General features: G+C 70.9%; 46 protein-coding genes (2 of these 46 running past the window's edge). 23 read left to right on the top strand and 23 right to left on the bottom strand.

Features of this window, described 5'->3' with window-relative positions; genetic code table 11:
• The 7 genes in view from ABT294_RS19810 to paaN are tightly spaced (at most 56 nt apart) and all read right to left on the bottom strand, a layout consistent with a single transcriptional unit that may run on beyond the window.
• Nucleotides 1-686 carry the 5' portion of a 2Fe-2S iron-sulfur cluster-binding protein gene (locus tag ABT294_RS19810; protein ID WP_350807446.1) on the bottom strand. 322 nt of this gene lie to the left of the window's left edge, so only the first 686 of its 1,008 coding nucleotides appear in the window; its start codon is at nucleotides 684-686; the stop codon falls past the left edge of the window.
• A 1-nt stretch (nucleotide 687) separates the two neighbouring features.
• Nucleotides 688-1,158, bottom strand: coding sequence for a 1,2-phenylacetyl-CoA epoxidase subunit PaaD (gene paaD, locus ABT294_RS19805; protein WP_350807477.1), 471 nt, complete (start codon nucleotides 1,156-1,158; stop codon nucleotides 688-690).
• 56 nt (nucleotides 1,159-1,214) lie between these two features.
• Complete coding sequence (gene paaC, locus ABT294_RS19800; RefSeq protein ID WP_350807445.1) at nucleotides 1,215-1,865, bottom strand: 1,2-phenylacetyl-CoA epoxidase subunit PaaC; 651 nt, start codon at nucleotides 1,863-1,865, stop codon at nucleotides 1,215-1,217.
• On the bottom strand, nucleotides 1,862-2,134 hold the full coding sequence (gene paaB, locus ABT294_RS19795; RefSeq protein WP_350807444.1) for a 1,2-phenylacetyl-CoA epoxidase subunit PaaB: 273 nt from the start codon (nucleotides 2,132-2,134) through the stop codon (nucleotides 1,862-1,864). The genes paaC and paaB overlap by 4 nt, the downstream gene beginning before the upstream one ends.
• Nucleotides 2,131-3,042, bottom strand: coding sequence for a 1,2-phenylacetyl-CoA epoxidase subunit PaaA (gene paaA, locus ABT294_RS19790; RefSeq protein ID WP_350807443.1), 912 nt, complete (start codon nucleotides 3,040-3,042; stop codon nucleotides 2,131-2,133). The genes paaB and paaA overlap by 4 nt, the downstream gene beginning before the upstream one ends.
• Nucleotides 3,043-3,059: 17 nt before the next feature.
• Entirely contained in the window at nucleotides 3,060-3,869 is an 810-nt protein-coding gene (locus tag ABT294_RS19785; RefSeq protein ID WP_350807475.1) for a 3-hydroxyacyl-CoA dehydrogenase family protein, read from the bottom strand.
• A 2-nt stretch (nucleotides 3,870-3,871) separates the two neighbouring features.
• Nucleotides 3,872-5,518 carry a phenylacetic acid degradation protein PaaN gene (gene paaN / locus ABT294_RS19780; RefSeq protein WP_350807442.1) on the bottom strand — a complete coding sequence of 549 codons (1,647 nt, stop codon included), beginning with the start codon at nucleotides 5,516-5,518 and terminating at the stop codon, nucleotides 3,872-3,874.
• A 110-nt stretch (nucleotides 5,519-5,628) separates the two neighbouring features.
• Here paaN and paaK point away from each other — a divergent pair, with 110 nt between their 5' ends.
• Both paaK and ABT294_RS19770 read left to right on the top strand, forming a co-directional pair.
• Nucleotides 5,629-6,930 carry a phenylacetate--CoA ligase PaaK gene (gene paaK / locus ABT294_RS19775; protein WP_350807441.1) on the top strand — a complete coding sequence of 434 codons (1,302 nt, stop codon included), beginning with the start codon at nucleotides 5,629-5,631 and terminating at the stop codon, nucleotides 6,928-6,930.
• A 4-nt stretch (nucleotides 6,931-6,934) separates the two neighbouring features.
• Entirely contained in the window at nucleotides 6,935-7,525 is a 591-nt protein-coding gene (locus tag ABT294_RS19770; RefSeq protein ID WP_350807440.1) for a TetR/AcrR family transcriptional regulator, read from the top strand.
• On the opposite strand, the gene ABT294_RS19765 is transcribed toward ABT294_RS19770, so the two are convergent.
• From ABT294_RS19765 to ABT294_RS19750, 4 genes are all read right to left on the bottom strand, one after another.
• The gene (locus tag ABT294_RS19765) at nucleotides 7,514-8,317 is read right to left on the bottom strand and encodes a hypothetical protein (RefSeq protein WP_350807439.1); all 804 of its coding nucleotides are present in this window, start codon (nucleotides 8,315-8,317) and stop codon (nucleotides 7,514-7,516) included. The two genes, ABT294_RS19770 and ABT294_RS19765, sit on opposite strands and share 12 nt — an antisense overlap.
• 73 nt (nucleotides 8,318-8,390) lie before the next feature.
• Nucleotides 8,391-8,690: a DUF4193 domain-containing protein gene (locus tag ABT294_RS19760; RefSeq protein WP_350807437.1), complete on the bottom strand. Its 300-nt coding sequence runs from the start codon at nucleotides 8,688-8,690 to the stop codon at nucleotides 8,391-8,393.
• 285 nt (nucleotides 8,691-8,975) lie between these two features.
• A complete protein-coding gene (locus tag ABT294_RS19755) occupies nucleotides 8,976-10,292 on the bottom strand; it encodes a sensor histidine kinase (RefSeq protein WP_350807436.1) in 1,317 nt (438 codons plus the stop codon).
• Nucleotides 10,289-10,942 (bottom strand): response regulator transcription factor, encoded by a 654-nt coding sequence (locus tag ABT294_RS19750; protein WP_327090912.1) that lies wholly within the window; start codon nucleotides 10,940-10,942, stop codon nucleotides 10,289-10,291. The genes ABT294_RS19755 and ABT294_RS19750 overlap by 4 nt, the downstream gene beginning before the upstream one ends.
• Before the next feature lie 231 nt (nucleotides 10,943-11,173).
• On the opposite strand from ABT294_RS19750, the gene ABT294_RS19745 reads away from it, so the two are divergent.
• A complete protein-coding gene (locus ABT294_RS19745) occupies nucleotides 11,174-11,341 on the top strand; it encodes a hypothetical protein (RefSeq protein WP_350807435.1) in 168 nt (55 codons plus the stop codon).
• A 153-nt stretch (nucleotides 11,342-11,494) separates the two neighbouring features.
• Here the strand turns inward: ABT294_RS19745 and ABT294_RS19740 are convergent, their stop codons facing one another.
• The gene (locus ABT294_RS19740; RefSeq protein ID WP_350807433.1) at nucleotides 11,495-12,283 is read right to left on the bottom strand and encodes an inositol monophosphatase family protein; all 789 of its coding nucleotides are present in this window, start codon (nucleotides 12,281-12,283) and stop codon (nucleotides 11,495-11,497) included.
• Nucleotides 12,283-14,271 (bottom strand): S9 family peptidase, encoded by a 1,989-nt coding sequence (locus tag ABT294_RS19735; protein WP_350807432.1) that lies wholly within the window; start codon nucleotides 14,269-14,271, stop codon nucleotides 12,283-12,285. The genes ABT294_RS19740 and ABT294_RS19735 overlap by 1 nt, the downstream gene beginning before the upstream one ends.
• A 204-nt stretch (nucleotides 14,272-14,475) precedes the next feature.
• Between ABT294_RS19735 and ABT294_RS19730 the strand changes: the two genes are divergently transcribed.
• On the top strand, nucleotides 14,476-15,423 hold the full coding sequence (locus ABT294_RS19730) for a ferrochelatase (RefSeq protein ID WP_350807431.1): 948 nt from the start codon (nucleotides 14,476-14,478) through the stop codon (nucleotides 15,421-15,423).
• On the opposite strand, the gene ABT294_RS19725 is transcribed toward ABT294_RS19730, so the two are convergent.
• Nucleotides 15,414-16,613, bottom strand: a complete 1,200-nt coding sequence (locus tag ABT294_RS19725; protein ID WP_350807429.1) for a lytic transglycosylase domain-containing protein — start codon at nucleotides 16,611-16,613, stop codon at nucleotides 15,414-15,416. The two genes, ABT294_RS19730 and ABT294_RS19725, sit on opposite strands and share 10 nt — an antisense overlap.
• Nucleotides 16,614-16,704: 91 nt before the next feature.
• On the opposite strand from ABT294_RS19725, the gene ABT294_RS19720 reads away from it, so the two are divergent.
• The 3 genes from ABT294_RS19720 to ABT294_RS19710 are packed head-to-tail and all read left to right on the top strand — an operon-like array spanning nucleotide 16,705 to nucleotide 20,042.
• A complete protein-coding gene (locus ABT294_RS19720) occupies nucleotides 16,705-17,907 on the top strand; it encodes an MFS transporter (protein ID WP_350807428.1) in 1,203 nt (400 codons plus the stop codon).
• A 54-nt stretch (nucleotides 17,908-17,961) separates the two neighbouring features.
• Nucleotides 17,962-18,720 carry a polysaccharide deacetylase family protein gene (locus ABT294_RS19715; protein ID WP_350807427.1) on the top strand — a complete coding sequence of 253 codons (759 nt, stop codon included), beginning with the start codon at nucleotides 17,962-17,964 and terminating at the stop codon, nucleotides 18,718-18,720.
• Nucleotides 18,721-18,764: 44 nt separating this feature from the next.
• Complete coding sequence (locus tag ABT294_RS19710; RefSeq protein ID WP_350807426.1) at nucleotides 18,765-20,042, top strand: D-arabinono-1,4-lactone oxidase; 1,278 nt, start codon at nucleotides 18,765-18,767, stop codon at nucleotides 20,040-20,042.
• Between the two features lie 26 nt (nucleotides 20,043-20,068).
• On the opposite strand, the gene ABT294_RS19705 is transcribed toward ABT294_RS19710, so the two are convergent.
• Nucleotides 20,069-20,899, bottom strand: coding sequence for a hypothetical protein (locus ABT294_RS19705; RefSeq protein WP_350807425.1), 831 nt, complete (start codon nucleotides 20,897-20,899; stop codon nucleotides 20,069-20,071).
• Nucleotides 20,900-20,985: 86 nt separating this feature from the next.
• Here ABT294_RS19705 and ABT294_RS19700 point away from each other — a divergent pair, with 86 nt between their 5' ends.
• Nucleotides 20,986-21,924 carry a S8 family serine peptidase gene (locus tag ABT294_RS19700; RefSeq protein ID WP_350807424.1) on the top strand — a complete coding sequence of 313 codons (939 nt, stop codon included), beginning with the start codon at nucleotides 20,986-20,988 and terminating at the stop codon, nucleotides 21,922-21,924.
• Nucleotides 21,925-22,086: 162 nt separating this feature from the next.
• Entirely contained in the window at nucleotides 22,087-25,134 is a 3,048-nt protein-coding gene (gene sepH, locus ABT294_RS50845; protein ID WP_502912075.1) for a septation protein SepH, read from the top strand.
• 181 nt (nucleotides 25,135-25,315) lie between these two features.
• On the opposite strand, the gene ABT294_RS19690 is transcribed toward sepH, so the two are convergent.
• Nucleotides 25,316-26,839 carry a PH domain-containing protein gene (locus ABT294_RS19690; RefSeq protein WP_350807423.1) on the bottom strand — a complete coding sequence of 508 codons (1,524 nt, stop codon included), beginning with the start codon at nucleotides 26,837-26,839 and terminating at the stop codon, nucleotides 25,316-25,318.
• Nucleotides 26,836-27,357, bottom strand: coding sequence for a PH domain-containing protein (locus tag ABT294_RS19685; RefSeq protein WP_350807422.1), 522 nt, complete (start codon nucleotides 27,355-27,357; stop codon nucleotides 26,836-26,838). The genes ABT294_RS19690 and ABT294_RS19685 overlap by 4 nt, the downstream gene beginning before the upstream one ends.
• 527 nt (nucleotides 27,358-27,884) lie before the next feature.
• Here ABT294_RS19685 and ABT294_RS19680 point away from each other — a divergent pair.
• The 4 genes from ABT294_RS19680 to ABT294_RS19665 all read left to right on the top strand — a co-directional run bounded on the left by ABT294_RS19680 (nucleotide 27,885) and on the right by ABT294_RS19665 (nucleotide 33,677).
• Nucleotides 27,885-28,397 (top strand): YbhB/YbcL family Raf kinase inhibitor-like protein, encoded by a 513-nt coding sequence (locus ABT294_RS19680; protein WP_350807420.1) that lies wholly within the window; start codon nucleotides 27,885-27,887, stop codon nucleotides 28,395-28,397.
• Nucleotides 28,398-28,580: 183 nt separating this feature from the next.
• Nucleotides 28,581-30,077, top strand: coding sequence for a hypothetical protein (locus ABT294_RS19675; RefSeq protein WP_350807419.1), 1,497 nt, complete (start codon nucleotides 28,581-28,583; stop codon nucleotides 30,075-30,077).
• A 331-nt stretch (nucleotides 30,078-30,408) separates the two neighbouring features.
• Complete coding sequence (locus ABT294_RS19670; protein ID WP_350807418.1) at nucleotides 30,409-32,625, top strand: SulP family inorganic anion transporter; 2,217 nt, start codon at nucleotides 30,409-30,411, stop codon at nucleotides 32,623-32,625.
• A gap of 35 nt (nucleotides 32,626-32,660) precedes the next feature.
• Nucleotides 32,661-33,677, top strand: coding sequence for an NAD-dependent epimerase/dehydratase family protein (locus ABT294_RS19665; protein WP_350807416.1), 1,017 nt, complete (start codon nucleotides 32,661-32,663; stop codon nucleotides 33,675-33,677).
• A gap of 101 nt (nucleotides 33,678-33,778) precedes the next feature.
• On the opposite strand, the gene ABT294_RS19660 is transcribed toward ABT294_RS19665, so the two are convergent.
• Entirely contained in the window at nucleotides 33,779-34,783 is a 1,005-nt protein-coding gene (locus ABT294_RS19660) for a hypothetical protein (protein ID WP_350807414.1), read from the bottom strand.
• 416 nt (nucleotides 34,784-35,199) lie between these two features.
• On the opposite strand from ABT294_RS19660, the gene ABT294_RS19655 reads away from it, so the two are divergent.
• The 7 genes from ABT294_RS19655 to ABT294_RS19625 all read left to right on the top strand — a co-directional run bounded on the left by ABT294_RS19655 (nucleotide 35,200) and on the right by ABT294_RS19625 (nucleotide 50,292).
• Entirely contained in the window at nucleotides 35,200-36,549 is a 1,350-nt protein-coding gene (locus ABT294_RS19655) for an ABC transporter substrate-binding protein (protein WP_350807412.1), read from the top strand.
• Nucleotides 36,550-36,595: 46 nt separating this feature from the next.
• A complete protein-coding gene (locus ABT294_RS19650) occupies nucleotides 36,596-37,555 on the top strand; it encodes a carbohydrate ABC transporter permease (protein ID WP_350807410.1) in 960 nt (319 codons plus the stop codon).
• Nucleotides 37,545-38,351 (top strand): carbohydrate ABC transporter permease, encoded by an 807-nt coding sequence (locus tag ABT294_RS19645; protein ID WP_350807409.1) that lies wholly within the window; start codon nucleotides 37,545-37,547, stop codon nucleotides 38,349-38,351. Before ABT294_RS19650 ends, ABT294_RS19645 begins: the two co-directional genes overlap by 11 nt.
• Before the next feature lie 11 nt (nucleotides 38,352-38,362).
• The gene (locus ABT294_RS19640) at nucleotides 38,363-39,436 is read left to right on the top strand and encodes a glycoside hydrolase family 172 protein (RefSeq protein WP_350807407.1); all 1,074 of its coding nucleotides are present in this window, start codon (nucleotides 38,363-38,365) and stop codon (nucleotides 39,434-39,436) included.
• 82 nt (nucleotides 39,437-39,518) lie between these two features.
• Nucleotides 39,519-40,541, top strand: coding sequence for a LacI family DNA-binding transcriptional regulator (locus tag ABT294_RS19635; protein WP_350807405.1), 1,023 nt, complete (start codon nucleotides 39,519-39,521; stop codon nucleotides 40,539-40,541).
• Nucleotides 40,542-40,726: 185 nt separating this feature from the next.
• A complete protein-coding gene (locus tag ABT294_RS19630) occupies nucleotides 40,727-44,029 on the top strand; it encodes a LamG-like jellyroll fold domain-containing protein (protein ID WP_350807404.1) in 3,303 nt (1,100 codons plus the stop codon).
• 128 nt (nucleotides 44,030-44,157) lie between these two features.
• Entirely contained in the window at nucleotides 44,158-50,292 is a 6,135-nt protein-coding gene (locus ABT294_RS19625) for an RHS repeat-associated core domain-containing protein (RefSeq protein ID WP_350807402.1), read from the top strand.
• A gap of 73 nt (nucleotides 50,293-50,365) precedes the next feature.
• Here ABT294_RS19625 and ABT294_RS19620 read toward each other — a convergent pair whose 3' ends face one another.
• Nucleotides 50,366-51,304, bottom strand: coding sequence for a lysophospholipid acyltransferase family protein (locus ABT294_RS19620; protein WP_350807401.1), 939 nt, complete (start codon nucleotides 51,302-51,304; stop codon nucleotides 50,366-50,368).
• 110 nt (nucleotides 51,305-51,414) lie between these two features.
• Between ABT294_RS19620 and ABT294_RS19615 the strand changes: the two genes are divergently transcribed.
• Nucleotides 51,415-52,611 carry an RNA-guided endonuclease InsQ/TnpB family protein gene (locus ABT294_RS19615; protein ID WP_350807399.1) on the top strand — a complete coding sequence of 399 codons (1,197 nt, stop codon included), beginning with the start codon at nucleotides 51,415-51,417 and terminating at the stop codon, nucleotides 52,609-52,611.
• A 39-nt stretch (nucleotides 52,612-52,650) separates the two neighbouring features.
• On the opposite strand, the gene ABT294_RS19610 is transcribed toward ABT294_RS19615, so the two are convergent.
• The 4 genes from ABT294_RS19610 to ABT294_RS19595 all read right to left on the bottom strand — a co-directional run bounded on the left by ABT294_RS19610 (nucleotide 52,651) and on the right by ABT294_RS19595 (nucleotide 55,898).
• Nucleotides 52,651-53,367 carry a GNAT family N-acetyltransferase gene (locus ABT294_RS19610; protein ID WP_350807398.1) on the bottom strand — a complete coding sequence of 239 codons (717 nt, stop codon included), beginning with the start codon at nucleotides 53,365-53,367 and terminating at the stop codon, nucleotides 52,651-52,653.
• Nucleotides 53,368-53,626: 259 nt separating this feature from the next.
• Nucleotides 53,627-54,064, bottom strand: a complete 438-nt coding sequence (locus ABT294_RS19605; protein WP_350807396.1) for a YbaB/EbfC family nucleoid-associated protein — start codon at nucleotides 54,062-54,064, stop codon at nucleotides 53,627-53,629.
• 24 nt (nucleotides 54,065-54,088) lie between these two features.
• Entirely contained in the window at nucleotides 54,089-54,391 is a 303-nt protein-coding gene (locus ABT294_RS19600) for a hypothetical protein (RefSeq protein WP_350807394.1), read from the bottom strand.
• A gap of 73 nt (nucleotides 54,392-54,464) precedes the next feature.
• On the bottom strand, nucleotides 54,465-55,898 hold the full coding sequence (locus tag ABT294_RS19595) for a LysM peptidoglycan-binding domain-containing protein (protein WP_350807392.1): 1,434 nt from the start codon (nucleotides 55,896-55,898) through the stop codon (nucleotides 54,465-54,467).
• A gap of 829 nt (nucleotides 55,899-56,727) precedes the next feature.
• Here ABT294_RS19595 and ABT294_RS19590 point away from each other — a divergent pair.
• Both ABT294_RS19590 and ABT294_RS19585 read left to right on the top strand, forming a co-directional pair.
• Nucleotides 56,728-57,441 (top strand): thioesterase II family protein, encoded by a 714-nt coding sequence (locus ABT294_RS19590; RefSeq protein ID WP_350807391.1) that lies wholly within the window; start codon nucleotides 56,728-56,730, stop codon nucleotides 57,439-57,441.
• Nucleotides 57,442-57,443: 2 nt separating this feature from the next.
• A protein-coding gene (locus ABT294_RS19585; RefSeq protein WP_350807473.1) for a mycofactocin-coupled SDR family oxidoreductase crosses the window boundary here: on the top strand, nucleotides 57,444-57,671 show its 5' portion. 597 nt of this gene lie beyond the right edge of the window; only the first 228 of its 825 coding nucleotides appear in the window; the start codon lies at nucleotides 57,444-57,446; the stop codon falls past the right edge of the window.

Raw genomic sequence — 57,671 nt, 5'->3', positions numbered from 1 at the left:
AGCTCGTAGTGGACGCGGCCGCCGCCGTCCAGCGCCTTCCTGGCCTCCTCGACCAGGCCGGCGGGGCCGCAGAGGTAGGCGTGGTCGGCCGGGCCCAGCAGGGGGAGCAGCGCGCGCAGCTTGCCGGCGTCGATCCGTCCCGAGGCGATCGGGGCCTCCTGGGGCTCCCTGCTGAGGACGTGCAGCAGGTTGAGGCGCGCGCCGTAGCGGTCCTTGAGGTCGGCCAGCTCCTCGGCGAACATCACCTCGCGGGCGGTCCTGTTGCCGTACACGAGCGAGAACCTGCTGCGCGGCTCCACGGCCAGCGTGGTGGCCAGCAGCGACAGGACCGGGGTGATGCCGCTGCCCGCGGCGATCGCGAGATGGTGGCGGGAGCTGTCCGGGTGCAGGGGCGTGTGGAACCTGCCGAGGGGCGGCATCGCCTCCAGCACGTCGCCCGGCCGCAGGACGGTGGTGGCGTACTCGGAGAACGCGCCGCCTGGCAGCCGTTTCACCGCGATCCGCAGCGGGCCGCCGTACGGGGAGCAGATCGAGTAGCTGCGCCGCACCTCGACGCCGTCCAGGCGGGTGCGCAGGGTGAGATGCTGCCCGGCGACGAACGGGACTCGCTCCGCGAACGTCACCGTGACGGCGTCGTCGGTGATCCGGTCCACGGCCGCGACCGTCAGCGGCTGGAAGCGGCCCACCCTAGATCTCCTTGACGTGGTCGAAGGGTTCGAGGCACGCGGCGCAGGTGTAGAGCGCCTTGCAGGCGGTCGAGCCGTACCGGCTGACCAGCCGCACCCGGCCGGACCCGCACCGCGGGCAGCACACGCCTGCCGGCTCGGCGCGGGTGGGCGGGGCGAGGGAGACGACGCGTCCGGGTGGTGAGACGCCGTGCTCGCGCAGCTTCGCGCGGCCCTCCTCGGTGATCCAGTCCGTCGTCCACGGCGGTGAGAGGACGGTGGTGACCGTCGCGCCGGGGAGGGCGCGCCGGATGTCGTCGCGGATCGCGTCCATGGCCGGGCAGCCCGAGTAGGTCGGGGTGATCACCACCTCGACGCCGCCGTCGTCGCGTGGCAGCACGTCCCGGAGGATGCCGAGGTCCGCGAGGGTGACCACCGGCAGCTCCGGGTCCGGGACGCCCGCCGCCACGGCGCGGGCCTCGTCGAGCGTCATCCGGGCGCCGGGCGGCTCGGCGTGGCTCTGGCGGGCGTCCGGCGGCTCGGCGGGGGTCACCAGGTCGCTCCCGCGTGGTCGCGGTGCAGGCCCTGCAGTTCCGTGAGGAGTGAGGTGAGGTGCGCGGTGTGCTGTCCGCGGCGACCGCCCGTGCGCTGCGCCACCGCCGGGACGGGCAGCGCGGCCCCCTCCAGCACCCCTGTCACCCAGGAGTGCCAGGGCGCGCGCAGGTCCTGGTGGTCCTCGAACAGCTCGTCCGTGAAGGGCCAGAGCGCCGCCAGGGCCTCGGTGGCGCGGCGGTGGCTCTCCTCGGTCCCCCTGCCGAGCCTGGACGTCCAGAGCGCGGCGTAGTCGCGGTGGTAGGCCAGCTCCTTGACCCCCTTGGCCGCGACCTCGTCCTCCGGGTGCGCGGCGTACAGCTCGAACAGGAACCCCGCGTAGAGCAGGTGCCGGACGATCGTGTGCGCGAAGTCGGTGTTCGGCTGCTCGACCAGCAGGCAGTTGCGGAAGCCGGACGCGCCGCGCAGGTAGGCGAGGTCGTCCTCGTCGCCCGCCCTCGACAGCAGGGCGCGGGCCTGCCCCAGGAGGTCCAGCGAGAGGTTGGCCAGGGCGACGTCCTCCTCCAGGGTGGGCGCGCGGGTCACCCACTCGGCCAGCCGCTGCGACAGCACCAGGCAGTCGTCGCCGATCTCCAGAGCGCCGATCACAGGTGCTTCACCCCTTCGGGGAGGTCGTAGAACGTGGGGTGCCGGTAGGGCTTGTCGGCTGCCGGGGCGAAGAACGGGTCCTTCTCGTCCGGGGAGGAGGCGCTGATCTCGGCCGCCGGGACGACCCAGATGCTGACGCCTTCCTGGCGGCGGGTGAAGAGGTCGCGGGCGTGCCTGAGGGCCAGCTCGGCGTCGGGCGCGTGCAGGCTTCCGGCGTGGACGTGAGACAGGCCGCGCCTCGGCCTGACGAACACTTCCCACAAAGTCACGAAATTTCCCCCTTCACACCCTCCACCACACCCTCTGCGTAGGCGATGGCCGCTTCCCGGACCCAGGCGCCTTCCTCGTGGGCCCGGCGCCGGTGGGCCAGCCGCTCGGCGTTGCATGGGCCGCCGCCCGCGAGGACCCGCCGGAACTCGTCCCAGTCGATCTCGCCGTGCTCGTGGTGGCCTGTGTCGGGGTTCCAGCGCAGGCCGGGGTCGGGCAGCGTGAGGCCGAGGATCTCCGCCTGAGGGACGATCATGTCGACGAACCGCCGGCGCAGCTCGTCGTTGGAGTGGCGCTTGATCTTCCAGGCCATCGACTGGGCCGAGTGCGTCGACTCGGCGTCCGGGGGGCCGAACATCATCAGCGACGGCCAGTACCACCGGTCGACCGCCTCCTGGGCCATCTGCCGCTGCGCGGGTGTCCCGTGGGCGAGCGTGTACAGCAGTTCGTACCCCTGCCGCTGGTGGAAGCTCTCCTCCTTGCAGATCCGCACCATCGCCCTGGCGTACGGGCCGTAGGAGCAGCGGCACAGCGGCACCTGGTTGACGATCGCCGCGCCGTCGACCAGCCAGCCGATCGCGCCCACGTCGGCCCAGGTCGGGGTGGGGTAGTTGAAGATCGAGGAGTAGCGCTGGCGGCCCTCGTGCAGGGCGTCGAGCAGCTCGTCGCGGTCGGCGCCGAGCGTTTCTGCCGCGCCGTAGAGGTAGAGGCCGTGGCCCGCCTCGTCCTGCACCTTGGCGAGCAGGATGGCCTTGCGTTTCAGGCTGGGCGCCCGGGTGATCCAGGCGCCCTCGGGCTGCATGCCGATGATCTCGGAGTGCGCGTGCTGGGCGATCTGCCGGATCAGGGTGCTGCGGTAGCCGTCGGGCATGGCGTCGCGAGGCTCGATGCGCTGGTCGGCCTCGATCATTTCGTGAAATGTCGAGCTTACCACTCGTAGAAGCCCTTCCCCGTCTTGCGTCCCAGCTCCCCCGCCGCGACCTTGTCGCGCAGCAGCCGGGGCGGCTCGAAGCGGGGGCCGAGCTTGGCGTGCAGGTACTCGGCGATGGCCAGCCGGACGTCCAGCCCCACCAGGTCGCCCAGCTTGAGCGGCCCCATCGGGTGGCCGTAGCCGAGCGTCATCGCGGTGTCGATGTCCTCGGCGGACGCGACCCCGTCCTCGACCATGCGGATGGCCTCCAGCCCGAGCAGCACCCCGAGGCGGCTGGTGGCGAACCCCGGCGAGTCGTTGACCACCACGGCGGTCTTGCCGACGCGCTCGACCTGCCGCCTGGCCACGTCGAGCACCTCGGGCGCGGTGGCCCGGGTGACGACGATCTCCACCAGCTTCTGGACGGGCACCGGGTTGAAGAAGTGCATCCCGATCAGCCGCTCGGGCCGTTCCAGGCCGGCCGACAGCTCGGCGATGGACAGCGAGCTGGTGTTGGTGGCGAGCACGGCGCCGCCGGGCAGCCTGGCCTCGGCCTCGCCCAGCACCTCCGCCTTGAGCTTGGGGTCTTCGGGCACCGCCTCGATGACCAGGGACGCGTCGGCGGGCACGGGGCCCAGCGTCAGCCGCGCCAGCGCCTCGTCGCGCCGCCCGCCTCCCCGGGCCTCGGCGACGCCCAGCCCCTGGGCGATCCGCTCGCGGGCGGCCTCCGCCTCCGGCTCCTGGACGGTGACGTGGTCTCCGGCTGCCAGGAACACCTGCGCGATCCCGGCTCCCATCCGGCCGCCGCCGATGACACCGATCCGCATGCTCACGCGTGCCGCCTGGACTGCACCACGTGGAAGCGCCCGGCGACGTAGCCGGGATCGGTCAGGGAGGCGGTGGCGGCGGGGTTGGCGCCGCTGCCGTGGTAGTCGCTGAAGGCCGCCGACTGGTTGACGAAGACGCCGGCGGTCAGGTTGCACGACAGGTTGACGCCCGCGTCCAGCGCCGCCCGCTCCGCCTGCTCCAGCACCCGCGGCGAGGTGGAGTAGACCGCCGCCGTGAGCGCGCCACGTGCGGAGACCGTGCGGCGCAGCACGTCGAGGCTCTCGGACGTGGACGCCGTCGGGATGACGAACGAGATCGGCCCGAAGTGCTCGTGCCCGTAGACGTCGTCGGCCGACGCCTCCACCCGGACGATCGCCGGGGTGCGCACCACCGCGTCGGGGAAGGCCGGGTGCTTGATCGACCGGGACTCCAGCACCACCTGCCCCAGCGACGGCGCGGCCTCCAGACGCGACAGCACGCCCTGGTTCACGATCGCCCCGGTCAGCTCCACGGCCCTGGCGTCGTCGCCGAGCAGCTTGCCGACGGCCGCCGCGAGGCCCGCGGCCACCTCGTCGAAGCTCTTGTGCCCCTCGTCGGTCTCGATGCCTCCGGCGGGCACCAGGATGTTCTGCGGCGAGGTGCACATCTGCCCGCTGTAGAGCGACAGCGAGAACGCCAGGTTGCCGAGCATGCCGCGGAAGGAGTCGGTGGAGTCGACGACGACCGTGTTGACCCCGGCCTTCTCGGTGTGGACGAGCGCCTGCCGGGCGTTGCCCTCCAGCCAGTCGCCGTACTCGGTGGAGCCGGTGAAGTCGACGATCCGCACGTCCGGGTGAGTGGCGAGGGTGGAGGCCAGGCCCCTGCCCTCCTCGACGGCGAGCTGGACGAGCGCGGGGTCGAACCCGGCCTCCGCCAGCACCTCGCGGGCGGTCTGGACGGTGATCGCCAGCGGCAGGATCGCCCCCGGGTGCGGCTTGACGATCACCGGGTTGCCGGTCACCAGCGAGGCGAACAGCCCGGGGTAGGCGTTCCAGGTGGGGAAGGTGTTGCAGCCGATCACCAGCCCGATGCCGCGCGGCACGACGGTGAACCGCTTCTCCATGACCAGCGGGTCGCCCTTGCCGGGCTTCTCCCAGCGGGCCCGGTCGGCGGAGGAGGTCATGGCGGCGTAGCCGTACGCGACGGCCTCCAGCGCCCGGTCCTGCGCGTGCGGGCCGCCCGCCTGGAAGGCCATCACGAACGCCTGGCCGGTGGTGTGCTGCACGGCGCAGGCCAGTTCGAAGCTGCGCTGGTTGATCCGGCTGACGATCTCGACGCAGGTCAGCGCGCGGACCTCGGGCCCGGCGTCGCGCCAGGCCGGCAGCGCCTCCTTGGCGGCGGCCACCAGCGCGTCGACGGACGGCTCGGGGTAGGTGACGCCGAGGTCGATCCCGTACGGCGAGTGTTCCGCGCCGATCCACGCCCCGGTGCCGGGCTGGTCGACGGGGAAGGGTTTGCCGAGGTACGACTCGAACGCCTCCTTGCCCCGCTCGGCCGACCCCTCGCCGTAGACGCGCGGGCTCGGCGACTCGGGGTAGGCGCTCCAGTAGCCCCGGTCAGCGATCGCGGAGAGGGCTCTGTCGAGGGTGTCGCGGTGCTGTTCGAACATGATCGTCCCTCTCTTGACAGGGATCTGCCGGACGATGAAGTGTTTACCGAACATTCGGTCAGTAAACAAGGGAGACCTGTGTTGGAGACCGCGCGTCGCAGGGAGATGAGATGAGGCTCGGCGATCCCCCCTCGCCGCAGGAACTCGACCCCATCGAGCGGGTGTCACCCGACGAGCTGGCCGCGCTCCAGCTGGAGCGGCTGCGGTGGACGCTCGGCCACGCCTACGACAACGTCCCGCTGTACCGGCGGAAGTTCGACGAGCACGGGGTGCGTCCCGCCGACTGCAAGGAGCTCTCCGACCTGGCCAGGTTCCCCTTCACCACGAAGCAGGACCTGCGCGACAGCTACCCGTTCGGCATGTTCGCCGTGCCGCGCGAGCGGGTGGCGCGCGTCCACGCCTCCAGCGGGACGACGGGGCAGCCCACCGTGGTCGGCTACACCAGGCGGGACATCGACACCTGGGCCGAGGTCATGGCCCGCTCGATCCGCGCCTCGGGCGGCAGGCCCGGCGACCTCGTGCACGTGGCGTACGGGTACGGGCTGTTCACCGGCGGCCTGGGCGCGCACTACGGCGCCGAGCGGCTGGGCTGCACGGTGGTGCCGGTCTCCGGCGGCATGACGCCGCGCCAGGTGCGGCTCATCGCCGACCTGCGTCCCGACATCATCATGGTCACCCCGTCGTACATGCTGGCGTTGCTCGACGAGTTCGACGCGCAGGGCCTGGACGCCCGCGCCTGCTCGCTCCGCATCGGGATCTTCGGCGCCGAGCCGTGGACGGAGGAGATGCGCCGCGAGATCGAGGACCGCTTCGACCTGCACGCCGTGGACATCTACGGCCTGTCGGAGGTGATGGGCCCCGGCGTCGCGAACGAGTGCGTGGAGTCGAAGGACGGCCTGCACATCTGGGAGGACCACTTCTACCCCGAGACGGTCGATCCGTTCACCGGGGCCCCGGCCGACGCGGGCGAGCTGGTCCTCACCAGCCTCACCAAAGAGGCGATGCCGGTCATCCGCTACCGCACCCGCGACCTGACCAGGCTGCTGCCGGGCACCGCGCGGCCCGCGTTCCGCAGGATGGCGAAGGTCACCGGACGCACGGACGACATGATCATCCTGCGCGGCGTGAACGTCTTCCCCACCCAGATCGAGGAGGTCGTGCTGCGCACGCCCGGCCTCTCGCCGCATTTCCAGCTCCATCTGACCCGCCCGGGACGGCTCGACGAGATGACGGTCATGGTCGAGGCCCGGCCGGGCTTCGAGCGCGAGGACCGGGACGAGGCCGCGGAGGCGCTGCGCGCGGCGGTCAAGGAGACGGTCGGGGTGCGGGTGGACGTCCAGGTGGTGGACCCGGAGACGCTGGAGCGGTCGGTGGGCAAGCTCCAGCGGGTCATCGACAAGCGGGATAATTAGCCATATGACCACCCCGACCCGTCAGCGGAAGCGCGGACACGACCCCGAGTCCGTGCTGTCCATCGCCGTGGCGGTCTTCAACGAGCGCGGCTACGACGGGACCAGCATGGAGGACCTCGCCAGGGCGCTCGGCGTCACCAAGTCCGCCATCTACTACCACGTGCCCGGCAAGGAGCAGCTCCTCTCGCGGGCGCTGGACCGGGCCCTGGACGGCCTGTTCGAGGTGGTCGCCGACGAGCGCGCCACCTCGGGCCCGGCGATCACGCGCCTGGAGTGGGTGGTGCGGGAGAGCGTCCGGATCCTGGTCGAGCGGCTGCCGTACGTGACGCTGCTGCTGCGCGTGCGGGGCAACAGCCCGACCGAGGAGCGGGCGCTGGAGCGGCGGCGCGAGTTCGACAGGTTCATCAGCCACCTGGTCAAGGAGGCCGCCGCCGACGGCAGCATCCGTCCGGACCTGGATCCCGCGCTCGTCACGCGGCTGCTGTTCGGGACGGTGAACTCGATCACCGAGTGGTACCAGCCGGCGCGCGGCGGCTCGGCCGACGACCTGGCCGACGCGCTGCTGAAGATGACCTTCGACGGGTTAAGGGTCTAGCCGGTCGCGCCGGGAACCGGGCGGGAGCGGGCGCTTGCCGCGCAGGTCCTGGCGGACGGCCTGGCCGAGCTTCTTGGTGGCGATCCGGTTGAGCGCGCCACCGGCGACGGCGCCGGTCAGGAACGGGCCGAGCGTGGTCAGGTGACGTCCGAGGGTACGCAGAAGGCGGTTGCGCAGGGCCGTCTTGGTGGCGGCGCCGAGCGCGAGCGACACCGAGGTGGGGGCGAGCGGGTCGATGCCGCGCTGCTTGGCCCAGGCCGCGGTGAACGCGACCGCGCGCTGGGCGCCCGTGCCGTGCACCCGCACCCCGTACACCTCGTGCAGCTCGGCGAGGAGCTTGACCTCGATGGAGGCCACGACGATGGTCTCGGCGACGAGCTGGGCGGGGGCCGACAGGAGGAGGGGAGGCGCGGCGAACTCGGCCGCGGCGAGCGCTCCGCCGATGGCGCCGACCGTCATGGTGGCCTTCTGGGCGGTGCGCATGAGATCGTCGGCCAGCTCTTCGCCGGTCATGCCGTGGTGGTGCTCGGAGAGCGTGTGCAGATCCCTGATGGGGATGCGGGGGGCGATGTTGAGAAAGACGTCGGCCAGCCACCGGCCCCGGCCCACGCCGCTCTTGCGGGCCTTGGCCGCGCCGTTGTTGAGAGCGCGGGCTAGACGGCCGAGCAGCCTGCGCCGCTCGGCCGGTTCGAGCTCACCGGGCTCGGTGAGCCTGCCTACGAGTTCGCCGACGTCCTCACCGGAGCCGGTGACCTCTCTGCCTGCTTGCTTGTCCTGCTCGGATTCGGCCACACGAAGCCTCCGTGCTCATGGTCGAGACACTCAGAGCTCGGCATCGCTCTGCCCTGAGCTCCTTCGCCTCTGCTCAGGCGGCGCACTCGCGGCAGACCTGCTGGCCGTTCTTCTCGGAGGCCAGCTGGCTGCGGTGGTGCACCAGGAAGCAGCGCGAGCAGGTGAACTCGTCAGCCTGGCGCGGAATCACCCGCAGGCTGAGCTCCTCGTTCGACAGGTCCGCACCGGGCAGCTCCAGCGACTCGGCGAGGTCGGTCTCGTCGATGTCGATGCTGCCGGACGACTTGTCGGTGCGGCGTGCCTGAAGTTCCTGAAGGCTGTCCTCACTCAGGTCGTCGTCGGTCTTACGCGGGCTGTCGTAGTCGGTAGCCATGGTGATTACTCCATCCCCCTCATCTATATGCCTTGGCGCTCATCGCGCGTCGTGTAACGTCCGAGAGGCCCTTCTTGTGCCCGTTCCGCCGGGGAGATTTGCATGAGGTACCCCGCCGGAAAGAACAACGAACCTCCCAACACGTCAGTGCCTGTCGCCGTCGGCAATGGTTAGCCAAATATGGCGAAACCCACAGCCTTGGCGCCATGCACCACCGTGTTCGACGGCACATCCAACCACATGTGCGGCACGAACGAGACGCCCCCCATCCAGCAACACGCCGGATCAGCGGCCGGGGAGCCGGATGGTGACAACGAGTCCGCCACCGTCTCGAGGTACGGCGGTCACATTTCCGCCGTGGGCCTGCACCACAGCCCGGACGATCGACAGCCCCAGCCCTGAGCCCTTCGCCGATTCCACGCGGTCCGCGTGCAACCTTCTGAACGGCTCGAACAGGCTGTTCACCTCGTACGCCGGGACATGCTGCCCCGTGTTGGCCACCTGAACAACCAACCCCCCGTCCACCATTCCCGTCCGGATCCAGACTTTCCCATTTTCGGGAATGTTGTACTTGACGGCGTTCTCCAGCAGGTTGCTCACGGACCGTTCCAGCAGCACCGGGTCGCCCACCGTGGGGGCGCTCGCCAGCTCGGTGCTCACGGCCACGCCGTGCTCCTCGGCGAAAGGGGCGACCTGCTCCACGGCCGTCCTGGCGACCTCCTCGACGTCCAACGGCTTGCGCACGGCCAGCTCGCGCTCGCTCCTCGCCAGCAACAGCAGCCCCTCGATGAGCTTCTCGTTGCGCGCGTTGACCTCCAGCAGGGTGCGGCCCAGCGTCTTGAGGTCCTCCGACACCTCGGGGTCGGACAGGGCGATCTCCAGGACGGTCCTGTTGATGGTGAGCGGCGTGCGCAGCTCGTGGGAGGCGTTGGCGACGAACCTGCGCTGGGTGTCGAAGGCGACGTTGAGCCGGGTCAGCATGGCGTCGAAGGTGTCGGCCAGCTCCTTCAGCTCGTCCTCCGGGCCCTTCAGGTCGATGCGCTGGTGGGCGAGCGTACTCTCCGACAGCTTGCGCGCGGTGGCGGTCATCTGGCTGATCGGCCTGAGCGCCCGGTCGGCGACGAAGTAGCCGAGGACGAGCGCGAAGATCCCCATGCCCAGCAGCGCCAGCACCGACTGCCTGATCAGGGTGTCGAGCACCTGGTTGATCCCGTTGGTGCGCAGGAGCTGCACCTGCCCGTTCAGGTAGTCGGCCAGCTCGGGCGAGACATTGTCCGGCAGCTTGAGGGTGTAGATGAATCCGACGTAGAGCACCGACCGCACGACGAAATACATGACGACCAGGAGCAGCGCCCCTGCCACGAAGAACACGCCGCCGTAGGCGAGGGTGAGCCGCCAGCGCATGCTCACCTTGCCCGGCTTGTCCGTGAGCCAGCCCATCGGCGTGCGCTCCTGCGCCGTGTGCGAGGGCGGCGGCGGGCCGTCCCAGGCGGGCGGCCCGCTGGGCGGCGGGGGCTGCTGGACCCGCACCGTCTTGCCGGCGCTGTGCGGGCTGATCATCGGGTGCGTCGGCACCGACTCGCGTTCTGGCCGATCTGTCACAACTTGTATCCCACTCCTGGCACGGTCTCGATCACCTGCGGGTCGCCCAGCTTCTTGCGCAGCGTCATCATCGTCACCCGCACCACGTTGGTGAACGGGTCGATGTTCTCGTCCCACGCCTTGTCCAGCAGGTCCTCCTGGCTGACCACCGCGCCCTCGGCCCGCATCAGCTCCTCCAGGACGGCGAACTCCTTCTTGGTCAGCACGACCTCCTTGCCGTCGCGCTCCACGAGCCGCTTGCCCGGATCGAGCCGGATCCCGCCCCGCTCCAGCACCGGCGGCAGCGCGGGCGCGGAGCGGCGGCCCAGCGCGCGCACCCTGGCCACCAGCTCGATGAAGACGAACGGCTTGGCCAGGTAGTCGTCGGCCCCCAGGCCGAGCCCCTCCACCTTGTCGTCCACGTCGCCCGACGCGGTCAGCATCAGGATGCGGGACGCCGTACGCTGCTCCACCAGGCGGCGGCAGACCTCGTCGCCGTGCACCACCGGCAGGTCGCGGTCGAGCACGATCACGTCGTAGTCGATGTAGGAGGTCCGCTCCAGCGCGCCACCCCCGTCGTACGCCACGTCGACGGCCATGGCCTCACGCCGCAGCCCGGTCGCGATCGCATCGGCGAGGACGCGCTCATCCTCAACCACCAGCACCCGCACGCCAGCACACCTCTCTCCGATTGTCGGTCCTCATTCTGCCCACAGCGGCAATAAGCGCACGGTAAGGCATGTGCGACCCCCGCGCGCCCCAAGGCATGGCGAAATTCATGTTTCGGAAGGAGAGCCCCCTGGGTATGCCAGCTGGACACCCACCGACCGTGCGATCCGCAGGCTCTCCGCATGCGGGCTGGCAGCGTACGCACGGCACGACCCCCTGAGAAAGTAGGTGAGATGGGCGAGTTCACGACCACGATCGAAAGCCGCCTCGACCAGGCTTACAAAGGTCTTCGGGAGGCCCGAAGCAACGGCGACGAGTACCTCGCCGACACCCTCACCGCCGAGATCGAAGACCTGCGCAGGCTGGCCGACGATCACGGCATCCCTTTGCCCCGTTCGTAGACCAGTTCATGAGCCCCGCTCATGAACGCTGTTCATAGCTGTACGTAGACGCCGAACGGCCGGAGCCCAGAAGGAGGGCTCCGGCCGTTCGCACGTTCCGGGTCAGGCGTGTTCCCGGTCAGGCGTCGCGTTCCCGGTCAGGCGTGTTCCCAGTCAGGCGTCGCGTTCCGGGTCGAGGGGGGCGAGCAGGTCGTGCAGCTCCTCGAACAGGCCCGGCGCGGCGCACAGCGTCAGGTCCGAGTTGCTCGGCCTGCCGTGCAGCCCGCCGATCCTGGCTCCCGCCTCCGCCGCGACCAGCCCGGCCGCGGCGTAGTCCCAGTAGTTGACGCCGCGCTCGTAGTAGGCGTCCACCCGTCCGGCGGCCACCGAGCAGATGTCGATCGCGCACGAGCCGCCGCGCCTGATGTCCCGCACCCGCGGCAGCACCGACGCCAGCACCTGGCCCTGCACCTCGCGCCTGCCGGGCAGGTAGCCGAACCCGGTGGCCACCAGCGCCTGGGCCAGCGGCACACCGGTGGTGCAGCGCAGCCGCGCGCCCCCGAGCCAGGCGCCCTCGCCGAGCGCGGCGGTGAACACCTCGCCGCGGGTGGCCACGTTCACCACGCCCGCGACGATCCGGCCGCCGACCTCGACGGCGATCGACACCGCCCAGTCCGGCAGCCCGTACAGGAAGTTGACCGTCCCGTCGATGGGATCGACGACCCAGCGCACGTCGGAGTCGCCCCGGGCCTCGCCGCCCTCCTCGCCCAGGATCGTGTCGCCGGGCCTGGCGGCCAGGATGCGGGCCCTGATCAGCTCCTCGGACACCTTGTCGAGCGCGGTGACCACGTCGGTGGGGCTGGACTTGGTCTCGACGACCTCGGACATGGCGGGCCGCTTGGCGAGCAGCATGTCGCCCGCCTCACGCGCGATGTCCTCGGCCAGGCTGACGAAGTCAGACATCACGCCACCGAGTCCGGACGCTTCCACTCCTGCCCGAGCACATGCTGGGCGAGGAAGGCCAGCACGGTCTCGTACCAGGCGACGGCGTTGCCCGGCTTCAGGATCCAGTGGTTCTCGTCGGGGAAGTACAGGAACTTCGACTCGACCTCGCTGCGCCGCAGGTCCCACCACAGGCGCAGGGCCTCGCCGATCGGCACCCGGTAGTCCTTGTCGCCGTGGATGACGAGCATCGGGGTGGTGATCTTGTCGAGCGCGTGGTGCGGCGACAGGTTGGCGTAGCGCTCGGAGCCGGGCTCGCCGAACTCGCGCTGCCAGTACATGGACGCGTCCGTGGTGCCCGCGAACTGGTCGAGGTTCCACAGGGAGGCGTGGGTGACGATGGCCTTGTAGCGGTCGGTGTGGCCGGCGAGCCAGTTGGCCATGTAGCCGCCGAACGAGCCGCCCATCGCGGCGATCCGCTCGCCGTCGATGTCGTCCCTGGCGAGGGCGACGTCCACGATGGCGTCCAGGTCGGCGAGGGTGCGCGGGCCCCAGTTGCCCCAGCCGCGGTCGATCATCTCCTGGCCGTAGCCGGTGGACAGGCACGGGTCGGGCAGCAGGACGGCGTAGCCGTGCGCGGTCATGATCCACGACTGCCAGCGCCACTGCCAGTCGTTCCAGGAGGCGACCGGGCCGCCGTGGATCCACAGCAGGAACGGCGCGGGGTTGTCGGCCGAGGCGTTCTCGGGCAGCGCCAGCCAGGCGCGGACGGTGGTGCCGTCGTCGGCGGTGGCGGAGATCTCGGTGAGCCTGCCGGGCACGTCGGGACGCGGCGCGGGCGACGGCAAGTCGTCGACCTCGCCGGTGACGGCGTCGATCCTGGCCGGGCCGGGGGCCCGGTCCACGGCGCTGTGCAGCGCGTAGACGAAGCGCCCGTCGGGCGAGGCGTTGAGCCCGAGGTAGGCGGCGGCGTCCTGGGTGAGCCTGGTGTGCTCGCCCTCGACCGGGACGCGGAAGACCGGGCGGCGGCCCTGGTGGTCGGCCACGAGGTAGACGGCGGAGGAGTCGGGCGCCCACTCGACGTCCGTCGGGAACAGGTCGGGCGCGTAGCCCCTGCCCTGGCCGGTGGCCAGGTCGCCGATCCACAGCTCGTTCCTGACAGACACGTCCAGGCCGGTGTGGCGCTCGCGGGCGCAGGCGACGCGGGTGCCGTCGGGCGAGACGGCGAGCGGGTGGGTGAAGTCGTGGTCGTCCTCGGCGACCAGAACCCGGCGCTCGCCGGTGGCCACGTCGATCGCGACCAGCTCGATGCGCATCTGGCCGCGCGGCAGCGGCACCCGCCAGGTCGCGATCACGGTGGCGCCGTCGGGGGTGAGCGTGAAGGAGGTGTCGCGCAGCGCGTCGCCGGCGTCGGGCGTCAGGTCGCGGACGTCCTCCAGGCGGCCGTCCTGATCGGCGACGCCGAGCCTGGCGGCGAACAGCCGGGTGCGGCCGGGGCCCAGGTCGTGGTCCCAGTAGCGGACCGGGTAGCCCTCGTGCAGGATGGCGCTGATCCCGGCGTCCTTGCGGGCCTTGCGCCGCTCCTCCTCGGCCGCCTCCTCGCCGTCGAGCACGTCGGAGGCGAACACCACCACGTCGCCGGCCGTCCGCACGGCGCCGATGCCGCCGGGGCGGGTGGCCACCTGGCGGGCCTCGCCGCCCGCGCGGGGCAGCAGCCACAGCGCCGGCACCTCGTCCCCGGCGTCCTTGGCCGTCGGGTCGGGACGGGACGAGGTGAACAGCACGTCGCCCGCGTCGGTGAACTCGGCGGCGGTCTCCCCCTTGGCCGAGCGGGTCAGCCGGTAGGGCTCGCCGTCGACGGGGATCGCCCAGAGCGCGGTGCCGTACGACTTGCCGTCAGGATTGAGCGACTGGACCACGGAGACGAGGCGGGAACCGTCGGGCGAGAGCTTCAGCGAGAGGACCCTCGGGATGGCGACATAGTCGCGTATGTCATTGAATGCGCTCACTCGATCGAACCTACCTGCTCATGGCCTCACTCCGTGAGGCCCTGTTTCATGGCCTCACTTCGTGAGGCTGCTCGGTCGCTCAGGTCCGTTGCCTTCCCTCGTCGCTCTGGTCGCTGCGCTCCCGGCGCTCCCGGCGCTCCTCAGTCCAGGCAACGGCGCTCCCTCGCGGGGGAAGACCACCGACACTCCGAATAGGGTGGTCGCGTGGGAAGTTACGACGCTTTGCTGGTTCTCTCGTTCGGCGGGCCCGAGGGGCCCGACGACGTCCTGCCCTTCCTGGAGAACGTGGTGCGGGGCAGGGGTGTGCCGCGCGAGCGGCTGCTCCAGGTGGCCGAGCACTACCAGGGCTTCGGCGGGGTCAGCCCGATCAACCGGCAGAACCGCGAGCTGGTCGAGGCGCTGCGTCCGGTGGCCGGCGTGCCGGTCTACTGGGGCAACCGCAACTGGCACCCGTTCGGCGAGGACACCGTCCGGCAGATGAAGGCCGACGGGGTCCGCAGGGCGGCGGTCTTCGCCACCTCGGCGTTCGCCGGCTACTCCAGCTGCCGCCAGTACTACGAGGACATCGCCAGGATCTCCGTCGAGGGCGGCCCCGAGCTGGTCAAGATGCGGCACTTCGGCGACCACCCCGGCTTCGTCGAGGCGATGGCCGACCACACCAGGCAGGCGCTCGAGCGGCTCGGCCGCGACGACGCGCGGCTGGTGTTCACCGCGCACAGCATCCCGGTCTCGATGGCCGAGACGGCGGGCCCGTCGGGCGGGTTGTACGAGGCGCAGCTGCGCCGCAGCGCCCAGCTGGTAAGCGAGGCGCTGGGCCGCGACGAGCCGTGGGACCTGGTGTGGCAGTCGCGCAGCGGCCCGCCGCAGGTGCCCTGGCTGGAGCCGGACGTCTGCGACTTCCTGCGCAAGTCCGACGCGCGGTCGGTGGTGCTGGTGCCGATCGGGTTCGTCTCCGACCACATGGAGGTCGTCTACGACCTCGACACCGAGGCCAGGCAGGTCGCGGACGAGCTGGGCCTGCCCCTGGAGCGGGCCGCGACCGCGGGCACCCACCCGGCCTTCGTGCGGATGGTGCGGGAGCTGATGGACGAGCCCGAGCCCGTCGCGTGCGCGCTGACCTGCTGCCCGGCCCCCAGGCGGCGTCAGGTGTAGGCGCGGGCGTACGCCTCGGAGATGCTCATCACCTTGTTCACGTAGTCCCAGGAGTGGTTGTAGAACCAGATCGACTTGCGCAGCTTCTCGCCGCCCTGGCCGGCGCCGTTCGCGCACAGGTAGTTGGCCGCGCCCGGCACCGCGTCGTACGGGCTCCAGATGTCGGCCTTGCCGTCGCCGTCGCCGTCGACGCCGTACGACTTCCAGGTGGCGGGCATGAACTGCATGGGGCCGAGCGCGCCCGCGCTCGACGGCCCGTTGTTGCGCCCGTGCCCGCTCTCCACCTGGCCGATCGCGGCCAGGACCGTCCAGGACAGGCCCGGGCAGCGGGTGGCCGAGATCTTGTACAGCTCCAGGTAGCTGTTCGGCCGCCCCACGGTGACCTCCGTGGCGGGCTTGCGCTGCTGCTGCTTCGGCTTCGCCTTCGGCTGGCCGGCGCGCGGCCCCAGCGCGACGACCTGGGCGCCCTTGCCGAGCAGCTTGCGCACCCGCGCCTCGCTGACGTCCCCGCTCTTGGCGTGCAGCAGCACCGCGACGCCGGGGGCGAGCCCGAGCGCTCTGCCGACGTCGGCGCTCACCAGGCCGTCGACCCCGGTCAGGCCCAGGGTGGCCGAGGCGGCGACGCGCAGCCGCGGGCCGCCGTCCACCTGGTAGTAGGCGCCGAGCGCGAGGCCGAGCCTGCGTACGGCCGAGGAGTCGGCGACCATCTCGCCCCTGGCCAGCGCGCTCCACACGGCGGGCTGGTCGGCGACCGGCTGTGGAGTCCAGGACCGGAACTCGGAGGGCTCCACGGCGAGCAGGTTGAGCGCGGTGCCCGACACCTTGACGGCGCCGGCGTCGACGACGATCACCTTCTGCACGTGCTTCAGCGCCGACAGCGCGAACCGGGTCCGCTTCGGCACCGTGGCGGGCGCGACGGCCAGCATGCGGGGCGGGGTCACGGTGACGCTGGGCCCGCCCTGGCCGAAGTCCTTGACCGGCTGCGTGGTCGGCACGAGCTGGTCGAGCCGCGGCGTCGGCTGCGGCTTCGGAAGCTGCGCCGATTCCCGCTGGGCCGGTTCCTGCTGCGCGGCGCTGCCTGGCGCGTCGTCGCTGATGAGCAGGACCGCTCCCCCGGCCGCCACGGTGACGGCGAGCACGGCGACGAGCGTCAGCACCACGGCGCGGAACGAGGGAAGGCCGGACGACACTCGGCACACGTTAGCCGAATCGGCGGAAAAAGCACTTGCCGTCCGGTCTCGCGTACGCAAAAGTTGGCTGGCGACGTAAGGGGGAAATGACGTGGTCGGGCCTTACCGGGGGTTGTTCAACGGGCCCGGCGTCAAGGGATTCGTGCTGGCCGGGTTCGTCGGCCGGATGCCGATGTCCATGCTCGGCATCGGGATCGTCCTGCTGGTCTCCGCGCTCACCGAGTCGTACGCGACCGCGGGCGCCGTCGCGGCCACCACCAACATCTCCTTCGCGATCGCCGCCCCCCTGACGGGGCGGCTGGTCGACCGGTTCGGCCAGAGCCGGGTGATCATCCCGTTCTCCCTGGTCAACGCGCTGGCCCTGGCGTCCCTGATGCTCTGTGCGGGGTTCGGCCTGCCCGAGTGGACGCTGTACGCGTCCGGGCTGCTGGTCGGGGCGACCTCGCTGTCGCTGGGCTCGATGGTGCGGGCCCGCTGGTCGCACCTGCACGGCGGGTCGGCCAAGCTGCACACCGCGTTCGCGTTCGAGTCCGTGGCCGACGAGGTGATCTTCGTCGCGGGGCCCGCCCTGGTGACCGTCCTGGCGACCTACGTCAACCCGTACGCGGGGCTGTCGGTGGCGCTGGTGTGCCTGGTCGGCGGGTCCCTGGCGCTGGCAGCGCAGCGGCGCACCCAGCCGCCCGTGCGGGAGATCAGGTCGAGCGGCGGCTCGCCGATCCTGATCCCCGGGATCGCCCTGCTGTCGTGCGTGTATCTGGCGCTCGGCGCGGTGTTCGGCTCGGTGGACCTGATCACCGTGGCCTTCGCCGAGGAGCACGGGGTGAAGGGGGCCTCCGGGTTCCTGCTGGCGTCCATCGCGGGCGGGTCGATGGTGTCGGGGCTCTGGTTCGGGTCCAGGCAGTGGCAGATCCCGCTGCGGGGCCGCCTCGTCAGGGCGCTCGGCGTGCTGGTCGTGGGCCTGCTGCCGATCATCTTCATCGGCGACGCGCGGGTCATGGCCGTGGGGCTGTTCGTGGCCGGGCTGGCCATCTCGCCGACGCTCATCACCGGCTTCTCGCTGGCCGAGCGGATGCTGCCGCCGTCGCTGTTCACCGAGGGGATGGCGTGGATCTCCACCTCGATCGGGCTCGGCGTGGCGATCGGCGCGTGGGCGGGCGGCAGGCTGACCGAGTCGATCGGCGCGTCCAACGCGTACGTGTTCACGCTGGGCTGCGCGGCCATCGCGGCGGTGGTGGGCGTGGGAGGTTCGGGTTTGCTGAGACTTCCGGAAGCGCCTTCTCCGGCGGAGAGCTGATCCGCTACGGTCGGGAGATCCCTCGCAACACCCTTCACACAGGAAAGTTCTGTAATGTCCCGACAAATCCCTTCACTTCTAGCCATCGCGGCTGTCGGTCTCACACTGGCCCCGGCACCCGCGTCCGCCCAGCCCCGCCCCACCCAGGCCGCCCAGGCTCCGGCCGCCCAGGCTCCCGCCAAGGCGGTCGACTGCGAGCAGGTCAAGTGCATCGCGCTCACCTTCGACGACGGCCCGGGCAAGTACGCGGGGACGCTGCTCGACACCCTGAAGAAGTACAACGCCAAGGCGACGTTCTTCCTGGAGGGCCAGTACGTCCACAGCCGTCCGTCCTTCGTCAAGCGGATGGCCCAGGAGGGGCACGAGCTCGGCAACCACAGCTACAAGCACCCGAACTTCACCACGCTCGAGCCTGGGGCCATCAGGAACGAGATCAAGAAGACGCAGGACGCCGTCAAGAAGGCCGCCGGTGTCGAGCCGAAGCTGCTGCGCCCGCCGTACGGCATGGCGGACGTGCAGACGTCCGACATCGCGGCCGAGTTCGGCATGCCGATGATCCTGTGGACCGCCGGCTCGCGCGACTGGGCCACCAAGAACGAGGCGGAGATCAAGAAGCAGACGCTGGCGGTGGCCAAGCAGGACGGCATCATCCTCATGCACGACTGGGTGAAGCAGACCGTCGACTCGATGCCGTCGATCATCAAGACGCTGCAGAAGAACGGCTACCAGCTGGTGACGGTCTCCGACGTCGTCAAGCGGGAGAACCTACAGCCCGGGGACATCTACCCCGTTCCCGAGGGCTGGCAAAAGTGAGTATCGTTCACGTTTAACGGAACGACGCTCCAAGGGGGACGCGCATGGTCTTCACCAACTGGGCCCGCAACCAGTCAGCCGCCCCCGCCGAGGAACGCACCCCGGCCTCCACCGAGGAGGTCGTGCGTGCCGTACGCGACGCCGCCGCGAGCGGGCGGCGCCTGCGCATGGTCGGCACGGGCCACTCCTTCACCGGGGTGGCCCTCACCGACGGCATCCTGCTGCGCCCCGACGCGCTGACCGGGATCCGCTCCATCGACGGCGAACGCGTGACGGTGCTGGCGGGCACGCCGCTCAAGGCGCTCAACGAACTGCTCGACGAGCGCGGCCTGGCGCTGGCCAACATGGGCGACATCACCGAGCAGACCGTCTCCGGCGCGATCCAGACCGGCACCCACGGCACCGGCCGCGACAGCGGCGGCCTCGCCGACCAGGTGGTGGAGCTGGAACTGGTGCTGGCCGACGGGTCGGTGGTGACGGCCTCACCCGGAGAGGACCTGTTCGACGCCGCCAGGGTCGGGCTGGGCGCGCTCGGCGTCCTGACCGCGGTCACCTTCCGCGTGGAACCGGCGTTCCTGCTGCACAACCGCCGCCGCCGGATGACGCTCAGCGGCATCCTCGACTCGCTGGACGCGATGACCTCGGCCAACGAGCATCTCGACTTCTTCTGGCTGCCGCACACCGACGCCTGCCTGGTCAAGACCAACAACAGGAGCCCCGGACCGCCCAGCCCGCCGAGCGCCCTCAAGCACTGGCTCGACAACACGTTCCTGGAGAACACCGTCTTCGGCGCGGCCTGCGCGCTGGGCGCCCGCTTCCCCGCCCTGATCCCGCGCGTCAACGCGGCCAGCGCCGCCGCCCTCGGCGACTCCGAGTCCGTCGACACCTCGTACAAGATCTTCACGGCGCGCCGGGACGTGCGCTTCCTCGAGATGGAGTACGCCGTGCCGCGCGAACGCCTGGGCCAGGCCCTGCGCGAGACCCGCGACCTCGTCGAGCGGATGGACTGGAAGATCACCTTCCCGGTGGAGGTGCGGGTGACGCCGCCGAGCGACGCCTGGCTCTCCACCGCGTACGGCCGCCGGTCGGCGTACGTCGCCTGCCACATCTACCGGCCCACGCCGAACCCGGCCTACTTCGAGGGCGTCGAGGAGATCATGACCAGGCTGGACGGCCGTCCGCACTGGGGCAAGCTGCACACCCGCGACGCCTCCTACCTGGCGAAGGCCTATCCGCGGTTCGCGGACTTCGTCGCCCTGCGCGACCGGCTCGACCCCGGCCGCATGTTCGGCAACGCCTACCTGGAGAAGGTGCTGGGCTAGGCCCGCCCCTGGACACCGGCGCCCGGCTACGGCGTGCCGCCCCGGCCCTGATCCGTCGTCTGGGCCTGCTCCAGCGTGGGCTCGTCCGGAGGCGGCGTCTCCACCGTGGCGTCGGGCTCGCTGGTCTGCTGCGACGGCGTCAGCTCCGGCGACGGGTGCGCCGTGCCGGTGTCGCTCGGCTTCACCGTCGGGGTGACGGTCGGCGACTTGGACGTCGGGGTGGGCGTGGGCGTCGGCTCCGGCGTGGACGCCGGATCCGTGGCGGGGTTCGTCGCCGGGGTCTCGCGCATGGGCTCCCGGCTGGGCTGCTGCTTGTCCTCCCTGGCGGGCGGCTTGTTCTGCTTGGTCCTGGTGCCCGTCACGACGTCGTGGACGGTGGTCTGGGCGATCGCCTGGTACGCCAGGATGCCGCCCATGCTGACCGCGAAGACCAGCGCGGCGGCCACGCCGACCTTCACCCACGGCAGCGGCCTGCGCGGCAGGTCCACCGGGGCCATCACGAGGGTGGTCGCCCCGGGCTCCTCGTCACGCACCGTAGCCGCCACGGCCGTCGCCAGCGCGCCCTGCCCCTCGACCGGTTCGGGCGCTTCGTCCCCGGTGGGCGGCTCGCGCCAGGCGATCACCGTGTGCTGCTTCACCTTGTCGCCGGTGCGCTTCAGGTAGTGCGTGTAGATGGCGGTGGCGACCGTGCTCGCCACGCTGACGACGGCGGCGCCGATCACCGTACCGGCCACGCCCAGGTACGACGCGGCGACCGCGGCCGTCACCGCGGCGAGTGCGCTCCCTGCGATCTGCGGCACGCTCAGCTCGAACTTCGGCCGGTCGCCGCTCATCCCCCAGATCAGTCCTCTCTGCATGCGCTAGGTAAAGAGCTTCCTCGTGAATAGACGCGAGCGCGTGTCCTGTTGTTCCTGTGACGTGCGCGACAGGCACTCTCCCGCTCGTGCCCCGACGATTCGGCCTGCCCTCCGTATACCTCGCCGCGGCCGTGGCGACGGCCCTGGCCACAGCAGCGCCCCTCACTGCTTCGCCCGCGTCCGGACTGGCCGCGCGACCGCCTCTGACCGAGCCTACGCGTCTGTACATCGTCACAGCGCGTGACCGGGCCGACGCTCGCCACCTCGTCGGCCAGGGCAGGTGGCGGGTGCGGCGCTACTACACCGCCGCGCTCCCCGGCTTCGCCTCCTGGCTCACCGCCGCCGAGGTGAGGGAGTTGCGCGCCGATCCCCGGGTCCGCTGGGTGGAACCGGACCGGCCGATCCTGCCCATGCCGCTCGCCCGCGCACGCCGTGCCGGCGATCACGGCGGCGGCAAGGGCAGCACGGTCTACGTCGTGGACGGCGGGGTGGACGTCGCCCGGTTCGGCGACAGGGCCTGGAGCGCCTACGACGCCACCGGCGGCACCGGGGAGGACTGCCGCGGCCACGGCACCCGCGTCGCGCGCATGGTCGCCGGGCCGGCGAAGGGGCTGGCTCCGCAGGCGGGCGTCGCCTCGGTCCGGGTGCTGGGCTGCGGCGGCTCGGGCAGCCTGTCGGACGTCCTGGCCGGGATCGACTGGGTCCACCGGCACGCCCGCGGACCGGCCGTCGCAACCCTCGCGGTGGACGGCGCGTCCTCGCGCGCGCTGATGAGGGCCATGCGGCGGCTGGTGCGCTCCGGCGTCTTCGCGGTCGCCGCCTCGGACGATGGAACGTGCCGGGTGGCTCCGGGCGGGCAGGCGTTCTCGTCCGCCGTGCCACGGGTGGCGGGCGCCGCCGCCCGATATCTGGAACTCCACCCCGACGCGGACCCGTCCACTCTGGCTTCTTGGCTGAAGTGCACAGCGGCGCGCGGCGCGATTCGCCAGAATCCCTCGGGGACCCTGCGCACCGAGGGGCCATGAAAAGGGATGGAACCGTCAAATGTGACCGGCGTCACATCGCCCCGAGGCTGTCCCAGCAAGCCGATGTTCGGACATGCCGGGTACGGTGCTGGCAGGCAACCGGCACACGCGAGAGACTCAAGGGTCCGGGGGAAGAATGAGCGCGCTGACGAAGGGACTCGCATGCAGGAGCTCCGACTCGTCGCGGTGAGTGAAGACGGAACCTATCTCGTACTGGCGACCGCTGGGCGAGGCACACGGTTCACGCTTCCCGTGGACGACCGGCTCCGCGCTGCCGTCCGTGGCAACTTCTCCCGTCTCGGCCAGTACGAGATCGAAGTGGAGAGTCCGTTGCGCCCCAAGGAGATCCAGGCACGCATTCGCGCCGGAGAGACTGCCGAGGAGATCGCCGCCACCGCGGGCATCCCGGTCGAGCGCGTCCGCTGGTTCGAGGGCCCCGTGCTCCAGGAACGCGAGTACGTCGCCCAGCAGGCGCAGCGCGTCGCCGTCCGCATGCCGGGAGAGTCCTCGGCGGGCCCGACGCTCGGCGAGCTCGTCGCCGAGCGGCTGACCAGGCGCGGCGTGCCCACCGACGAGATCGACTGGGACTCCGCCAAGCGCGACGACGGCCTGTGGCGGGTCAAGCTCGGCTACGTGTGGAACGGTCACACCAGGCACGCCGAGTGGCTCTTCGACCCGCGCAGACGCCACGTCTCGCCGCACGACGACGAGGCCATGCGCCTGTCCGCGGCCGACTTCGACCCCGCGCCGCAGGTGGAGGACACCACCGTCACGCCGTTCACGCCGCGCGTCGCCAAACTCCAGCCCGTCCCGCCGCTCGGCGCGGAACCGCGCGCCTTCCCGTCCGTGGTCCGCAACCAGCCGGAACCGGACGAGCCCGCGATGGGCTACCACGCTCCGGCGCGCTCGGAGAACGCCTACACCCGAGACCACGACCGCACCCCCGCCACGCCGTCCCGAGAGGCCCCTTTCGGACTTGGCACGCCATCGCGTGAAGCGCCCTTCGGACCTGGCACGCCGGCCCGTGAAGCCCCCTTCGGACCCGGCACGCCATCCCGAGAGACACCCTTCGGACCCGGCACGCCATCCCGAGAGGCACCCTTCGAGCGCGGCCCTGCTGGGCCGTCGCGAGAGGCACCCTTCGACCGCGACCCTGCCGCGCCGACACGAGGAGCCTCCTTCGGACCTGGCACGCCACCCCGAGAGGCACCCTTCGGACCTGGCACGCCATCCCGTGAAGCGCCCTTCGACCGCGGCCCCGCCGGGCCGTCGCGGGACGCGTCCTTCGAGCGTGGACCCGCCGTGCCCGGCGACCCTGACCACGAGCAGCGCCCGGACTCGCTCTCCCGCGACACCGGTTACGCGCGTCCCGGCGAGGCCCCGGCCCGCCGCGACGCCGCCTGGCTGCCGGACTTCGGTGCGGGCCGCGCGCCTGAGCGCCCCACCGCACGCGACGCCGACCCGATCTACGCGCCGGCCCCCCGTGACGAGGCTCCTTCGCAACCGGCGGCGCACCCGCTTCCCTTCGACGAGGAGCCACCGGCGGCGCCTTCCCCCGCGCGCCCGGATGCCACGACCGCCCCTGCCGCGCAGGTCCCAGGCACGGACACCCCGGACGTCCACGCCCCCGGCACGAACACCGCGCCCGAGGTTCCGGCGACTCCTACCGCGAACACACAGACCACCCCGATCGCGGAGACGTCCACTCCGCCGGTCGCGGAGACGTCCGCAACGCCGGTCGCAGACACGCAGGCCACACCGGTAACGGACGCCCCCGCGACACAGGCCGCAGACACACGGACGACCGACGCCCCCACGCCGGTCGCGGACACGCCCGCCACGTCGGCCACTCCCGTCGCCGACACGCCCACGACCGGCGCCAACGAACCACCGGCCGCTCCCACCGGAGAAACCGCCGCTTCGGAGGGGAAGGCATCGGCCGCTACGGCACCCGCCTCCGGCCTCTCCGCAAGCGCTGGCACGGCACCCGCGCGCACCGAGGCGAAGGCACCTGCTGACGTGGACGCGACCACCGCGCCCAAGACGGTAGAGATCGCGGAAGCCACGGTCGCAGAGGCCACAGTCGCGGAGGCCACGAACACCGAAGCCACCCGGCCCGAGGCCGCCGAGGACCCCAGTGGGGCCAAGGCGGCGCACGACAGCGCGGTCTCCGACGCCGCTACGTCCGCAGACGACACACCCACCGGGGCCTCCACGTCCGCAGACGGCGGCACGTCCACCGGCGCCTCCATGGCTGCAGAAGGCGGCACGCCCACGGGTGCCTCCGGGTCCTCTGACGACAACCAGGCTCCCGAGCCTGCCACGGTCGCGCAGCCCGCGAAGGTGGACACTGAGCAAGTGGCAGCTGTGGAAGCTCCCGAGGCGTCGGTGGCCGAGGACACCACTGCCACACCGGCCCAGCCACCGTCCGAGGACACCACTGCCACACCGGCCCAACCACCGACCAAGGACACCGCCGCCGCAGCAACTCAGGCGCCGTCCAAGGACACCGCCGCCGCAGCAACTCAGGCGCCGTCCGAGGACACCGCCGCCGCAGCAACTCAGGCGCCGTCCGAGGACACCGCCGCCGCAGCAACTCAGGCGCCCGCCAAGGCAGCGTCTGCGGACACCGCCGACGCGGAAAGCGAGACCGGCGGCGAGCCCCAAGCCGTCCCGCAGCCGCCCACGAGCAAGCAGAAAGAGCTCGCGACCGTTCCGGAGCAGCCCGCAGCGGTGACGAAGGAGTCCGCAACCACCGCGGCACAGCCTGCAGCCGGCACAGAACAGCCTGCTGCCGTCACGGAAGAGTCCGCAGCTGCCTCCGAAGCGTCGGCGTCTGTGTCCGAAGCGTCGGCAGCGGCCCCGGAACGGTCGGCAGCCGCGCAGGAAGAGCCTGCTCCGGAGAAGCCCGCGCCCGCCGACGAGAAGCCTGCCGACACGACGAAGCCGGACACGACAGAGCCGGACACGACGAAGCCGGAGCCGGCGCAACCGCAGGCGGCCGAGTCCGAGACCGGCGTGCCCGCCGCCCGGGAGAGCGCGGAGGACAGGACGAAGGGGCGGAAGGCCGCGGCGAAGGAGACGCCGGTCCCGGTGCCTTCTCCCCCGCCCGCTCCAGCGGCCCGGCAGGCGCGAAAGGGCTCGCGGGGCCGCCGCGCGTCCGTGCCCACATGGGACGAGATCATGTTCGGCGCCCGCCGCCAGGACTAGCAACCACCCGAGAGGGCGCAGCCACGGCCTGGGAGGGCACAGCCACGTCGCGGGAGAGCAGAGCCACCACCCGAGAGGGCGCAGCCACGTCGCGGGAGGGCACAGCCACCGTCCTGGGAGAGCGCAGTCACGGTGGGAGAGGGCACAGCCACGGCCTGGGAGGGCGCGTCCTCTGTCCGGGTTACGGCGTTGGGGGGTTCAGGAAGGGGGTCAGCCAGTCGGGGGTGACCTCCGCGGGGAAGGCTGTCGCCTGCTCCTGTGAGACGTCGATCGCCGAGTAGCCGCCCTTGCCCGCCCCCACCCCGGCGGTCAGCGTGTAGACGCCTGCCCGCCGCTGGAACCAGGTCTGCCTGAGCCGCCAGCCCACGACGGCCCGGCGTTCCACCACCGCTTGTGACCGTCTGAGCGAGCCTGACCGCACCGCGAGCCGCACCCCGTCGTACCCGTGCCCCAGCGAGCTGTACCGGTCCAGCCCGATGGGCACTCCCACGCCCGCCAGCAGCAGCGCCAGGGCGGCGAGGATCCACCAGAGCGGGCTCGCGGTCAGCACCGCCGCCACGCCGGCGACGGCCGCCACCACCAGCCACGGGACCACGGCGCGGAACAGGCGGCGGTTGCGGGCGACGGGCGGGTGGCGGCGCAGGTCGGCCCGGTAGGGGCCGATGGCCTCGCCGGTGACGTGGACGGCGACGGCGCGCGGGACGTCCGGCAGGAGCTGCCCGCGCGTCTGCGAGTCGCCGAGGCCCGTCACGATCGCCCAGGCGCGGACGACGCCCGCCCACCGCTCGGCCAGCCCGTCGACGATCTCGTACCCGCGCACCCGCCGCGACTCCAGCGACACGCTGCGCCGGTTGATCAGCCCCCGCTCGGCCACGAGGTAGCCGTCGCGGGACTTGAGCGTGAAGTCCCAGTTGAAGATGGCGTACATGACGCCGCCCGCGACCGGCATGGCGAGCACGAGCACCAGTGCGAAGGCCAGCAGGACGAAGGGGTGGTCCCAGAGCCACTCCCCGACGGTCCAGGCGGCGTCTCTGCCGAAGCCGAGGTTGTCGCCCCACTGGAAGGCCAGGCCGATGGCGCCGCCCGCGAGGGCGAACGGGGTGAGCAGGTACGCACCGGACAGCGGCCCGTACAGCAGCCAGGTGCGCGGCACCTTGAAGATCGGGCGCTCGGACGGCCCGGCCGGGACGCTGACCTGCTCGGGGTGCGCCGCGCGGGCCCGCCGCAGCAGGACGGACTTGAGCCGTTCGGCCTCGTGCAAGGTGACGCCGTCGAGCTCGCCCTCCTCTTCGTCCCCGCCGCTCGCGCCAGTGTCGATCTTGAGGACGGCGAGGCCGAGCAGCCGGTGCATGGGCGGGGTGGACACGTCCACGCCGCGGATGCGCTCGAGCGGGATGGTCCGGACGGACCTGCTGATCAGGGACCGTTTGATCTCCAGCCGGTCACCCAGGATCTGGTAGCTGAACGTCGCCCACCTGATGACGGCGAAGACCACGGTGGCGCCGACGCCGAACGCCGCCCACGCGTACGACCTGGCGGAGAAGCCGCCGACGAACAGCAGCCCGACGAGCGGCAGGAGCAGCGAGGGCAGCATCCGCACGGGGTCGATGAGCAGCACCTTGGGGCTGAGCCGCGCCGCCAGGCCGTTGGGCACGGGAGGACCCGCGGGCTCGGCGGGCGGGAGGTGAGGAGGCGGCTGCGTCACGTCGCGTCGTCCCTGAGCGCTTCGGCGCGGTGCGCGAGCTGCTCGGCCAGCCCCGCCGCCACCTGGTAGTCGAGCCCCTTGATCGTGGACGAACCCGCGTGCGAGGCGGTGCGGATCTCCAGCGTGGCCAGCCCGAGCAGGCGCTCCATCCAGCCCTGCGCCTTGTCGACGGTCTGGATGCGGCTCACGGGCACGAACACCCACTCCCTGGTGAGAAAGCCCGACCGGGCGTAGACGACGTCGCCGGACAGCTCCCACCGGTGGACGGCGTAGCGCACGAACGGCTCGGCGGCCAGGAACGGGGTCGCCAGCGCGCCCACGATGACGGGCAGCGACCACGGGTGGTCGGCCAGCCACTGCGGCACCCAGGGCCACCCGCTGCCGCCGACCCACACGCCGACCAGCACCGCCCCGCCCACGAGCAGCACGAAAGCGATCGCCGACTCCAGCAGCCACAGCCGGACGGCCTTGGGCGAGACGCGGTGCGCCGGGTCGCGCAGCGGGCCTGTTGACGTCACAAGCCCAGCTTAGGGCTCGGCCGCCGCCCTCAGCGATCTCTCGCCTGGGCCGTGCGACCCCGGAGGGCCGGGGCGGGTGGCTGAGTCCGTCGGGCGGGGTTTCGGGGCGCGTCGCTGCTATCCGCGGCCGCGTCCACGGCGACCGGCACGGCTGATTTTTTCGGCGCGCGGGCCGTGAGGCGCCGGTCGGTGCCGCCGGGCGTGCGGTCCGTCGGCCCCTTCGGGTGGCCGTCCGCGTGGGACGGTCCGCCTCGCGCGGGAAACCAGCAGGTTGGAGAAGGGGGCCGGGACGCCGCACGGCGATCTCCGTGAGCCCGCAAGGCCCGCCGAATCTCCGCCGGGTCAACCGTGCTTGTGTCCAACCTCACCCCATAAATGCCATGATTCCCGCGCTTTTCGGAGCGTTTACCGGTCACCGACCCTTCCGAAACGGTCGGCGCATCGCCGAGAGCCGCGTAGCATCTTGCGACATGGGGCTCTGTAACACGGCAGGACTCGTGCGACGCGTCGTTGTCCTTGTGACAGCGGTGACAGTCGTCGCCGGCCTGTCGGGTTGCGCGCCCTTCATCGGCAGATCCCAGGCCAAGGAGATCGCTCAGATCAACGTCTCGAGCCCGGAGCTCCGCGACGGCGAGCCGCTGCCGCGCGACTACTCCTGTGAGGGCAACCAGGGCAGCCCGCCGCTGCGCTGGTCGAGCGCGCCCCTGCCTGACGCCAAGTCGATCGCGATCGTGGTCGACTCACATACTCCGTCCGAATCGGCCGTGCACTGGGTGCTCTACAACATCCCGGCGACCACGACCGAGCTGGGGCCGAACGCCGCCGAGAACCCGCCGGACGGTTCCGGTCAGGCCAAGGTGACCAGCGGCAAGGCGGGCTACGAGCCCCCTTGCGCCAAGAAGGGCAGCTACCGGTTCAGCGTCTACACGCTCAACGGGAAGGTCGACCTCCAGGAGGGTGCCTCCCTCTCCGAGATCCTCAAGAAGATCGCGGACAAGACCATCGCCCGTGGCCGTCTCACAGCGGTCAACATCGAGTGAGATGCCGAACACCGCTGGTAGTACTCGTTACCCATTCTGCACTTAGGGTGTGACAACGCTCGTAGTGGTCCGACAGAATCAGATCCAATTGTTAGGCGTTGGTGATCAACGGAGGCAGATCGCGTCGATGGCCGCGCGATCTCACCGGCGCCACAGGGAGGCCATGGCTTTGAGGGTGGTGCAATGATCGCGGTCGTAGTGAGCTTGGTCGCTGTCGTGCTCCTCGTGCTCGTCGTCGTGGCACTGGGCATGCGTTCGATGAATCGTCGGGAGAGTTCGCTTCCTCCTGAGCGGCTCAAGCAGATGGCCGAGAAGGAGGAGATGACTCTTACTCGGTCCACGGACGAGTTCGCCGCGCACGAACCGCGGATGAACAATTTCACCCCCGACTTCAGTCCGATAGACGCCCCGAAGCCGCCCAAGCCGGTACGTACCGGCCAGCGTGGCAAGCGTGGCGTCGACGAGTGGGGCAACCCGACCTCCGACGACGAGGACGAGGAGTTCTGGGCGAACATCCGCAGCGACGCGGAGGAGGGCGGCTTCGGCGCCGGGGGCACGGTCGCCGCCCGCAAGGGCGCCTCTCGCCCGGTCGAACGTCCGGCCGCCGAGCGGCCCGCACCTGAACGTCCCGCACCTGAACGCCCTGCTGCCGAGCGGCCCGCCGAGCGCCCCGCCGAGCGCGAGCGGCCCGCGCCGCGCCGTGCCAGGCGCGAGCGCGTCACGGCCGACCCGAACGCCGCCACCGTCCAGGCCCCGCTGCCGCAGCGGCCCGTCCCCGCACCCGCGGCACCCGCCGCGCCCGCCACCCACCTGGCCGACCTGGTGGAGCCCGCGCCGCGCCGCGCTCCCAGCGCCTCCGACCTGGCCGACCAGCGCACCGTGACGTTCTCCGCCGACGTGATGAGCATCCTCGGCGCGGGCGCCCAGCAGGTGCCTCCGGCGCGTCCCGCCGACCCGCTGTCGGGCAACGGCAGCGGCTCCTTCCCGGCGGCCGAGCAGACGTCGGTCGGTTCCTTCCCCGCGCAGCCCCAGGCGTCCAGCGGGTCCTTCCCGGCACAGCCTCAGGCGTCCGGCGGCTCTTTCCCCGCACAGCCTCAGGCGTCCAGCGGGTCCTTCCCCGCGCAGCCCGCCGCTCCGATCCACGGCGCGCCCACCAGCGACCCGTTCCCCGCCGCCTACAACCGCGCCGCCGATCCGATCGAGACCACCTGGACCACCCCGCCCCCTGCCTCGACGACGTCCGGCTCCTGGAGCGCCGCGCCCGACATCTTCGACGACCCGGGCACCGGGTCCACCCCGAGCGACTCCTGGCCCGCGTTCGAGCAGCCCGCGCGTCAGTCGTATCCGGCGTCGTACGAGGTGCGCTCCGGCTGGGCCGTGGCCGACGACGCCGACCCGCTGACCGGCCCGTCCCCCGCCACCGGCACCCCGACCGCGCCCGCGCGGGCGGTGTCCGCCTACGACGACGTGCTGTCGGCCCCACCCCCGCAGGCGGCCATCGCGTACGAGACCGGCGACTACGCCGCCCCGTCGGGGCAGGCGCAGCCCGCCGCCTGGCCGGAGCAGCAGCCGGCGAGCAACGCGAGCCGGGGCCAGGGCGCCCCGGAGGCAGGCAAGGCCAGGCGCGCGGGCGGCCGACGCCGGGCGCCCGAGCCGGAGTCCCCCGACTACTACCGCTGACCCCCGGGCGAGACACGCTCCCCCGGCCGAGCCCCGTACGCGACGCTCACGACTCCCGCTGAGCCCGTACGGGGCGCGCACGACCACCACCTGACGCCCGCACGGCCACCGGCCCCTGCGGCGCGGCGCAAACTACCGCCAGAGGCCCGTCCAAAGCGGGGACGACCACCCGCCAGAGGCCCGTCCGAAGCGTGCGGCCACCGTCCGGGGCGCGTGCGGCACGCCTTCCGCGCGCTCTGCGCGGCGCCGCGCCGGGCTCGGTAGCCATGAATGCGTAAAACCCGATGAAGACCCCTTAAGAGCCGGGCGGCCGGGGCAATAGGGTTGCCGCATGACCCGCGCCACTCTCAGTAGCGTCCTGAGCACGCTCCGGCACGATGTGCCCGCCTCGCTCGTGGTCTTCCTCATCGCGGTGCCCCTCTCGCTGGGCATCGCGATGGCGTCAGGGGCGCCGCTGGCGGCCGGTCTGATCGCGGCCGTGGTCGGCGGGATCGTGGCGGGCGCGCTGGGCGGCTCCGTCGTCCAGGTGAGCGGCCCCGCCGCGGGTCTCTCGCTGGTGGTCGCCGACCTGGTGCAGACCTACGGCTGGCGGGCCACCTGCATGATCACGCTGCTGGCCGGCATCGTGCAACTCCTGCTCGGCGTGTTCAGGACGGCCAGGGCGGCGCTGGCGGTCTCCCCCGCGGTCGTCCACGGGATGCTGGCGGGCGTCGGCGTCGTCATCGCGCTCTCCCAGCTGCACATCGTGCTGGGCGGCAGCCCGCAGCGTTCGGCCCTGGCCAACCTGGTCCAGCTGCCGGAGCAGCTCGCCGAGATGCACGGCCACACGGTCGCGGTGGGCCTGCTGACGATCGCCGTGCTGGGGCTGTGGACCCGGCTGCCCCGCCAGGTCAGGGCGGTGCCCGCGCCGCTCGCCGCGCTGCTCGTGGCCGCGCTCACGGCGTGGGCGCTCGGCTGGGACGTCACCCGCGTCGACCTGTCGAACAGCCTCACCGAGTGGGCCTTCCCCGTGCTGCCACAGGGCGACTGGCACCGCATCGTGGCAGCCGTGATGCTGGTCGCGCTGCTGGCGGGCGTCGAGTCGCTGCTGTGCTCCGTCGCGGTCGACAGCATGCACGACGGCCGCCGCGCGGACCTCGACCAGGAGCTGGCGGGCCAGGGCGTCGCCAACATGGTCGCGGGCGCCCTGGGTGGGCTGCCGGTGGCGGGCGTGATCGTGCGGAGCACCGCGAACGTCCAGGCGGGCGGGCGCAGCCGGTGGTCGGCGGTGCTGCACGGGGTGTGGGTGCTGGTGTTCGCGCTCGGCTTCGGCTGGACGATCAAGCTGATCCCGATGGAGGCGCTGGCGGCGCTGCTGGTGTTCATCGGCATCCAGATGGTGAATCTCGGCCATGTCAGGAAGGTCCACGGGCACGGCGAGGTGCCGGTCTACGTGGTGACCATGGGCGCCGTGATCGTGCTGGGGCTGGCCGAGGGGGTGCTGGCGGGGCTGGCGCTGGCGGCGCTGCTCGCGCTGCGGCGGCTCACCTGGGTCACCGTCAAGGCCAAGCAGGAGGCCGAAGGGCGCTGGCACGCGACGATCTCCGGCTCGCTCACCTTCCTCGGCGTCCCCCGCCTCACCCAGGAGCTGCGCGCCATCCCGGCGGGCGCGGCGGTGGACCTCGACCTGAACATCGACTTCATGGACAACGCCGCCTTCGAGGCGATCCACTCCTGGCGGCTGAACCACGAGCGGCTGGGCGGCACGGTCGACATCGACGAGATCCACGACGAGTGGTACGCGATGGCGGCCAGCGGCGCCCGCATGTTCCCCGCCAAGACGCCTCCCAGGGCGCCCGACCGGTGGTGGCTGCCGTGGGCGCACCGCCGTCGCCGTCCCGTCCGGCACGCGCCACCGTCCCCTGGCCTGTCGTCCGGCGCACCCGCCAGGGCGGAGTGCCAGCTCACGGTGGGGGCGCGGGAGTTCCACCGGCACACCGCGCCGTTGGTACGGCCGATCTTCAGCGAGCTGGCCCGCAAGCAGCAGCCCACGCACCTGTTCATCACCTGCGCCGACTCGCGGATCATCCCGAGCCTGATCACCGCCAGCGGCCCCGGTGACCTGTTCACGGTCCGCAACATCGGCAACCTGGTGCCCAGGAGAGACACCGAGCCGCACGACGACTCGGTGGTGGCGGCGATCGAGTACGCGACGCAGGTCCTCGGCGTGCACACGATCACGGTGTGCGGCCATTCGGGCTGCGGGGCGATGGCGGGGCTGCTCAGCGGCGGGGTGAAGGCGGGCAGCATGCCGGGCCTGCGCCGGTGGCTACGGCACGGGTACCACAGCCTGGCCAGGTTCATCGAGACGTCCGAGGGTCTCGACAAGACCGCGCTGGACCAGCTCTGCCGGGTCAACGTGCAGCAGCAGCTGGAGAACCTGCGCACGTACCGGAAGGTCGACGAGCAGGTCCGGGCCGGGCGGCTGGAGCTGGTGGGGCTCTACTTCGACATCGGCTCGGCCAGGGTGCACATGCTGCCGTCTCCTACGCTCTCCGTGAAGGCGTGACCGTTCGGCCTGGTTGTCCGCGAACAATGGCCCTTATGAGAATTCTGGTACTGGGCGGGTCGGGGTTCCTCGGCCGCGCCATCGTTGAAGAGGCGCTTGCCCGCGGACACCAGGTCACGACCTTCAACAGAGGGCAGAGCCATCCGGACGTGCCGGGTGTCGAGCCGGTCCACGGCGACCGCCAGCAGACCGCGGACCTCGAACGGCTGGCCGCGGGGCGCTCCTGGGACATCGTCGTGGACGTCAACGGCTACGTCCCCGTGAACGTGGGCGAGGCGGTCAGGCTGTTGTCGGGGCGCGCGCAGACGTACGCGTTCGTCTCCACCGTCTCGGCCATCGACGGCTTCCCGAGCAAGCCCGTCGGTGACCAGCCGGGGCTGTGGGAGTGCGCGCCCGAGGCCGGCCCCGACGACGGCGACTACGGCGTGCTGAAGGCGGGCTGTGAACGCGCCGTCGAGCAGGGTTTCGACGGGAACGTGCTGATCGTCCAGCCCGGCATCATCCTGGGCCCGTACGAGGACATCGCCCGGATGCCCTGGTGGCTGACCCGGATCTCGCACGGCGGCCAGGTGCTCGCCCCCGGCGACCCCGGCTCCCCCATGCAGTTCATCGACGCCCGCGACATCGCCGTCTTCACCCTGGACCACGCGGAACGCGGCACCCGCGACCGGTTCGTGCTGACCGGCCCCACCGGGCACATCACCTACGGCCAGTGGCTGGAGCTGTGCAAGGAGACGACCGGCTCGGACGCGGAGTTCGTCTGGGCCGACAGCCAGTTCCTGGTCGACCAGGGCGTGGACCCGTTCGTCGAGCTGCCCCTATGGGGCGGGCCGCCGTCGGAGGTGACGGAGAACTTCTGGAGCGTGCCGACGGCCAAGGCGGAGGCGGCCGGGCTGCGGGTGCGTCCGGCGGCGGAGACGGTGCGCGACACGTGGGCGTGGCTGCGCGACATCCCCGAGGAGCAGCGCACGTACGGCTCCAGGCGACCGCACGGCATCGCGGCGGACAAGGAGGCGGCGATCCTGGCTGCCTGGGCCGCCCGTTCCGCATAATTCTCCGCAGACCGGATACCGCCGCCGGGACTGCCGTCGGCGGTGCCGGCGAGCTGAAAGCCGGCCTGGTCCCGCCGCGAGTCGACGCCTCCGCTGGCAGGTCAGCCCGGTGGAAGCTGTAGCTGACCACCACCAAGCCGGTCGGCCCGACCACTCAGGGCGTCAAGGTCGTCGGCGTACGAGCGGACGTTGGGGTGAGGGTGGGCGCGGATGGCCGCGACCACGTGGGCGAACGCCGGGTGTGTGTCGGGGTGTTCCTCCAGCAGGCCCACGGCAGCGAAGGCGCCGCAATTCGCTGTGTCCTCGTCTCCCGACTGCGTGAGCCGCAGGCAGATCTCAGCCGCGCGGGCCGGGTCCGCCATGACGACGAGGGTCTCGGCCAGCGGGTTGTCCGACCAGCGCCATTCCTCGCCTTCGATGATGTCGCCGTTGAGCACGTCCCCGTGTGCCCATGCCTCAGTGACGGCGGTGGTCGCTTCGTGGCTCCACGGCAGCCCGGCCTGGGCGATTCCCCAGGCTGCGGCGGCGCGTACGGCGGCGGAGTGGGCGGGGGACAGGGCGTCGGACAGCCATGCGGCGCAGTCTTCGGGGGCGAGCCGGGCGACGGCGCCGGTCATGATCGCCGCGACGAGCGGGTCCGGCTCGGAGAGGGCGCGCTCGCGCAGTGCGGGCACGGCGAGGTCCTCGTGGCCGGTGCGCATCCCGGTCAAGTAGGCGATGCGGTGCCGTACTTCGCGGACCGGGTCGGTCAGGAGGGGAAGCAGGCGGGGCGTCGCCTGCGAGTGCGCCGCGCGGACCTCATGGTGTATGCGCTCGGTCTCCGCGGTCCCGATGGTGATCTGGAGCAGGAGGTCGGCGAGGGTCGCCCGCTGCTGTGCTGCGGGGTCAAGCAGGAGCTCCACGAGAACCGGGTACGCCTTGGCTGATCCCGCGTAGACACTTCCCTGGTGGACCAGGCAGTTGTGGAGGACGCCGATGGCGCGGTCCGCGCGTTCGGGGACGTCACCGCAGGCGTCGCGGAGCCACTTGAAGGTATCCGCGCCGTCGCCGTAGGCGTGGTCGGCGTCGGCCCAGTCGGTGTCGGTCAGATCGATCGGTGCCCGCATTGCTGTTCCCGTCCCCTTCAGGTTTGCCGGGTCTCTAGGTTAGGGAGTGCCGATGCGTCGATGGGGCGGGGTGACAGCAGGCTGCGGTAGTACAGAGTGCCGCACAGCACCTCGGCGGCGAATTCCAGGTTCGCGTCCGCGGCCAGTTCAGCGGTGCAGTTGACTGGTAATCGATTTCCATTCGCGGTCGCGCTCTCCCGACAGCGGAGCGGTCGGCGCCATGCGATTCGAGAACGGCCGCCCAGTCACGCCGAGCTGGAATGCCAGGCGACCGAACGGCCACCTCACCGCTCCTCGAGCCCAGAGGTTATGCACCCGTAACACGCAGTTCTTGACCAGCTCCCACCGGACTTCTACATTCTCTGAGAAATCGATTGCTCACTTTCGGAGCCCCTCAACACCGGAAGGACCGAGGTATGTCAACCTTCGAGAGGGTGTCCCGCCGATCGTTGCTGCGTGGCGGCTCTGCCCTGATCGGTGCAGCCGTGGCCGCACCCCTGCTGTCGGCCTGTGGCGGCGGCTCCGGCGGCGGCAGCGCCAAAGAGCTGACCTTCTGGAACTTCTACGGCCCCAACCCGCAGGCCGACCAGCAGAGCAAGTGGTTCACCGACCTGGTCGCCGCCTGGAACGCCAACAACGACGTCAAGATCAAGCTCCACTACCTGCCCGTCTCGGAATACCTCGCCGGCACCGCGTTGCAGACCGCGTTCTCCGCGGGCCAGGGCCCCGACATCTTCCTGCTCAGCCCCGGCGACTTCCTCAGGTACCACAGCGGCGGCGTGCTGACGGACCTCACCCCGCACCTCAAGCCCGACATGATCGCCGACTTCGACGGCGGCGTCCTCGACACCCGCAAGGTCGACGGCAAGGTCTACGGCCTGCCCATGGAGCGCGAGCCGCTCGCCATGTACTACAGCGTCGACGCCTTCGAGAAGGCGGGCCTGTCGGAGGCCGACCTGCCCAAGACCTGGGACCAGTTCCTCGACGTGGCCGCCAAGCTGACCACCAAGGACCGCTTCGGCGTGCTGTTCGAGACCACGCCCGGCTACTACCAGAACTTCACCTGGTACCCGTTCATGTGGATGGGCGGCGGCTCGGCCGTGCCGGAGAACGGCGGGCCCGGCTTCAACGCGCCCGCGATCCACAGCGCGCTGAAGCTCTGGCAGGACGCCATCACCAGCAAGGTCGCCCCGCGCAAGCCGCAGGGCGACGGCGCCGGAAACGTCCCCGCCAACCTGGGCGCCGGCTACGTCGCCATGCAGCAGAGCGGGATCTGGTCGGTCTCCCAGATCGAGCAGGACGCCAAGGACTTCAAGTACGGCGTCTTCCCGCTGCCCGTGCCCGAGGGCGGCACCTACACCACCGACATGGGCGGCTGGGCGTTCGTCGCCAACGCCAAGGGCGGCAACCCCGACGCGGCGGCGACGTTCATCGCCTGGGCCCTCGGCGCGACCGACGCGGCGGGCGTCGAGCGCGGACGCCAGTGGAACACCGTCGTCAAGACCAATCTCCCGGCTCGCAAGTCGGTTCAGGAGGCCGCCAAGGCGGCCGGGGCCTTCGACAAGCCCGCGCTCAAGGTCTTCCTCGACAAGGTCGTGCCGGGCGGGCGGGCCGAGCCGCGCTACAGCCCGGAGGTGTACAAGGCGGTCTCCGACGCCATCCAGGCCGCCCAGCTCGGCGGGGTCGATCCGGCGAAGGCGGCGGCGGACGCCGCGGCGAAGATCGACCTCTTCCTCAAGGGCTACAAGGGCGCCCCCATGCTGTGACCCTTCGAACCAAGTGCCGTCGACCAGACAGGAAAGGCAGGAGCGCATGGCCGCAGTGGTCGAGAAGGCGGCTCCCGGCAGGGAGACGCGGCAACCGGCGGCAGCGCCGCCCCCGGTGTGGAACCGCCGCAGACGGGAGGCCCTGGCGGCGTACGCCTTCGTGGCGCCCGACCTGCTCGGCCTGCTCGTCTTCGTGGGGCTGCCCATGGCGCTGGCCATCGGGGTGTCGCTGTTCAGCGTGGACGGGTTCGGCGGCTACACCTACGTCGGGCTGGACAACTTCCGGCTCATGGCCGAGGACGCCCAGCTCTGGCAGAGCGTCAAGGTCACCGCGACGTACATGGTGACCTTCGTGCCGCTCGGGTTCGTGGTCAGTCTCGGGCTGGCGCTGCTGGTCCGCGACCACTTCCCCGGGGTCGGGCTGGTGCGCACCCTGTTCTTCCTGCCGCACGTCATCAGCCTGGTCGTGGTGGGCGTGGTGTGGCAGTTCCTGCTGGTCGACAAGCAGGGCGCGGTGCCCGCCCTGCTGCGGCCGCTGGGCCTGGGCGACGTGTCGTTCCTCGGCAGCCCGGGGCTGGCGCTCGGGGCGCTGGTGGCGATCAGCATCTGGTTCCTGATGGGCTACCAGATGCTGATCCTGCTGGGCGGCCTGAAGGACATCCCCCGCGAGTACGAGGAGGCGGCGCAGGTTGACGGGGCGAACTCGTGGCAGCGGTTCCGGCACATCGTCTGGCCGCTGCTCCGCCCCACCAGCTTCTTCGTGCTGGTCAACTCGACCGTGGGAGCGGTGACCGGGCTGCAGGCCTTCGACCTGGTCTACGTGCTGACCAAGGGCGGCCCGGTCAACAGCACGTCCACCGTGGTCTTCTACATCTACCAGCAGGCTTTCGCGTACAACAACTACGGCTACGCCGCCGCGCTGACGACCGCGGTCGTGGCCTTCCTGGTCGTCGCCACCGGGATCATGTTCGGCGCCACCAGGGGAGGGCGGTTCGATGTCGGGTAGGTTCACGGCCGTCCGCGCGGCCGTCGGGTACGTGCTGGCGGCGATCACCGTGGCGCCGCTGCTCTGGCTGCTGGTGACGGTGCTGAAGCCGAAGGGGGAGATCTTCGAGGCGGCCCTGCCGACCAGCCTGACCCTCGACAACCTCCGCTACGTGCTGACCGAGGTGCCGATCGGCACGTACATGCTCAACAGCGCGCTGGTCTCGGTCACGGTCACGGTGGTGGCCCTCGTGCTGCACTCGATGGCCGCGTACGCGCTGGCCAGGCTGCGCTTCCCCGGGAGGCGGATCGTCTTCTCGGCGATCGTGTCGACGCTGCTCGTCTCCCTCCCGGTGATCCTGGTACCGCTGTTCCTGGTCGCCAGGCAGCTGGGCCTGCTCGACACCTACGCGGGCCTGATCCTGCCGGCGATCTTCCACGCGTTCGGCATCTTCCTGCTCCGCCAGTACTACCTGTCCGTCCCGCGCGAGCTGGAGGAGGCCGCCGACCTCGACGGATGCGGCTACTTCCGCCGCTGGTGGCAGGTGATCCTGCCGCTCAGCCGTCCGGTGCTGGCCTCGCTCGCCGTGCTGTTCTTCCTGGCCAACTGGAACGCCTTCCTGTGGCCGCTCACCGCCACCCGCGACCCCGGGCTGCGCATGGTGCAGGTCGGGATCGCCGCCCTCCAGGGCCAGTACGGCTCGGCGTGGAACTACGTCCTGGCCGCGACCGTCATCGCGGCCGTGCCCACCGTGATCGCTTTCGTGATCGGCCAGCGCAGGCTGGTCGAGGCGATCAAGACCTCCGGACTGAAGTGAGGATTCACCGCATGACCTACGGGAACCACGGCAGCAGCCTTCGCGACCTGCCCCGGCTGCGCACCAGCAAGAGGCGCCGCGCCTCCAGCTGGGACCGCAGCGGCGGGAACGAGGACCGGCTGACCGTCCAGCCCGGTACGACCGTGACTCTCGCCGACATCGAGGGCCCGGGTTCGATCAACCACATCTGGTGCACGGTCGCGCTGCCGCAGCGGGACGTGCCCGACGCGCAGGACCTCGACTACCTGCGCCGCCTGGTGCTGAAGATCACCTGGGACGACCAGGAGCACCCCAGCGTGCTGGTGCCGCTCGGCGACTTCTTCGGGATCGGGCACGCCAAGACGCTGAACTTCGTCTCGGCGCCGCTGCAGATGAGCCCGCAGGACGGCAAGGCGTTCAACTCGTGGTTCCACATGCCGTTCGCGAGCCGGGCCAGGGTCGAGCTGATCAGCGAGTTGTCGGTGGAGCCGGTCTACTTCTACTACTACGTCGACTACGAGCTGTTCGACTCGGCCGAGGAGGGGCTGGGCTACTTCCACGCCCAGTGGCGGTGCCAGCGTCCCACCGACGGCGTCGAGCAGGGGTCGGAGAGCAACCGCGCGTTCCAGGTGGAGGGCGTCAACGACACCGGCGGCGGCAACTACGTGATCCTGGACGCCGAGGGCAGGGGGCACTACGTCGGATGCGTGCTCAACATCCGGAACCTGCGCGAGACCAGCGACTGGAACTGGTACGGCGAGGGCGATGACATGATCTTCATCGACGGCGAGCCGTTCCCGCCGTCGCTGCACGGCACCGGCACGGAGGACTATTTCAACACCGCCTGGTGCCCCACGCAGAGCTACCACGCGCCCTACCACGGCATCACGATGCCGGGCGGCGACAACTGGAGCGGCGAGATCTCGCTCTACCGCTTCCACGTCGAGGACCCGATCACCTTCGACGAGTCCATCCGGGTCACCATCGAGCACGGCCACGCCAACAAGCGGTCCGACGACTACTCGTCGGTCGCGTACTGGTACCAGACGCTCCCCCACCGCCCGTTCGGGCTCGCGCCCGTCGAGGAGCGGCTGCCGTACCGGTAGGACACCAGGAGCAATCGATTTCCCACAAGGTTAGACTGTCCGTGGATCACTTCCCCGAGACCACACCTGCCATCGGGATGGGATGAGGTTGCTCAAGATTCAGGATGTCGCACGGCACGCGGGAGTCTCCGCCGCGACGGTCTCCCGCGTGCTCAACGGACGCGCCACGGTCAACCCCGAGCTGGCCGCGCGTGTCCACGCCGCCGTCCGCGAGCTGGGATACCGGCCCAACCGCGTCGCCCGCAACCTCAGGCGCAGGCAGACCACGCTGTGGGCCGTCCTCATCTCCGACATCGGCAACCCCTTCTTCACCTCGCTGGTACGCGGCGTCGAGGACGTCGGCCGGCAGTACGGCTACTCGGTCGTGCTGTGCAACACCGACGAGAACCCGGCCAGGGAGGCCGAGTACATCGCGGTCGCGCTGGCCGACAACATGGCGGGCGTGATCATCTCACCGGCCGACGACACCACCGACATCGGCGCGCTCGTCGCCGCCGGCACCGCCGTGGTGACCATCGACCGCGAGCTGTCGCACGACCAGGTCGACTCCGTCCTGGTCGACGCCGTCCTGGTCGACAACGAGAAGGGGGCCGAGCAGGCGACGGCGCACCTGATCGAGTCCGGGTACAGCCGGGTCGCCTGCATCACCGGGCCGCGCCGCCTGTCCACCGCGATGCGGCGGCTGCGCGGCTACCAGCGGGCGCTCAGAACCCACGGCCTCCCGCAGGACAGGACCCTGGTACGGCACGCGGACTTCCGGGAGGACGGCGGCTACTCGGCGATGGCCGCGCTGCTCGACGAGGGCGTGGACTTCGACGCGGTGTTCGTCGCCAACAACCTGATGACGGTCGGGGCGGTGGAGTGCCTGGCCGAGCGCGGGGTCGAGGTTCCGGCGCGGGTCGGCGTCATCGGCTTCGACGACATCCCCTGGGCCCGACTGTCCCGGCTCTCGCTGAGCACGGTCAGCCAGCCCACCTACGAGCTGGGCCGGGCGGCGGCGCAGCTGCTGTCCGACCGCATCGACAACCCGGCGCGGCCCGCGACGCGCGTGGTCCTCCAGACCGAGCTGCACGCCCGCGACAGCTCCCGCTCCCCCGGCGCGTGAGCACCGGCTGAGCGCGCGTTTCTGGAGGTTTTCTCCAGACAGAATGGAATTCTGACGAAATATGCCAACAGATCTGGACGGGTCGAGATACGTGGGTGACAATCCGTTCGTCAATTGAAGATCGTGGAGGCGCCGGGCGAGCACTGGCCCGCACGGCGTCCCCAGCTGCACAACGGCGAGGGCGGATGCACGGAGCTCGTGGGCTGGTCGTGGTCATGGTGGCAGGCGCGGTCGCGGCAGCGCCTCTCGCCCCTCCGGACGCCGTCGCCACCACCCGACAACAGACCACGAGCGCCGCCGAGCAGCGGCGGAGCGCGGATCCCGCACAGGAGTCCGCTCTCGCCGCCGCCCGCAGGACGCGGCAGCCGGTCGAGGTGGACGCGATGCGCACCGAGACGCGCCAGGTCTTCGCCCAGCCGGACGGCACCTTCGTCCTGGAGCAGTACGCGCGGCCGGTGCGGGTACGTCAGGCGGGCCGATGGGTGGCCGCGGACGCGACGCTCCGGCTCCAGCCCGACGGCTCGATCACCCCCGTCGCGACGGCGGTCGGGCTGCGCTTCTCCGGCGGCGGGAGCGCGCCGCTCGCCCGGATGACCCGCGGCGGCAAGGCACTGGAACTGGGGTGGCAGGGCGCGCTGCCGAAGCCGATGCTGAACGGCGACACCGCGACCTACCCCGAGGTGCTGCCGGGCGTGGACCTCCAGGTGCGGGCGGACGTCGACGGTTTCTCCCATCTGCTCGTGGTCAAGTCGCGGGCGGCGGCCGGGAACAAGGCGCTGGCCGAGCTGAGCTACCCGCTCTCGACCAGCGGACTGTCGATGAAGTCCGACAAGGGCGGCAACCTCGAAGCGGTCGACGGGAACGGCGGGACGATCTTCACGGCCTCGCCGCCGATGATGTGGGACTCCTCGGGGACCTCGGCCGAGCGCACGATGGCCGCCGGGGAGGGCTCGCCCGCGGACGCCCGCCACGAGGTGATGGGCGTCGAGCTCAGCGGCAGGACGATGGTGCTCAGGCCGCACCGGGGCATGATCGAGGACCCGGCCACCAGATTCCCCGTCTACCTCGACCCGTTCTTCTCGGCCGCCCGCGGCGCGTGGACGTCCGTCTGGAGCAACAATCCCAACTCCAACTTCCTGAACGCCAACGACGTCGCCAGGGCCGGACACGTCTCCGGGCAGACCAACCGGTCGTTCTTCCAGATGAACACCGGCACGGCCATCCACGGCAAGCAGATCATCAAGGCGACGCTGCGGACGTACGAGACGTGGTCGTACTCGTGCAGCGCGCGGAAGGTCGAAGCCTGGGCGACCAACACGATCAGCAAGAGCACCACCTGGAACAACCAGCCGAAGTGGGACAGGCTCCTCGACACGGTGAACGTGGCCAAGGGCTGGGGTTCGGCCTGCCTGCCCGGCGGCGTGGAGTTCAACGTGACCAGCCAGGCCGTGGACGCCGCCGCGAAGAAGTGGCCCACGATGACCATCGGGCTCAGGGCCACGAGCGAGACGGACGTCTACGGCTGGAAGAAGTTCAAGAACAACCCGAGCCTGGTGATCGAGTACAACTCCTACCCTGACGTCCCCACGGCCGCCGACCTCTGGTCGGACCCGGGAGGCGGCTGTGTCTCCGGCGACGGGCGGCCGGTCATCGGCGGCTCCACGCCGAAGCTGTGGGCGAAGCTGCGTGACGCCGACAACTCGGTCATGGGCCGGTTCGAGTGGTGGAACGCCGCCGGCACGAAGGTGGGCGAGAACGTCACCGCGCTGCAGGGGACGGGCAGCGCCTTCTACACGCTCGTCCCACAGGGCGCCTACGCGGACGGCGCGATGATCCGCTGGCGGGTCCGCGCGGAGGACGGCAAGACCACCAGCGCGTGGAGCCCCTGGTGCGAGGCGACCGTCGACGCCTCGGCGCCCGGCAGGGAGCCGGGGGTGACCTCGTCCCAGTACCCCGAGGGCGGCTGGAGCGACGGCGTCGGCCGGTCCGGCTCGTTCGCCTTCACGCCCAACGGCGTCTCCGACGTCGCCGGTTACGTCTACGGGCTGGACACCGCGCCGAAGTCGGAGGTCGCCGCCGGTCAGGACGGCTCGGCGACGATCCAGCTCACCCCGCGCCACGACGGCCCGAACGTGCTGTCGGTGCGCAGCAAGGACCACGCGGGCCAGCAGGGCCCGATCCGCACCTACCTCTTCAACGTCAACGGGGGCACCGGCCCTGACGGGCACTGGACGCTCGACGACGGGCAGGGCACCGTGGCCGCCGACCGCGCGGGCGCCCACCAGGCCACCCTGACCGGCCAGGCCACCTGGACCACCGGCCGGACCGGCCTGGGTCTGCGGCTCGACGGCGCCGGCGGCCACGCGCAGACCACCGGCCCCGTCGTGTCCACCCAGCGCAACTTCGCCGTCGCCGCCTGGGCGCGCCTTACCAGCGCGAACGCCACCGCGGCGGCGGTCAGCCAGGACGGCGGGCGCACCGCGGGCTTCTCCTTGCAGTACGCCAAAGCCGAGAACCGCTGGGCGCTGAGCCGTGCAACCGCGGACGCCGACGGAGCGCCGGTCGTGCGCGCGCTGTCGGTGACCGCGCCGAGGCTCGGCGAGTGGACCCATCTCGCCGGCGTGTACGACGCGGCCGCCGGAGAGCTGTCGCTGTACGTCAACGGCCGCCTGGAGTCGACGGTCCCGTTCACCCAGCCGTGGGACGCGACCGGGTCCCTGGCGATCGGCCGGTCGAAGGCCGGCGGGGCGGCGGCCGACTTCTGGCCGGGCGACCTCGACGAGGTGCGCGTGTACGGCCGGGCGATGTTCGCCGACGAGGTGGCCGACCTGGTGAACAGCGCGGCGACGCTCGTCGGGCACTGGAAACTGGACGAGGACACCGGAACCGCCGCCGCCGACTCCTCGGGCCGGGCCTCGGCCGCGACGCTGGCCGGCGGCGCCACCTGGACCGCGGGCTGGCTGGACGGCGCGCTCGCGCTCGACGGCGTCAGCGGCCACGCGCAGGCCCCCACGCCCGCCGTCAACACCACGGCCGGGTTCACCGTCGCCGCCTGGACGCAGCTCGACTACCTGCCCACCCGCGACACCGCCGTCGTCTCCCAGTCCGGCACCAGGGCCAGCGGCTTCCAGCTGGGTTACGACAAGGAGCAGGGGCGGTGGGCGCTGGGCATGGCCGCGGCCGACACCGACACGGCCGCGCTGGTGCGCACGCGCTCCGACTCCGTCCCTGCGCCGATGGAGTGGACCCATGTGGCCGGGGTGTACGACCCCCTGCAGGGTGAGCTGCGCATCTACGTCAACGGGCGGCTGTCCGCCGGCACCGTCGCCAACCACGTGAGCGCCTGGAACGCCCTCGGCCCGCTGCAACTGGGCCGTACCAAGACCGCCGGAGCCTTCACCTGCTACTGGCCGGGGACCGTCGACGACGTCCGCACCTATGACGGCGTGCTCAGCGCCGAACAGATCGCCCAACTAGCCGCCCAGTAGTCCCGACTCGTCCCACAGATTGGGTGAGATCAATGGATGTACCGAGTGAGTTAGACCTGCCGGAAACCTACTGGAATCGTTTTCAGCTACCAGCACGCCCGTCGTCGTGGCCTCGGCGGCTGGCGGCCATGCTGGCCGTCGTCATGGTCGCGCCGCTGGCGTACGCGATGCCCGCGAGCGCGGCGGCACGCTCCGCCCCGGCGGTGCGCAACGAGGCCCCGGTTCGCGGGCGGCCGGTGCCGGTGCTGCCCAAGTCGGCCGACCCGGCGGAGAAGCAGGCGTGGACGGCGCCGCCCGGCGTCACCTGGCCGAAACCGCAGGCCGTCGAGCTGGACGCGACCGGCAAGACGCACTCCCTGGCCGCCGGCTTCCCGGTGCGGCTCGCCGAGCAGAAGGCGGCGGCCAAGGCGGCCACACCCGAGCGGGTCCGCGTCGAACTGCTCGACACTGCGCCGACCGGCCTGCTCGGCCTGGCGATGCGGGTGTCGCCGGGGCAGGGCATAGCGGCCAAGTCCGGCAAGACCCGCCTGGAGATCGACTACTCCGCGTTCCGCTACGCCTTCGGCGGCGACTACGGCGCCAGGCTGCGGATGGTGCGGCTGGACGAGTGCGCCCTGACCGCCGCCGCGTCCGGGGCGGCCTGCCCACAACCGGAGCCGGTGCCCGGCGACAACGACACGAAGGCGGGCACGCTGACCGCCGACGTCGACCTGCCCGCGCTGTACGCGGTGACCGCCGCCGCGTCCGGCCCGTCGGGCGACCATGCGGCCACGTCGCTGGCGCCCTCGGCCGACTGGAGCGTCGGCGCCCAGTCGGGCGACTTCAGCTGGAGCTACGAGCTGCGGGCGCCGCCCGCGCTGGGCGGCGACGAGCCCGAGATGTCGATCGCCTACTCCTCGCAGAGCGTGGACGGCCGCACCGCCTCCACCAACAACCAGGCCTCCTGGGTGGGCGAGGGGTTCGAGCTGAACCCCGGCGGCTACATCGAGCGCCGGTACAAGTCCTGCATGCTGGACGGGAAGAAGACCGGTGACCTGTGCTGGGATCAGGAGAACGCGACGCTGGCCCTGGGCAACTCGGCCGTGGAGCTGGTCAAGGACGCCACGACCAAGCAGTGGCGGCCCAAGCACGATGACGGGACCCGGGTCGAGTACCTGAAGGGGGCCGTCAACGGCGACAACGACGGGGAGTACTGGCGGGTCACGACCGCCGACGGCACCCAGTACAGTTTCGGGCTCAACCGCCTGCCCGGCTGGGTGTCGGGCAAGCCGGAGACGAAGTCCACGTGGACGACGCCGGTGTTCGGCAACAACAGCGGCGAGCCCTGCTACAACAGCGACAAGGCGGCGGCCTGGTGCCGTCAGGCGTACCGGTGGAACCTCGACCTGGCGGTCGACACGCACGGCAACGCCATCACCTACTGGTACGAGGTCGAGAAGAACTTCTACGGCCGCACCATGAAGCCCGAGCTGGGCACCGAGTACATGCGCGGCGGCTACCTGACCCGGATCGACTACGGCTACCTCCAGGGCGAGCTGTTCACCAGGTCCCCGGCGGCCCGCGTGGTCTTCGACGTGGCCGAGCGATGCGTGCCCGGCGGAACGGTCACCTGCGCCCCCGACCAGCTGAAGAAGGAGACGGCGAGCCACTGGCCGGACGTCCCCTTCGACCAGGTCTGCGGCTCCGGAGAGAGGTGCACCGACCGGCTGGCGCCGACGTTCTTCACCCGCAAGCGGCTGGCGAAGGTCACCACGCAGGTGCTGAACACCGACACCGCCAAGTGCTCGGGCCAGCCCTACTGCGCGGTCGACTCCTGGACGCTGACACAGTCCTTCCCCGCGTCGGGTGACGGGCTCAGCCCCGCGCTCTGGCTGGCGTCCCTCCAGCAGAGCGGCCACGTGGGCGGCACCATCACGCTGCCGAAGATCACCTTCACCGGCGTGCAGCTGCCCAACAGGGTGGACGCGAACGAGGGCCGCCCGCCGCTGGTCAAGTGGCGGGTCCAGACGGTCGGCAACGAGACCGGCGGGGAGCTGCGGGTCAACTACGCCCCCGCCGACTGCAAGCCGGGAGACGTGCCGGCCGCCGACCGCAACACCCGGCTCTGCTTCCCGCAGCGCTGGGCGCCTCCGAACGAGGCCGAGGTCAACGACTGGTTCCACAAGTACGTCGTGAAGCAGACCGTCGAGGTGGACCGGGTCGCCGGGTCGCCGTGGGTGGTCACCGACTACGAGTACCTCGACGGAGCCGCCTGGCATTACGCCGACAACATCCTGGTGAAGCCCGAGCACCGCACCTGGGCCGACTGGCGCGGGTTCGGCAGGGTGCGCGTCCGGCAGGGCGACGGGCAGGACAGCAAGCGGACGCTCACCGAGTTCAGGTACTTCCGCGGCATGGACGGAGACCGCCTGGCCGACGGCTCCAAGCGCAGCGCGCAGGTCGTGGACTCCGAGGGCGGCAAGCTCGACGACCTCGACCAGCTGGCCGGCGTCGAACGGGAGGAGATCCTGTACGACGGCGACGGCGGGGCGATCCTGGCCGCCACGGCAGAGGAGCCGTGGTCGCTGAAGACCGCCGAGTCCACCCAGGTCGGCGTCACCAAGACCGCGTACATCGTTGAGGACAAGTCGACGGTCACCCGCACGGCCCTGGAGGGCGGCAAGTGGCGGCGCACCGGAGAGACCCGCTCCTACGACGAGCACGGCCTGGTCACCCAGGTGGACGAGCAGGGCGACCTGGCGACCGCCGACGACGACCAGTGCACGCGCTACACCTACGCCCGCAACAGCACGGCCTGGATGCTCGACTACACCAGCAGGATCCAGAAGGTCGCCGCGGGGTGCGGCACCGCCGTGGCCAAGCTGGCCGCCGATGACGTGATCTCCGACGAGCGGGTGCAGTACGACAACGGCCCGTTCGGCCAGGGGCCGGTCAAGGGCGACGTCACCACGATCCAGGAGGTCGTGTCCGGCGACGGCACGACCGTCACCGACTCCACCCTGACGTACGACGCCTACGGGCGCACCGTCAGCGAGACCGACGCCGTCGGCACCAAGGTCACCACCACCTACACGCCGGCCTCCGGCGCCCCGGCGACCGAGGTCAAGGAGACCAACGCCCTCGGGCACGAGGAACGCACCCTCCTCGAACCGGCGTGGGGCGAGCCGGTGGCCGAGATCGACGCCAACAACCGCCGCACCGACACGGAGTACGACGCGCTCGGCCGGGTCGTCAAGGTGTGGCAGGGCGACCGGAGCAAGGCGGCGGGCCAGTCGCCCAACACCGAGTACTCCTACCTGACGCGCACCGACGGCCCGAACGTCGTCACCACCAAGACGCTGCGGGGCGACGGCGGCTACGCCACCAGCCACGAGCTCTACGACGGCCTGCTGCGCGAGCGGCAGACCCAGGAGCCCGCGCCGCGCGACGACCAGACCCAGGACCCCGCGCTGCGCGACGGGCGCACGATCACCGACACCTTCTACAACTCGTTCGGCGAGGTGGCCAAGAGCAACAGCGGCTACTTCAGCCCCGGCGAGCCGTCCACCGACCTGCTCGGGGTGGCCGACGCGGACGTGCCCAGCCAGCTCGGCTACGTCTACGACGGGGCCGGCGAGGTGAACGCGCAGATCCTGCGGGCCAAGGGCGCGGAGAAGTGGCGGGCCTCGGTCCAGCAGCAGGGCGACCGGGCGCACATCACGCCTCCCCCGGGCGGCACCGCCGTCACCCGCATCGGCGACGCCGAGGACCGGCTCATCGAGCTGCGCCAGTACAAGGGCGCCACGCCGACCGGCGAGTACGACTCGACCAGGTACACCTACGACACCGCGGGCAGGCTGGCCAGCGTGACCGACCCCGCCGGCAACGTGTGGCGGCACGCCTACGACCTGCGCGGCCGGGAGATCAGGACCGAGGACCCCGACAAGGGCGTCACCACGTTCACCTACAACGACGCCGACGAGATGCTGACCTCCACCGACGCGCGCGGCAAGACCCTCGCGTACGTCTACGACGCGCTGGGCCGCAAGGTGGAGACGCACGAGGGCTCCAAGGACGGCCCGCTGCTCGCGGAGTGGAGGTACGACGGGCTGGCCAAGGGGCACCAGAACGCCAGCATCCGCTACGTCGGCGGCCAGGCGTACAAGGCCGAGATCAACGCGATCGACATCGACTACCGCGCCCTGCGGGAGACCGTCACCGTCCCGGCGCGTGAAGGCAAGCTGGCCGGGTCGTACGTGCTCAACACCCGCTACACCCTCGACGACCAGGTCCAGTCGGTCAGCTTCCCGGCCGCGGGCGGGCTGGCCGACGAGTCGGTCGTCTACACCTACGACGAGCTGAGCCAGCCGACCAAGGTCAGCGGGCTGTCGTCGTACGTCACGGCCGCCCGGTACTCCAAGCTCGGCGAGACCCTGCAGTACGAGCTGAGCACGGGCGGCAAGAAGAGCTGGCTCACCTTCACCCACGACGAGACCACCCAGCGGCTGACCCGGACGCGGCTGGACCGCGAGTCCGCCCCGGCGAGCGACCTGGATCTGAACTACACCTACGACCCCGTCGGCAACATCACCAAGATCACCGACATGGCGGGCGGCCAGTCGAGGGACACCCAGTGCTTCACCTACGACCATCTGCGCCGCCTGACCTCGGCGTGGACGGCTACCGACGACTGCGCCGGCGGCTCCCCGCAGTCCGACAAGATCGGCGGCGTGGCGCCGTACGCGACCAGCTACGCCTACGACCTCACGGGCAACCGGATCAAGGAGACCCAGCACGCGTTCGGCGGCCGGGCCGAGTCGGTCCGCTCCTCCGTCTACCCCAAGCCCGGCGAGAAGCAGCCGCACGCCGTCCAGTCCGTGGGGACGGACACGTTCGGCTACGACGAAGCGGGCAACACCACCAGGCGCACGGTCGGAACCGCCGACCAGAGCCTGGTCTGGGACTCCGAGGGCAACCTCGAGTCGGTGACCGAAGCGGGCAAGACCACGTCGTTCGTCTACGACGCCGACGGCGAGCGGCTGCTGCGCAAGACGCCGACGGACTCGACGCTCTACGTCGACGACATGGAGCTGCGGCTCGACAACGCCAAGGACGTCGTCGAGTGCACCCGCTACTACACCATCAACGGCGAGCCGGTGGCGGTGCGCACGCCCGACAACCAGGTCTACTTCCTGGCCTCCGACCACCAGGGCACGGCGCAGGCCGCCGTCAACGCCGGCAACGGCGACGTCGCCCTCCGCAGGACGACGCCGTTCGGCGAGGATCGCGGCTCCCCGCCGCCGTGGTGGCCGGGCCAGCGCGGGTTCGTCGGCGGCGTCCAGGACCACTCGATCGGGCTGGTCCAGCTCGGCGCCCGCGAGTACGACCCCAGGAACGGGCGGTTCCTGTCCGTCGACCCCGTCATCGACGAGGAGGACCCGCAGCAGCTCAACGCCTACGCCTACGCCAACAACAGCCCCGTCACCATGAGCGACGCCGACGGGCAGTGGGTGTGGATCGTCGCCGCCGTGGTGGCCAGGATCGCGGCGCGGGCGCTGGCCAGGAAGCTCGCCCAGCAGGCGGCCAGGCGGGCCGCCATCCGGCTCGCCAGGCAGCGCGCCATCGCCGCGGCCAAGCGGAAGGCCCGGGAGGAGGCCAGGAAGAGGGCCATCGCCGCAGCCAAGAAGAAGGCCCGGGAGGAGGCCAAGAAGAAGGCGAAGGAGCTCGCCAGGAGGAAGAAGGCGGCGGAGGCCAAGAAGAAGGCGGAGCAGGCGCGCAAGAAGGCCGCCGAAGCGGCGCGCAAGCGCAGAGCCGCCAAGGCCGCACGCCAGGCCAAGAAGACCGCGAGGCGGACCTCGAGGCACGTGCGGCAGGCCACCGGCGGGCGCGTGCGGAGGGCGACGACGACCAGGGGAGCCAACCGTCCGCGCCCTGCCCACCGGCCGACCAGCCACCGGGCGGCCCAACGGCAGTCACCACCCAAGGTGACCCGCTCGCCCGCCGCGCGCCCCGGGCAGGTGTACGGCAACAACGGCGTGTCACAGCCGACGCAGTCCGTCACGGTGTTCCGCAACGGGAAGATGTACCCGGACGGGCCACCGCCACCGAACCTGACCCGGCCCTCGGGCTCGGGCCAGGGCATGAGACAGGACTACAAGCCGGAGTCGCTGGAACCGCCCGAGACGAAGACCGGCACGGTCGCCGACAGCACGTTCCGTGTCATCCGTTACTTCGACCAGAGCGGCCTGGACGACTTCTTCGGCGGTCTCGGAGGGCTGTTCTGACCTGACCCTCCCGATCCGAGCCGATCAAGGTGCCCGCCCGGTCATCCGGGCGGGCACCTGCCACTCGGCAGCCTCACGCGGGCACGGTCACCGTGTGGGGGACCTCCACCCGGACGTTCGCGCAGCCGCGGCCGTCGCGCTCCGCCCGCTCCTCCGGACGTTCGACGCCGGCCCGCACCTGGGCCTCGGCGAGCCTGGTCAGCGCCGCGCGCGCCTCCTGCCGCCTCCCGGTGGGTGCGACCTTTACGGGAGCGAGCAGGGTGACCTCGACGACCAGGTTCCGGGTCGCCGCCACCCGCAGGAAGGAGGCGAGCAGCGAGTCGTTCCCCACGTAGGAGCCGCGGGTCGACGTCGCCTCCCCCTCGCGGTAGCGCAGCGTCGCCGGGCGCACCGCGGCACCCGCGTCGATCGCCGCCTGGAACACGGCCGGGCGGAACTCTCCCATCCCGCGCCCGCACCACGTGGTGCCCTCCGGAAAGGCGACCACCGTGTCGCCCGCCCTGAGAGCGTCCGCGACCGCCGCGACGGCCGACGGCAGTGCGGAAAGCCGCTCCCTGTCGATGAACAGCGCCCCGGCGCCCGCCACCAGCGTCCGGATGACGGGCCAGTCGGCGATCTCCCGCTTCGCCAGCGGACGCGACGGCATCGTGGCCGCCATGACCAGCGGGTCGAGCCACGACACGTGGTTGGCCACGAGCAGGACTCCTCCCGGCTCGTCCACCTGCGACTCCGTGCCGGAGGCGGCCGCGACCTCGACTCCGATGCCGAGCGCGCACAGCAGCAGCCTCGCCCACACCTTCGTGACCTTCGCCCGCCACGCCGCGCGCATCCAGCGAGCCGCGACAGCGACCGGGACGCCCGCGAGCAGCACCAGGAACGCCGCGACGAGCCGTGTCACGCGGCGGAAGAACCCGGCGACGTCCAGCGGGGCCTCCACGCACGCCTCGGGAGAGCACGGCCCCATCCGCAGCCAGGGATTGAGCTCCACGAGGCGGCCCGCGACCGTCCTCACAGCGTACCCACAGCCTGGATGTCTCCCCTTTCAGGGCGGGGAGGAGAGGCGGAACGGTCGGGCACTGTGGTCTCCTGGTTTTGTCGGTGGTGGTCGGTAGGTTGATCGGCGTGTCCCGCTACCGGCTCCAGCCGACGCCTGCCCAGGAGCAGGTGCTGGTGGAGCATTGCGGGCATGCCCGGTATGTGTGGAATCTTGCTGTGGAGCAGCATGCGTATTGGCGGCCGGGGCGTCAGAGTGCGCCTGGCTTCGCTGAGCAGTGCAGGCAGTTGACCGAGGCGCGGGCGGAGTTCGCGTGGCTGCGGGCTGGGCCGATCGTGGTGCAGCAGCAGGCGTTGAAGGACTTCGCGCAGGCGATGGCGAACTTCTTCGGCGGGACGCATCGGCGGCCTGCCTTCCGCAGGCGCGGGCGGGGTGAAGGGTTCCGGATCGTCGCAGTGAAGCCCGGTGATGTGCGCCGAGTGTCCCGGAATGTGGGCGAGGTGAGGGTTCCGAAGGTGGGGTGGGTGCGGTTTCGCTGGTCTCGTCCGGTGCCCGATGGGGTGAGGTCCTTTCGGGTCACCCGTGATGCGGCGGGCCGCTGGCATGTCGCGTTCGCTGCCATTCCCGACCCGATCCCCGCCCCCTGTACGGGCGAGACGGTGGGTGTGGATCGAGGCGTGGCCGCATCGGCGGCCTTGCCGACGGGGCAGATCCTGAACGCGCCGACCCTGCGCGAAACGGAGAAGGCCCGGCTGAAGCGGCTCCTGCGCAAGTTCGCCCGGGCCAAGCGCGGATCTCACCGGCGCGGCAAGGTCAAGACCGCCATCGCGCGTCTGAAGGTGCGTGAGACAGACCGGCGCAAGGACTGGGTGGAGAAGACCAGCACCGATCTGGCCCGCCGCTTCGATGTGATCGCCGTCGAAGACCTCAACATCTGCGGCATGACCCGGTCGGCCAAGGGCACGCTCGCCGAGCCGGGGCGTAACGTCCGGCAGAAGGCGGGGCTCAACCGGGCCATCCTCGCGAGCGGGTGGGGGCTGCTGGTGACCCGGTTGGAGCACAAGGCTGCCGGCCGGGTCGTCAAGGTCGACCCGCGTTACACGTCGCAGACCTGCAACGCCTGCGGGAACATCGCGGCTGGATCGAGAGAGAGCCAATCTCGGTTCGGTTGTGTCGCCTGTGGGTGGCAGGACGACGCCGATGTCAACGCGGCCAGGAACATCCGGGATACGGCCGCAGGGCATGCGGTTGCTGCGCGGGGAGGCCTGCCGCTGGGCGGGCCGGTGAACCGTGAACCTCAACGCGACCTCCTCCTCGTGAGGTAGTTGCTGTTGGAATCCCCGGCCTTCAGGCGGGGGAGGATGTCAAAGCGGCTCTCCCAGGAAGTGCCGCAGGTAGCGGGTGTTCACGTTGGCCATCGAGAGCAGCACGAAGAAGTCGGCGGTGCCGAAGTCCCGGTCGTGCGCGGGCGCCCCGCACACCCAGGAGCCCAGCCGCAGGTAGCCGCGGAGCAGAGCCGGCAGCACGAACCGCCTGGGACGGGCCGCGCCCTGGTCACGCCACGGGACGTGCGGCGTGACGCGATACTCCTTCGGGCCCACCGGCACCCGCTCGGCGACCCCGGCCGCGAGCGCGCCCCCGTCGTCGAGGGGCACCGAGCAGCAGCCCGCCAGCCACTGGTGGCCGCCGGTCACCATGTAGCGCGCGATGCCCGCCCACATCAGGGCGACCACCGCGCCGTCCCGGTGATCGGGGTGCACGCAGGAGCGGCCCACCTCGACCAGGTCCTTCCGGAGGGCCGCGAGGTTGCCGAGATCGAATTCACCGTCGGAGTACAGCCGGTCCCTGCGGCCCGGAGGGAGCAGCCGGTAGGTGCCGACCACCCGGTCGCGGTCGCGGACCAGAAGGTGGTCGCAGTAGGCGTCGAACCCGTCGACGTCGAGGCCGGAGACCGGGCTGTCGAGCCGCGCCCCCATCTCCTCGCCGAAGACCTCGTAGCGAAGCCGCTGGGCGGCTTGCACGTCGGCGGCGCTCGTAGCCATGCCGACCGTGTAGCGAGTGGTGTCAAGAGAGATCGTCATGGGCGCGAGTCCTTCCCTGGAAGCGTCTCGCGACTATGTCGACATGCCGAAATGACGGCGGAGCCTCCCGATGGGGGCACCCAGGCGTCAGCCTGGTGAACCTCGTCGACGACCATGCGGCCCCGGCGTACCTCCGGGGTCGCTGACCACCGCGACTGCCTTCCGGCCAGTCGCGCTGCTACACCGGCTGTGGGTCGAGGACGGCCCGCACCGCCCCGCGCACACGGGTCGGGCCGCTCATCCCCGCGGGGTTCGCCGCCTAGCGCTGGTCGATATCTCGGATGATCTGGTCGATCCGGTCGTCTCGTTCGTTCATGGCACGGTTGAAGGAGTGCAGAATCTCGTCGAACCGCTCTATGGCCTCGTCAGGGGTCGGCGGCAGCTCGCCGACGGCGTCGCGCATGAGCTGCTCGCGCCGCGCCTCGCCGTCGTCCCACGCGCGCCGCACCGCGAGCGTGATCTCCTCGCCCAGGTCCTGGCTGCTCATCTTCATGGCGCGCGGATCGAGTGTCACCTCGATGAGTCGTCCGTTGGCATCGGTGCGCGCCTGGATCCTGCCGTCCGCGCTCTCGCCGACACCGTTGATCCCCTGGATCTCGCTTGCCGCGCTGGTCAGGCGCCGCTGTGTTTGCTCCGCCCGCTCCGTGATCTGGTTCAGGTCGTCCAGACGGAAGGTTTCAGGATCGCCGGGATACATGCTCCCTCCTTCATCCGCCGACCGTCATTCCGGCCGGACGGCGTTGTCGTAGTTGTGCTTGCTCTGCACCATCGTCAGCCCCGCGCTCCCGATGTTGGACTGCAAGGCTTGCATCCACTCCATGGTGTTGGTGTAGAAACCGTCGTAATCTTTGGCCAGTTTCTCCGAACCCTCGGGCACCAGGCCGAAGCAGGTTTTCGACCGCTGGGCGCCGTTCTCGAAATCCACTTTCGGCTTGCCCAGGAGGTTCGTCGTGTCGTCGACCGCCTTCCCGCCCGTATGCATGTCTCCCGACGAGTACCCGAAACCGCCGCTCTCACCTGTCATCGCATCCTCCTGTCAACGGCTGTGCACACCCAGGTCGTATCGAGTGCCCAACTTGCGAGAATCCCCGAAGAACTCACTTCGGAATTTTCAAGGACATACCAGGTTTCAGGTCATCGGGGTTCGGCCCGATGAGGTCACGGTTGACGTTGTAGATTTCGCGCCAGCGGCTTTCGTCGCCGTACACCCTCTGCGCGATGCTCGCCAGCGTCTCCCCCGCCCCGACCTGGCTCGGCGCTTGCAGGACCACAGACGGCCCGGGATCGTGGCCGAAAAGTCGGTCCGGTGGGATGTTGTGCGACGGGGGCGCGCTCACATCGATCTGCACCGGGTCGGGGGGCGTCTTGTACGGGACGCCGATGGGCGGCGGGGCGTTGCGTACCAACGTGCCAGGAGCGATCGCGCCGAAGGAGCTGACCCCTTGCTGAATCTGGTCGATCTGATTGTCCTTCAGATTGGGGAATCGACCCTTGAGATTGATCCAGTTGAGGAACCCCTTCGTGCCGGCATTCCAGCCACCGTTCAGAAGTCCCACCTTGAACATATCCCAGGCGGTCTGGCCCGCCGACTTGTTTTCAAGTCTGTCGTTCACGTACGTGGAGGTCATGCCCGTCGAGGCCCCTGCGCCGAAGTATGCCCAAAGCCCGTACTTCTGGTACAGCTTCTTGAATCCGAGGCTGCCGTACGGGAAAGCCATGGAAATCGCTGAGGTATTGACCATCTCCGCATAGCCGAGGCCGAACGGCGCGATGAACGACTGGCCCTTCATAAGGCGGCCGAGCCCGACGTACATGAAGTTGCCGGCCAAGTTGATGCCGAACAGCTTGGTCATGCCCTTGAAGGCCGTCCAGGCCATCTTGCCGTCCGACATGCCCGTGAGGGGCACCGCAATTCCCTCGGCGTTTACCGTCCCCAGCCGGAGGTTGCTGGCAAGCTTGGTCGGACTGAAGATTGACAGGCGCTTGCCCTTGGCCAAGATCTCGGTGATCTTTTCCAGAGGTACCCCGACCCGCTGGAGGAACGCGCCCAGTCGCAGCATGATGGACGACGCAACCGCCCCGCCCTTGACGACAATCTGGCACTCTTTGATCCGTGCCCAGATCCTGCCCGCGGGCCCTGCCATCACGGACATGCCCGCGAGGAGCAGTGCCGTCTCGATGAGCGACTTCTTCAACTCCGCGTACGCATGCTGGGTCTGGCGACTCGCTTCCCGCGCCAGGCCGAGCACTTCGGCCACATGGCCCAGGTTCTTGATCGTCTCTTTGCGCTCGCGCGGGTCGAAGTATGCGCTGACCATCTCGTCGTAGTGCTTGGACGCTTCACCGGACCAGTTGCTCCGGCCTCTCTCCACGGCCGGGTCGATGTGGTCGTCTCCAACGGTCTTCAGGTCAGCGGCAAGCTTCTTGCACGCGGCGGCCATCAGTTCCAGCTTCTGCTGGTCCGCCTCGCTGCCCACAGCCTTGTGGGCGCGATAGACCGTCATGACGAGGTCATGCAGGTTGTTAATCACGTCCCCTCCCAAGGGGGATGATCTTCATCCCTGCTACGGGAGAGAGCTGCCGACACAGCCGATGCCGAACGCGCAGGTGGAGATCGGGCATGGCCAGGATCGCGCGCGCTTCGACCGCTGCGGTCACTTGATCGCCTGGCACCCTCTCGGTTCCTTGGGCCATATGCGTCCCCCTCTTGCACTCCGAAGCTCTCCGCCTCACATACACGACGCCGCCCCCCTCATGCCGGTCCCGTCCAGCGTTCTCCCAGCGTTCGTTCGGCGTTCGCGGCTGCGAGGAATCGCGGTCATGCGAGCATGATCGCTACGCCGTCCACATTGTGACACCGCATGGGGACGTTCTGCTAGCGATCGTTACATCTGGGGCAACCCGCCCCCTGGTGGAAGCAGCCGGGGGTGATGCTCGCGAGTGGCGTCCCCGCCCACATAGGGGCTGCTGGGAGGCGCGCGGCCCGGCTCGACGAGCCATGCGGCCCGGTCGGCGGGCTCCCCGGCCGCGGCTCGCGATCTCCTCGCCGACGACTTTCGGACTGTCCCATAACGCCCGGGCACGTATGTGATATACACAACAATGGCCTGTTTCGGATCTTGACCGCACTGATCCGAAGTGCTTACGTTTGGCGACGTTTCGCGATGGCCGTGTCGCATGCGCCAAACCTGGATGCTTCATGAGCCCTGTGCGTGACCCGACACGCGCTGGGCCGGCTGGTCGACGACGCCCAGCCGAACTGTCTCCCATGATTCTCGGCGGAGGGCCCGCCAAGGGGAGGCCCATGCGAACACTCACGGGTTCGCAGCCTCTGGACGATGGAACGGAGCAGCTCGCTTCATGGAACCCACGTACCTCATATGCCTGCCTTTCGCCGGTGCCGGTGCGTCCTTCTTCAAGGGGTGGCAGCGGTACGCGCCCGAGGGATTGACCATCCTGCCGGTGCAGTTGCCCGGCCGCGAGGAGCGCTTCGTCGACTCTCCGCACACCGAGGTCGCACGCGCCACCGAGGACGCGTGCTCCCAGGTCCTGGACCAGCTCGGCGGCGATGCCCGGGTGGCGCTCTTCGGGCACAGCCTCGGGGCGGTGCTCGCGTTCGAGCTGGCGTACCGGCTCGGCGGTGTGAACGGGATCCGGCTGGCCCGCCTGTTCGTGAGCGGCTCTCCGGGGCCGTGGAACGGGCGGGAGAGCCGGGCCACCGGCCTGGACGACGACGGCTTCCTGGCGCAGGTCCGGCGGTTCGCCGGATACGCGCATCCGGCCCTTGAGAACCCGGAGATGCGGGCGCTGTTGCTGCCCATGCTGCGCGCGGACGTCGAGATGCACGAGAACTACCGGCCCGCGTCCGACAAGCCGCTGTCCACGCCGATCACCTCGCTGCGGGGCCGCGACGACGAGCTGGTGGACGCGGACCAGATCGCCCAGTGGGCGCAGGCCACCACGGCCGGGTTCAGCACGGCCGAGCTCGACGGCGGCCACATGTACCTGGCCGACGACCCCGCCTCGCTGCTACGGCTGATCGGCGCCGAGCTCGAGACGCCGGAAGCACGGTGACGATGCGCCTGTCGGGGAAGACCGCCGTCATCACCGGCGCGGCCCGCGGTCTCGGACGTGCCAGTGCCCTGGCGTTCGCGCGGGAGGGAGCCGACCTGGTGCTGCTCGACGTCGGGCACGACCTGCCCGGGGTGCCGTATCCGCTGGGTTCGCTGAGCCAGCTGGAGTACACGGCGGAGCTCTGCCGGGAGTCGGGCGTGTCCGTCCTGGCCAGGCAGGCGGACGTGCGG

The organism is Nonomuraea sp. NPDC000554 (assembly GCF_040300065.1).
In the GTDB taxonomy this organism is placed as follows: Bacteria; Actinomycetota; Actinomycetes; order Streptosporangiales; family Streptosporangiaceae; genus Nonomuraea.
The sequence above is the reverse complement of the archived record's forward strand: the minus strand, read 5'-3'. Positions and strand labels throughout refer to the sequence as shown.

Excerpts from the sequence above, each read along its gene's own strand:
- paaD (WP_350807477.1), bottom strand. The coding sequence starts at position 1,158 with ATGACGCTCGACGAGGCCCGCGCCGTGGCGGCGGGCGTCCCGGACCCG.
- paaA (WP_350807443.1), bottom strand. The coding sequence starts at position 3,042 with ATGATCGAGGCCGACCAGCGCATCGAGCCTCGCGACGCCATGCCCGAC.
- ABT294_RS19785 (WP_350807475.1), bottom strand. The coding sequence starts at position 3,869 with ATGCGGATCGGTGTCATCGGCGGCGGCCGGATGGGAGCCGGGATCGCG.
- paaN (WP_350807442.1), bottom strand. The coding sequence starts at position 5,518 with ATGTTCGAACAGCACCGCGACACCCTCGACAGAGCCCTCTCCGCGATC.
- paaK (WP_350807441.1), top strand. The coding sequence starts at position 5,629 with ATGAGGCTCGGCGATCCCCCCTCGCCGCAGGAACTCGACCCCATCGAG.
- ABT294_RS19770 (WP_350807440.1), top strand. The coding sequence starts at position 6,935 with ATGACCACCCCGACCCGTCAGCGGAAGCGCGGACACGACCCCGAGTCC.
- ABT294_RS19760 (WP_350807437.1), bottom strand. The coding sequence starts at position 8,690 with ATGGCTACCGACTACGACAGCCCGCGTAAGACCGACGACGACCTGAGT.
- ABT294_RS19745 (WP_350807435.1), top strand. The coding sequence starts at position 11,174 with ATGGGCGAGTTCACGACCACGATCGAAAGCCGCCTCGACCAGGCTTAC.
- ABT294_RS19740 (WP_350807433.1), bottom strand. The coding sequence starts at position 12,283 with ATGTCTGACTTCGTCAGCCTGGCCGAGGACATCGCGCGTGAGGCGGGC.
- ABT294_RS19715 (WP_350807427.1), top strand. The coding sequence starts at position 17,962 with ATGTCCCGACAAATCCCTTCACTTCTAGCCATCGCGGCTGTCGGTCTC.
- ABT294_RS19710 (WP_350807426.1), top strand. The coding sequence starts at position 18,765 with ATGGTCTTCACCAACTGGGCCCGCAACCAGTCAGCCGCCCCCGCCGAG.
- ABT294_RS19705 (WP_350807425.1), bottom strand. The coding sequence starts at position 20,899 with ATGCAGAGAGGACTGATCTGGGGGATGAGCGGCGACCGGCCGAAGTTC.
- sepH (WP_502912075.1), top strand. The coding sequence starts at position 22,087 with ATGCAGGAGCTCCGACTCGTCGCGGTGAGTGAAGACGGAACCTATCTC.
- ABT294_RS19675 (WP_350807419.1), top strand. The coding sequence starts at position 28,581 with ATGATCGCGGTCGTAGTGAGCTTGGTCGCTGTCGTGCTCCTCGTGCTC.
- ABT294_RS19670 (WP_350807418.1), top strand. The coding sequence starts at position 30,409 with ATGACCCGCGCCACTCTCAGTAGCGTCCTGAGCACGCTCCGGCACGAT.
- ABT294_RS19665 (WP_350807416.1), top strand. The coding sequence starts at position 32,661 with ATGAGAATTCTGGTACTGGGCGGGTCGGGGTTCCTCGGCCGCGCCATC.
- ABT294_RS19660 (WP_350807414.1), bottom strand. The coding sequence starts at position 34,783 with ATGCGGGCACCGATCGATCTGACCGACACCGACTGGGCCGACGCCGAC.
- ABT294_RS19655 (WP_350807412.1), top strand. The coding sequence starts at position 35,200 with ATGTCAACCTTCGAGAGGGTGTCCCGCCGATCGTTGCTGCGTGGCGGC.
- ABT294_RS19650 (WP_350807410.1), top strand. The coding sequence starts at position 36,596 with ATGGCCGCAGTGGTCGAGAAGGCGGCTCCCGGCAGGGAGACGCGGCAA.
- ABT294_RS19645 (WP_350807409.1), top strand. The coding sequence starts at position 37,545 with ATGTCGGGTAGGTTCACGGCCGTCCGCGCGGCCGTCGGGTACGTGCTG.
- ABT294_RS19640 (WP_350807407.1), top strand. The coding sequence starts at position 38,363 with ATGACCTACGGGAACCACGGCAGCAGCCTTCGCGACCTGCCCCGGCTG.
- ABT294_RS19635 (WP_350807405.1), top strand. The coding sequence starts at position 39,519 with ATGAGGTTGCTCAAGATTCAGGATGTCGCACGGCACGCGGGAGTCTCC.
- ABT294_RS19630 (WP_350807404.1), top strand. The coding sequence starts at position 40,727 with ATGCACGGAGCTCGTGGGCTGGTCGTGGTCATGGTGGCAGGCGCGGTC.
- ABT294_RS19625 (WP_350807402.1), top strand. The coding sequence starts at position 44,158 with ATGCTGGCCGTCGTCATGGTCGCGCCGCTGGCGTACGCGATGCCCGCG.
- ABT294_RS19610 (WP_350807398.1), bottom strand. The coding sequence starts at position 53,367 with ATGACGATCTCTCTTGACACCACTCGCTACACGGTCGGCATGGCTACG.
- ABT294_RS19605 (WP_350807396.1), bottom strand. The coding sequence starts at position 54,064 with ATGTATCCCGGCGATCCTGAAACCTTCCGTCTGGACGACCTGAACCAG.
- ABT294_RS19600 (WP_350807394.1), bottom strand. The coding sequence starts at position 54,391 with ATGACAGGTGAGAGCGGCGGTTTCGGGTACTCGTCGGGAGACATGCAT.
- ABT294_RS19590 (WP_350807391.1), top strand. The coding sequence starts at position 56,728 with ATGGAACCCACGTACCTCATATGCCTGCCTTTCGCCGGTGCCGGTGCG.